This is a genomic window from Roseateles sp. (assembly GCF_052436255.1).
Lineage (GTDB): Bacteria > Pseudomonadota > Gammaproteobacteria > Burkholderiales > Burkholderiaceae_C > Pelomonas.
Window position 1 is genome coordinate 1 of sequence record NZ_JBQVNP010000033.1, and the last position, 43,072, is coordinate 43,072.

Annotated in this window: 49 protein-coding genes and 1 pseudogene; 23 read left to right on the forward strand and 27 right to left on the reverse strand. The window is 68.6% G+C overall.

All coding sequences use genetic code 11. The features are described from left to right. From ACT6S0_RS10085 to ACT6S0_RS10110, 6 genes are all read right to left on the reverse strand, one after another. Window positions 1–205, reverse strand: a 205-nt coding sequence (locus ACT6S0_RS10085; RefSeq protein ID WP_444763770.1) for an SDR family NAD(P)-dependent oxidoreductase, incomplete at its 3' end; no start/stop codon positions are given. Continuing rightward, window positions 202–942 carry a bifunctional 2-polyprenyl-6-hydroxyphenol methylase/3-demethylubiquinol 3-O-methyltransferase UbiG gene (gene ubiG, locus ACT6S0_RS10090; protein ID WP_444763771.1) on the reverse strand — a complete coding sequence of 247 codons (741 nt, stop codon included), beginning with the start codon at window positions 940–942 and terminating at the stop codon, window positions 202–204. The genes ACT6S0_RS10085 and ubiG, both read right to left, overlap by 4 nt. Beyond that, window positions 935–1,546 carry a demethoxyubiquinone hydroxylase family protein gene (locus ACT6S0_RS10095; protein ID WP_444763772.1) on the reverse strand — a complete coding sequence of 204 codons (612 nt, stop codon included), beginning with the start codon at window positions 1,544–1,546 and terminating at the stop codon, window positions 935–937. The genes ubiG and ACT6S0_RS10095 overlap by 8 nt, the downstream gene beginning before the upstream one ends. Next, the gene (locus tag ACT6S0_RS10100; RefSeq protein WP_444763773.1) at window positions 1,543–1,920 is read right to left on the reverse strand and encodes a DCC1-like thiol-disulfide oxidoreductase family protein; all 378 of its coding nucleotides are present in this window, start codon (window positions 1,918–1,920) and stop codon (window positions 1,543–1,545) included. The genes ACT6S0_RS10095 and ACT6S0_RS10100 overlap by 4 nt, the downstream gene beginning before the upstream one ends. 51 nt (window positions 1,921–1,971) lie before the next feature. Beyond that, complete coding sequence (locus ACT6S0_RS10105) at window positions 1,972–3,213, reverse strand: patatin-like phospholipase family protein (protein WP_444763774.1); 1,242 nt, start codon at window positions 3,211–3,213, stop codon at window positions 1,972–1,974. 21 nt (window positions 3,214–3,234) lie between these two features. Further along, the gene (locus ACT6S0_RS10110) at window positions 3,235–3,957 is read right to left on the reverse strand and encodes a phasin family protein (protein ID WP_444763775.1); all 723 of its coding nucleotides are present in this window, start codon (window positions 3,955–3,957) and stop codon (window positions 3,235–3,237) included. A 179-nt stretch (window positions 3,958–4,136) separates the two neighbouring features. Between ACT6S0_RS10110 and ACT6S0_RS10115 the strand changes: the two genes are divergently transcribed. The 5 genes from ACT6S0_RS10115 to ACT6S0_RS10135 all read left to right on the forward strand — a co-directional run bounded on the left by ACT6S0_RS10115 (window position 4,137) and on the right by ACT6S0_RS10135 (window position 9,060). Then, window positions 4,137–6,131 (forward strand): SDR family oxidoreductase, encoded by a 1,995-nt coding sequence (locus ACT6S0_RS10115; RefSeq protein WP_444763776.1) that lies wholly within the window; start codon window positions 4,137–4,139, stop codon window positions 6,129–6,131. A gap of 61 nt (window positions 6,132–6,192) precedes the next feature. Then, complete coding sequence (locus ACT6S0_RS10120) at window positions 6,193–6,738, forward strand: GNAT family N-acetyltransferase (protein WP_444763778.1); 546 nt, start codon at window positions 6,193–6,195, stop codon at window positions 6,736–6,738. Continuing rightward, window positions 6,735–7,961, forward strand: coding sequence for a saccharopine dehydrogenase family protein (locus ACT6S0_RS10125; protein ID WP_444763780.1), 1,227 nt, complete (start codon window positions 6,735–6,737; stop codon window positions 7,959–7,961). The genes ACT6S0_RS10120 and ACT6S0_RS10125 overlap by 4 nt, the downstream gene beginning before the upstream one ends. After that, on the forward strand, window positions 7,961–8,173 hold the full coding sequence (locus ACT6S0_RS10130; protein WP_444763781.1) for a hypothetical protein: 213 nt from the start codon (window positions 7,961–7,963) through the stop codon (window positions 8,171–8,173). Before ACT6S0_RS10125 ends, ACT6S0_RS10130 begins: the two co-directional genes overlap by 1 nt. After that, window positions 8,170–9,060, forward strand: a complete 891-nt coding sequence (locus ACT6S0_RS10135) for a LysR family transcriptional regulator (protein WP_444763782.1) — start codon at window positions 8,170–8,172, stop codon at window positions 9,058–9,060. The genes ACT6S0_RS10130 and ACT6S0_RS10135 overlap by 4 nt, the downstream gene beginning before the upstream one ends. Before the next feature lie 8 nt (window positions 9,061–9,068). On the opposite strand, the gene ACT6S0_RS10140 is transcribed toward ACT6S0_RS10135, so the two are convergent. From ACT6S0_RS10140 to ACT6S0_RS10160, 5 genes are all read right to left on the reverse strand, one after another. Continuing rightward, window positions 9,069–9,728 (reverse strand): glutathione S-transferase family protein, encoded by a 660-nt coding sequence (locus tag ACT6S0_RS10140; RefSeq protein WP_444763784.1) that lies wholly within the window; start codon window positions 9,726–9,728, stop codon window positions 9,069–9,071. Between the two features lie 251 nt (window positions 9,729–9,979). Beyond that, entirely contained in the window at window positions 9,980–10,468 is a 489-nt protein-coding gene (locus tag ACT6S0_RS10145; RefSeq protein ID WP_444763785.1) for a hypothetical protein, read from the reverse strand. Next, complete coding sequence (locus tag ACT6S0_RS10150) at window positions 10,465–10,740, reverse strand: hypothetical protein (protein WP_444763786.1); 276 nt, start codon at window positions 10,738–10,740, stop codon at window positions 10,465–10,467. The genes ACT6S0_RS10145 and ACT6S0_RS10150 overlap by 4 nt, the downstream gene beginning before the upstream one ends. 90 nt (window positions 10,741–10,830) lie before the next feature. Next, a complete protein-coding gene (locus ACT6S0_RS10155; RefSeq protein WP_444763787.1) occupies window positions 10,831–11,313 on the reverse strand; it encodes a glycine zipper 2TM domain-containing protein in 483 nt (160 codons plus the stop codon). A gap of 114 nt (window positions 11,314–11,427) precedes the next feature. Further along, window positions 11,428–11,985, reverse strand: coding sequence for an HNH endonuclease (locus tag ACT6S0_RS10160; RefSeq protein ID WP_444763788.1), 558 nt, complete (start codon window positions 11,983–11,985; stop codon window positions 11,428–11,430). 220 nt (window positions 11,986–12,205) lie between these two features. Here ACT6S0_RS10160 and ACT6S0_RS10165 point away from each other — a divergent pair, with 220 nt between their 5' ends. The 9 genes from ACT6S0_RS10165 (at window position 12,206) to ACT6S0_RS10205 (ending at window position 21,582) form a co-directional block, all read left to right on the forward strand. Beyond that, window positions 12,206–12,919 carry a TetR/AcrR family transcriptional regulator gene (locus tag ACT6S0_RS10165; RefSeq protein ID WP_444763819.1) on the forward strand — a complete coding sequence of 238 codons (714 nt, stop codon included), beginning with the start codon at window positions 12,206–12,208 and terminating at the stop codon, window positions 12,917–12,919. Between the two features lie 38 nt (window positions 12,920–12,957). Next, the gene (locus ACT6S0_RS10170) at window positions 12,958–14,748 is read left to right on the forward strand and encodes an acyl-CoA dehydrogenase C-terminal domain-containing protein (protein ID WP_444763789.1); all 1,791 of its coding nucleotides are present in this window, start codon (window positions 12,958–12,960) and stop codon (window positions 14,746–14,748) included. Between the two features lie 25 nt (window positions 14,749–14,773). Further along, window positions 14,774–15,205 (forward strand): DUF2147 domain-containing protein, encoded by a 432-nt coding sequence (locus ACT6S0_RS10175; RefSeq protein WP_444763790.1) that lies wholly within the window; start codon window positions 14,774–14,776, stop codon window positions 15,203–15,205. A 34-nt stretch (window positions 15,206–15,239) separates the two neighbouring features. Then, window positions 15,240–17,636 (forward strand): 3-hydroxyacyl-CoA dehydrogenase/enoyl-CoA hydratase family protein, encoded by a 2,397-nt coding sequence (locus ACT6S0_RS10180; RefSeq protein WP_444763791.1) that lies wholly within the window; start codon window positions 15,240–15,242, stop codon window positions 17,634–17,636. 10 nt (window positions 17,637–17,646) lie between these two features. Further along, window positions 17,647–18,138: a DUF4442 domain-containing protein gene (locus ACT6S0_RS10185; RefSeq protein ID WP_444763792.1), complete on the forward strand. Its 492-nt coding sequence runs from the start codon at window positions 17,647–17,649 to the stop codon at window positions 18,136–18,138. Between the two features lie 10 nt (window positions 18,139–18,148). Then, window positions 18,149–19,363, forward strand: coding sequence for an acetyl-CoA C-acyltransferase (locus tag ACT6S0_RS10190; protein ID WP_444763793.1), 1,215 nt, complete (start codon window positions 18,149–18,151; stop codon window positions 19,361–19,363). A gap of 132 nt (window positions 19,364–19,495) precedes the next feature. Further along, entirely contained in the window at window positions 19,496–20,041 is a 546-nt protein-coding gene (locus ACT6S0_RS10195; protein WP_444763794.1) for a DUF1569 domain-containing protein, read from the forward strand. 75 nt (window positions 20,042–20,116) lie between these two features. Further along, complete coding sequence (locus ACT6S0_RS10200; RefSeq protein WP_444763795.1) at window positions 20,117–20,881, forward strand: enoyl-CoA hydratase; 765 nt, start codon at window positions 20,117–20,119, stop codon at window positions 20,879–20,881. 95 nt (window positions 20,882–20,976) lie between these two features. Beyond that, a complete protein-coding gene (locus ACT6S0_RS10205) occupies window positions 20,977–21,582 on the forward strand; it encodes an SGNH/GDSL hydrolase family protein (protein WP_444763796.1) in 606 nt (201 codons plus the stop codon). Window positions 21,583–21,631: 49 nt separating this feature from the next. Here ACT6S0_RS10205 and ACT6S0_RS10210 read toward each other — a convergent pair whose 3' ends face one another. Further along, window positions 21,632–22,036: an acyl-CoA thioesterase gene (locus ACT6S0_RS10210; protein ID WP_444763797.1), complete on the reverse strand. Its 405-nt coding sequence runs from the start codon at window positions 22,034–22,036 to the stop codon at window positions 21,632–21,634. Between the two features lie 73 nt (window positions 22,037–22,109). Between ACT6S0_RS10210 and ACT6S0_RS10215 the strand changes: the two genes are divergently transcribed. Beyond that, window positions 22,110–23,894: an ABCB family ABC transporter ATP-binding protein/permease gene (locus ACT6S0_RS10215; protein WP_444763798.1), complete on the forward strand. Its 1,785-nt coding sequence runs from the start codon at window positions 22,110–22,112 to the stop codon at window positions 23,892–23,894. Between the two features lie 163 nt (window positions 23,895–24,057). On the opposite strand, the gene ACT6S0_RS10220 is transcribed toward ACT6S0_RS10215, so the two are convergent. The 3 genes from ACT6S0_RS10220 to ACT6S0_RS10230 are packed head-to-tail and all read right to left on the reverse strand — an operon-like array spanning window position 24,058 to window position 25,304. Next, window positions 24,058–24,375: a hypothetical protein gene (locus ACT6S0_RS10220; RefSeq protein WP_444763799.1), complete on the reverse strand. Its 318-nt coding sequence runs from the start codon at window positions 24,373–24,375 to the stop codon at window positions 24,058–24,060. 52 nt (window positions 24,376–24,427) lie between these two features. Further along, window positions 24,428–25,051, reverse strand: coding sequence for a UPF0149 family protein (locus ACT6S0_RS10225; RefSeq protein ID WP_444763800.1), 624 nt, complete (start codon window positions 25,049–25,051; stop codon window positions 24,428–24,430). Window positions 25,052–25,064: 13 nt separating this feature from the next. Further along, window positions 25,065–25,304, reverse strand: coding sequence for a hypothetical protein (locus ACT6S0_RS10230; protein WP_444763801.1), 240 nt, complete (start codon window positions 25,302–25,304; stop codon window positions 25,065–25,067). A 44-nt stretch (window positions 25,305–25,348) separates the two neighbouring features. Between ACT6S0_RS10230 and ACT6S0_RS10235 the strand changes: the two genes are divergently transcribed. The 3 genes from ACT6S0_RS10235 (at window position 25,349) to ACT6S0_RS10245 (ending at window position 28,930) form a co-directional block, all read left to right on the forward strand. Then, a complete protein-coding gene (locus tag ACT6S0_RS10235) occupies window positions 25,349–26,194 on the forward strand; it encodes a transposase (RefSeq protein WP_444763802.1) in 846 nt (281 codons plus the stop codon). Continuing rightward, window positions 26,191–26,319: a hypothetical protein gene (locus ACT6S0_RS10240; RefSeq protein ID WP_444763803.1), complete on the forward strand. Its 129-nt coding sequence runs from the start codon at window positions 26,191–26,193 to the stop codon at window positions 26,317–26,319. Before ACT6S0_RS10235 ends, ACT6S0_RS10240 begins: the two co-directional genes overlap by 4 nt. 355 nt (window positions 26,320–26,674) lie before the next feature. Beyond that, entirely contained in the window at window positions 26,675–28,930 is a 2,256-nt protein-coding gene (locus ACT6S0_RS10245) for a penicillin-binding protein 1A (protein ID WP_444763804.1), read from the forward strand. A 97-nt stretch (window positions 28,931–29,027) separates the two neighbouring features. Here ACT6S0_RS10245 and ACT6S0_RS10250 read toward each other — a convergent pair whose 3' ends face one another. Continuing rightward, entirely contained in the window at window positions 29,028–29,762 is a 735-nt protein-coding gene (locus tag ACT6S0_RS10250) for a DUF4386 domain-containing protein (protein ID WP_444763805.1), read from the reverse strand. Continuing rightward, window positions 29,759–30,277, reverse strand: coding sequence for a hypothetical protein (locus ACT6S0_RS10255; RefSeq protein WP_444763806.1), 519 nt, complete (start codon window positions 30,275–30,277; stop codon window positions 29,759–29,761). The genes ACT6S0_RS10250 and ACT6S0_RS10255 overlap by 4 nt, the downstream gene beginning before the upstream one ends. Before the next feature lie 209 nt (window positions 30,278–30,486). On the opposite strand from ACT6S0_RS10255, the gene ACT6S0_RS10260 reads away from it, so the two are divergent. Together ACT6S0_RS10260 and ACT6S0_RS10265 are read left to right on the forward strand one after the other, a co-directional pair. Continuing rightward, entirely contained in the window at window positions 30,487–31,200 is a 714-nt protein-coding gene (locus ACT6S0_RS10260; RefSeq protein ID WP_444763807.1) for a hypothetical protein, read from the forward strand. A gap of 102 nt (window positions 31,201–31,302) precedes the next feature. Next, entirely contained in the window at window positions 31,303–31,971 is a 669-nt protein-coding gene (locus ACT6S0_RS10265) for a hypothetical protein (protein WP_444763808.1), read from the forward strand. A 3-nt stretch (window positions 31,972–31,974) separates the two neighbouring features. Here the strand turns inward: ACT6S0_RS10265 and ACT6S0_RS10270 are convergent, their stop codons facing one another. Further along, window positions 31,975–32,505, reverse strand: a complete 531-nt coding sequence (locus ACT6S0_RS10270; RefSeq protein ID WP_444763809.1) for an SRPBCC family protein — start codon at window positions 32,503–32,505, stop codon at window positions 31,975–31,977. Between the two features lie 83 nt (window positions 32,506–32,588). On the opposite strand from ACT6S0_RS10270, the gene ACT6S0_RS10275 reads away from it, so the two are divergent. Both ACT6S0_RS10275 and ACT6S0_RS10280 read left to right on the forward strand, forming a co-directional pair. Next, window positions 32,589–33,443 (forward strand): phytanoyl-CoA dioxygenase family protein, encoded by an 855-nt coding sequence (locus ACT6S0_RS10275; RefSeq protein ID WP_444763810.1) that lies wholly within the window; start codon window positions 32,589–32,591, stop codon window positions 33,441–33,443. A gap of 300 nt (window positions 33,444–33,743) precedes the next feature. Further along, entirely contained in the window at window positions 33,744–34,772 is a 1,029-nt protein-coding gene (locus ACT6S0_RS10280) for a BON domain-containing protein (protein WP_444763811.1), read from the forward strand. 66 nt (window positions 34,773–34,838) lie between these two features. Here ACT6S0_RS10280 and ACT6S0_RS10285 read toward each other — a convergent pair whose 3' ends face one another. From ACT6S0_RS10285 to msrP, 8 genes and pseudogenes are all read right to left on the reverse strand, one after another. Beyond that, complete coding sequence (locus ACT6S0_RS10285; RefSeq protein WP_444763812.1) at window positions 34,839–35,267, reverse strand: hypothetical protein; 429 nt, start codon at window positions 35,265–35,267, stop codon at window positions 34,839–34,841. A 105-nt stretch (window positions 35,268–35,372) separates the two neighbouring features. Continuing rightward, the gene (gene glmU, locus ACT6S0_RS10290; protein ID WP_444763813.1) at window positions 35,373–36,752 is read right to left on the reverse strand and encodes a bifunctional UDP-N-acetylglucosamine diphosphorylase/glucosamine-1-phosphate N-acetyltransferase GlmU; all 1,380 of its coding nucleotides are present in this window, start codon (window positions 36,750–36,752) and stop codon (window positions 35,373–35,375) included. Between the two features lie 73 nt (window positions 36,753–36,825). Then, the gene (locus tag ACT6S0_RS10295; protein ID WP_444763814.1) at window positions 36,826–37,446 is read right to left on the reverse strand and encodes a DUF4136 domain-containing protein; all 621 of its coding nucleotides are present in this window, start codon (window positions 37,444–37,446) and stop codon (window positions 36,826–36,828) included. A gap of 61 nt (window positions 37,447–37,507) precedes the next feature. Beyond that, window positions 37,508–38,419: a tRNA 2-thiocytidine(32) synthetase TtcA gene (gene ttcA / locus ACT6S0_RS10300; RefSeq protein ID WP_444763815.1), complete on the reverse strand. Its 912-nt coding sequence runs from the start codon at window positions 38,417–38,419 to the stop codon at window positions 37,508–37,510. A 5-nt stretch (window positions 38,420–38,424) separates the two neighbouring features. Then, entirely contained in the window at window positions 38,425–38,820 is a 396-nt protein-coding gene (locus ACT6S0_RS10305) for a dihydroneopterin aldolase (RefSeq protein WP_444763820.1), read from the reverse strand. 318 nt (window positions 38,821–39,138) lie between these two features. Next, a pseudogene (locus ACT6S0_RS10310) lies at window positions 39,139–39,672 on the reverse strand (FAD-dependent oxidoreductase); the annotation flags it as partial. A gap of 27 nt (window positions 39,673–39,699) precedes the next feature. Then, window positions 39,700–40,326 (reverse strand): sulfite oxidase heme-binding subunit YedZ, encoded by a 627-nt coding sequence (locus tag ACT6S0_RS10315; RefSeq protein WP_444763816.1) that lies wholly within the window; start codon window positions 40,324–40,326, stop codon window positions 39,700–39,702. Between the two features lie 2 nt (window positions 40,327–40,328). Next, window positions 40,329–41,297 (reverse strand): protein-methionine-sulfoxide reductase catalytic subunit MsrP, encoded by a 969-nt coding sequence (msrP, locus tag ACT6S0_RS10320; protein WP_444763817.1) that lies wholly within the window; start codon window positions 41,295–41,297, stop codon window positions 40,329–40,331. A gap of 232 nt (window positions 41,298–41,529) precedes the next feature. Between msrP and ACT6S0_RS10325 the strand changes: the two genes are divergently transcribed. Next, window positions 41,530–42,729: a M48 family metalloprotease gene (locus ACT6S0_RS10325; RefSeq protein WP_444763818.1), complete on the forward strand. Its 1,200-nt coding sequence runs from the start codon at window positions 41,530–41,532 to the stop codon at window positions 42,727–42,729. A 202-nt stretch (window positions 42,730–42,931) separates the two neighbouring features. On the opposite strand, the gene ACT6S0_RS10330 is transcribed toward ACT6S0_RS10325, so the two are convergent. Next, window positions 42,932–43,072: integrase core domain-containing protein (locus tag ACT6S0_RS10330; protein WP_444763142.1), on the reverse strand; the 141-nt coding region annotated here is incomplete at its 5' end.

A 43,072-nucleotide genomic window follows, 5' to 3' on the forward strand; every position in this document is an offset into this window, starting at 1 on the left:
GCACCTCGCGGCACTGGGCGATGGCGGCGGCAGCGCCTTCCGGCGTGGTGGTGTCGGCCTGGATGCGCAGCGCGGCCGGCACGTCGGCCAGGCCGGCGGCCTCGCGGCCCACGGCGGCGACCTGCCAGCCCTGGGCCCGCAACTGAGCGCACAGGGCGCGGCCGATGCCGCCGCGGGCGCCGGTGACGAGGACGATGGGATTCATGCAGCAGTCTCCAAAGCGGGGCGGGCAAAGCTCGCCAGGTAATTGACCGAGGTGTCGCGCGTCCAGCTGGCGCGGTGCAGCAGCGGCAGGTAGCGCATGCCCAGCCGCTGCAGCGGCCGCAGGCCGGCGCGCGTGGCGGCGGCTTCCAGCTCGGCCGGCGTGACGAACTGCTGCCAGCGGTGCGTGCCCACCGGCAGCACGCGCAAGATGTATTCCGCCCCGGCAATCGCGAACAGCCAGCTGCGCGCGGTGCGGTTGATGGTGGAGGCGATCAGCAGCCCGCCCGGCGCCACGTGGCCGGCCACCTGCGCGAGGAAGGCCGGCACGTCGTCCAGATGCTCCACCACCTCCAGCGCCAGCACGATGTCGAAGCGCTCGTCGGGGCGCAGCGCGACGGTGGGCTCGCCGACGCGGTAATCCAACGCTGGCAGCTCGCCGGCATGGCGCCGCGCCGCGCCGATGTTGCCGGCCGAGGCGTCGATGCCCACCACGCGCAGCCCGTCGCGCGCCAGCGGCTCGGCCATCAGCCCGCCGCCGCAGCCCACGTCCAGCAGGCTCAGGTCGGTGCGCCCGGCGTGGTGGCGGCGGATGGCGTCGCGCACCCAGTCCAGGCGCAGCGCATTGGTGACGTGCAGCGGCCGCATCGGGCCCTGTGGGTTCCACCAAGTGGCGCTCCAGGCGTCGAAGCGGGCCACCTCGGCGGGGATGACGGTGCTGCTGCGCGCGCCTTCAGACATGGCGACACACCGAGACGGCGGCTGCCGAGCCCTTGCCGACCACGGCACACCACAGCCGCAGCACGAGGCCCGCCGGTCCGGCATGAGCCTGCGCTTCGTCACGGTGATGGGCCTCGTCCCGGCGGCAGGCCTCCAGCTCGGCGCGCAGGCCGGCCCAGGTGGCGTCGCCGGTCAGGCGGTCGATCTGCTCCTGGTAGTGGCCGTCGACAAAGGTCTCGACGGCAGCAATCGTGGCGTAGACCGCAGGCGGGCCGAACAGCGCCGGCAGCGCGCCGGTCAGCCAGCCGCTGATGCGCCACAGCGGCAGCAGGGCGCTGCGCTGGCGCGGCCGCAGCCAGGCTTCGACGACGGCGAGATGCTGCTGCTCGGTGGCCAGGTGGCGCCGGGCAAAGTCGCGCAGCGCGGGGTTGCGGCTGACTGCCAGCACGCCGCGATAGATGAAGACGGCGCCGGTCTCGCCGGCATGATCGGTGCGCAGGTCGGCGGCCAGCGCAGAGGGCAGCGCTGGCCGGTCGAGCACCGCCATCACCGGTGCACCCTGGGCGCTACGCGCCGTCCCGCCAGGCGGGAGCTGAGCCCCTTCGGACGGCCGGGCGGGGCTCATGGCGCCCGCCGCCAGGCGCGGCGCAGCAGCAGGAAGGCGCCGTAGGCCGCATCCAGCAGCGCCACCACGGGCCGGTGGTTCAGCCAGCGCGCCAGCATCGCCGTGCGCGGCAACGCGGCCCACATGGCGATGAAGGCGGCGGCACCCCCCACCAGCGTGCCATCGGCGCGGCGCACATGCAGCCGCGCCAGGGCGGCATCCCGGCTCAGGCCGGGCCCGAAGGCGCCGGCATCGCAGGCGGCCGCGTTGACCCAGCACACCGCATCGGCGCCCGGCTGGCGCCGGTACATCGCAATCTCGCGGCTGCAGACCAGGCAATCACCGTCGAAATAGACCGTGGGTGAAGCGTCCTGGGGCGTCTTGCTGGCTTGCATGCCGGGCATGTTGCCCACATGCCCGTGACCTTGCCGACGCTCGGGTATGCCTCAGCCCTGCCGCGCCTCCAGCACGGTCAAGCTGCCGCGCAGTTCGCGCAGGGCCTGCTCGATGCGGGTCTCCTGCGGCGCGGGCAGCAGGCGCGCCTCGCGGTTGGCCAGAACATCCAGGCGCAGGGCCAGGCCGGCGCGCTCGAACTGCGGGCCCAAGGTCGTGGCGCGTTCGCGCAGCAGTTCGCGCGTGGCTTGGTAGGCATGCTCGGCGAGGTGGCGGCGCTGGCTGTAGCTGAAGGTGTTGGCCATGAAGAGCTCGGCATCGCGCGGGTCGGGCTCGAACAGCAGGATGTCGGTCTGCGGGTGGCTGAGCTCATAGCCACGCATGCCGAGCTCCAGGCGCGAATGAATCAGCGAGCGGAAGGTCTGCGACAGCACCAGCGGCAGGCCGCCGTCCACCAGGCGGTGGATGCGCGGCTGCAGCGCGCGCAAGGCCGGACGGCCGAGTTTGCTGGCCAGCTTCCTGGCCCGCCGCGAGCGCGCATCGCGCGGCGACAGGCGGTTGCTCTCATAAGGCACCAGCGGGTTCAGGCAGATCAGCAGATCCAGCCCCCGGTCCAGCAGCACGGAGGCGTGCAGCGTCTTCTTGAGCGCGCCGTCCACGTAATGCCGGCCGTCGATCTTGACCGGCGGGAACAGCCCCGGCAGCGCAGCGCTGGCCTGCACGGCCTGCGAGATGGGCACATGGTCCCAGCCCTCGGTGCCGAAAGGGATGGCGTCGCCACTGTCCAGGTCGGTCGCGACGAGCACGAGGCGGTGGCGCAGCTCGCGGAAGTCGTTGGTGCGGCCGGGCTTGGCGAAGACCTGCGTCAGCGCCGCGCCGAAGCGGTCACTGCTCAGCAGGCCGGTGGGCAGCACGCGGCCCAGGCGTTCGACGGCACCGAGCACGGAGCGGCCTTCCAGCAGGATTTCGCGCGCCGCGTCGGCCAGCAGTTGCGGGACAAGGCGCAGGCGCTCGCCGAACTCGGCCCAGGCCGGCTGCAACAGCTCGGCCGGGTCGAAGCGGTCGGGCGCCTCGGCGGTGTTCTCGATGAAGGCGGCGCAGAGCTGGCGCGGCGTCATGCCGTTGGCCAGGCCGGCGGCGATGAAGCCGCCCGCGCTGACGCCGATGTAGCCGTCGCAGGCGGTGAAGTCGAGGCCTTGAACAGCCTCCTCCAAAGCACAAAGGGCGCCAACTTCATAGATGGCGCCCAGTGGGCCTCCGCCCGCCAAGGCCAAACCGATCCTCGGTTGGCTCATGGTCGCAGAGAGTTGGAGTGCTTAGGCTTGAGCGGCTTGCTCGGCGGCCGGTGCTGAGGCGGCCTTCTTGGTGGCCGGGGCGCGCTTGGCCGGGGCGGCCTTCTTGGCGGGCGTGGCAGCCGCCTTCTTTGCCGGAGCGGCAGCCTTCTTGGCCACGGCCTTGACGGTCACCTTCACGGGTGCGGCCTTGGTGACGGCCTTGACGGCGGTCTTCTTGGCGGGCGCGGCCTTGGCGACAACCGCCTTCTTCGCGGCGGCAGCCTTCTTGACGACGGCCTTCTTGGCCTTGACAGCGGGCGCGGCCTTCTTGAGGCCAGCCGAGACGGCCAGGTCGTCGATGCGCTTGATCAGGCTCTGCACGTCGCTGGCCGAGGGCACGTTCAAGGTCTTGAGCGCCTTGGCGACGCGCTGCTCGAAGATGGATTCCAGCTTGTCCCAGTGCTGGCCGGCCTTGGCGCCGACATCACCGGCCACGCCGCTCATCTTGCTGGCCACGGCGCTGAGCTTTTCCTCAGCGGCGGATTGGGTCTTCTTCTGCAATTTGAGTCCTTCCGAAACGAGGGCCTCGAAAACCTTGCCACCCTCGCCCTGGGCCTTGGAGAAGGATGCCAGACCGGCAGCCCAGATCTGCTGGGCGCTGTCCTTGACGTTTTGCGCCATTGCGCTGTCGAGCAGGCCAGCGGGGAAGCCGGTGGCGGCCGCAGCCTTCTTCTTGTCAGCCATCTTCTGGAGCTTCTTGACCATGGGGTGTCCTTGCGAGTTAGCGAATTGCCGACGCACTGTAGCGGCGGCATCCCGCGCCAGCACGGCCATTCCTAGTGAGTGCGCTCTATGTCGCCCCTCGGGAAAGTGCCCAGCGAGACGCCGGGAGCGCTGGTGAAGAATCAGCGCGGATCACCCCATCCAACAAGCAGGAGACCCGCATGCAGTATTTCGTCACTGGCGCCACCGGCTTCATCGGCAAGCGACTCGTCAAGAAGTTGCTGGCGCGGCGCGGCAGCACGGTCCATTTCCTGATGCGTGAGGAGAGCGCGGGCAAGCTGCCCGACCTGCTCGCCTACTGGGGTGTCTCCAAGACCCGCGCGATCCCTGTCTACGGCGACCTTACCGGCAAGAAGCTCGGCGTGGCCAGCGACGTGATCAAGAGCCTCAAGGGCAAGATCGACCACCTCTATCACCTGGCTGCGGTCTATGACCTGGGTGCCGACGAGGAGTCGCAGGTCGCGGTGAACATCGAGGGCACGCGCAGCATGGTGGAGTTCGCCCAGGCCATCGACGCGGGTCATGTGCACCATGTGTCATCGATTGCGGCCGCAGGCCTGTACGAAGGGGTGTTTCGCGAGGACATGTTCGAGGAGGCCGAGAACCTCGACCACCCCTACTTCATGACCAAGCACGAGAGCGAGAAGATCGTGCGCAAGGAGTGCCGGCGGCCGTGGACGGTCTACCGCCCCGCGCTGGTGGTGGGCGACTCCACCTCCGGCGAGATGGACAAGATCGACGGCCCTTACTACTTCTTCAAGCTGATCCAGCGCATGCGCCAGATCCTGCCGCCGTGGATGCCCAGCGTCGGCCTGGAAGGCGGCCGCATCAACATCGTGCCGGTGGACTTCGTCGTCGATGCGCTCGACCACATCTCGCACAAGGTCAGCAAAGGCCAGGGCTGCTACCACCTGGTGGACCCGCAGGGCTACCGCGTCGGCGATGTGCTGGACATCTTCAGCAAGGCCGCGCATGCGCCCAAGATGAACCTCTTCATCAACGCGGCGCTGATGGGCTTCATCCCCAAGAGCGTCAAGAAGGGCCTGATGGCGCTGGCGCCCGTGCGCCGCATCAAGAACGCGGTGATGAAGGACCTCGGCATTCCCGAGGACATGATGACCTTCATCAACTACCCCACGCGCTTCGACTGCCGCGACACCGAGGCGGCGCTGAAGGGCTCGGGCATCGCCTGCCCCGACCTGAACGACTACGCCTGGCGGCTGTGGGACTACTGGGAGCGTCATCTCGACCCGGCCCTCTTCATCGACCGGTCCTTGCGTGGCGCGACCGGCGGCAAGGTGGTGCTGGTGACCGGCGGCTCCTCCGGCATCGGCCTGGCCGCGGCCATCAAGTTCGCCGAGGCCGGCGCCATCACGCTGATCTGCGCGCGTGACGAAGCCAAGCTGGCCGAGGCGGTCAGGGAGATCAAGGACAAGGCCGGCAAGGACGCTCAGATTCACAGTTATGCCTGCGACATCGCCGACGAGGCCGGCTGCGCCGGGCTCATCCAGTGGTGCAACGACGAGTTCGGCGGCGTCGACTTCCTCATCAACAACGCCGGCCGCTCCATCCGCCGCGCCATCGAGAGCAGCTACGACCGCTTCCACGACTTCCAGCGCACGATGGACCTGAACTACTTCGGCTGCCTGCGCGTGACCATGGGCCTGCTGCCCGGCATGGTGGCCAAGAAGAAGGGCCATGTCGTCAACATCAGCTCCATCGGCGTGCTGACCAATGCACCGCGCTTCAGCGCCTATGTGGCCAGCAAGGCCGCGCTGGACGCCTGGACGCGCTGCGCCTCCAGCGAGTTCGCCGACACCGGCGTGACCTTCACCACCATCAACATGCCGCTGGTGCGCACGCCGATGATCGCCCCCACGGCCATCTACAAGAACGTGCCGACGCTGGCGCCCGAGGAGGCCGGCGACATGATTGCGCAGGCCTGCATCAACAAGCCGGTGCGCATCGCCACGCGCCTGGGCATCTCGGGCGAGATGCTGCATGCCGCCGCACCCCGCATCGCCCAGATCGTCATGAACACCACCTTCCGCATGTTCCCCGACAGCTCGGCCGCCAAGGGCGACAAGTCCGGCAAGTCCGGCCTGTCGCCCGAGGCGATTGCCATGCAGCAGATGATGCGAGGCATCCACTTCTGAGCAGCGACACTCGACACGGGCCCGGCTTCGGCCGGGTCTTTTCATTCAGGGGACAAATCAGATGCTGAGAGGACAACGCGTCGGCCTGCGCTACGTCACCGAGGACGACCTGCCCTGGCTGAAGCGCACGACCGGCGACCCGCAGGTGCGCGGGCCCTTCCTGGGATCGCGCATGATGACGCCGCATGCGGTGGAGCAGCGCTGGAAGGACAGCGGCTTCGCCAATGAAGACGCCGAGCGGCTGCTGATCTGCCACCTGCTCGACGGCAGCGTCATCGGCGATGTGGTGCACTTTGCCGCCGCTCGCTACACGACGGCGCGCGAGATCGGCTGGACGCTGGCCGATGTCTCGATGCGCGGGCAGGGCCTGGCCAGCGAGGCGGCATCGCTGCTGGTCGACTACCTGTTCGAGAACTGGCCGGTGAACCGCCTGTCCTGCGGCATGTCGGTGCACAACCATGCCTCGCGGCGCGTGGCCGAGAAGTGCGGCTTCAAGCATGAGGGCATCCAGCGTGGCGTCGTCTTCGTGGCCGGCCAGTACGTGGACTGCCATGCGTTGGCGCTGCTGCGCAGCGACTGGCTGGCGATGAAGGGCAGGCCTGCGTGAAAGCCAAGGAGTTCGACCTCATCGTCTTCGGCGCCACCGGCTTCACCGGCCGGCTGGTGGCCGAATACCTGCACCTCAGCGGCGCGGACGGCGCACGCTGGGCGATTGCCGGGCGCAGCCTCGACAAGCTCGCCAAGGTGCGCGACGAGCTGCACCTGCCGCCTTCGGTCGCGCTGCTGAAGGCCGATGCGAACGACGCTGCTGCTTTGAAGGCCTTGGTCGCACGCACCCGCGTCGTCATCACGACGGTCGGCCCCTACCAGCTGCACGGCGAGCCGTTGGCCACGGCCTGTGCGGAAGGGGGGACCGACTATGTCGACCTCTGCGGCGAACCGTTGTGGATGGCCCGCATGATCGACAAGCTCACGCCGCTCGCGCAGAGGAGCGGCGCGCGCATCGTCTTCTCCTGCGGCTTCGACTCCATCCCCTTCGACCTTGGCGTTGTCTACCTGCAGGCCGAAGCGCAGGCCCGCTTCGGCGCGCCGCTGCCCGAGGTGCGCGGCCGGGTCGCGCGGCTCAAGGGCACGTTCTCCGGCGGCACCTTGGCCAGCATGATGGAGACCATCGAGGCCGTGCGCCGCGAGCCCGGCCTGATCAAGCTCATGACCAACCCCTTCGCCCTGGCCGGCGGCTTCAAGGGCCCGCGCCAGCCGAACGACCAGGGCGCCGACTTCGACGACTGGGCCGACGCCTGGGCCGGCCCTTTCGTGATGGCCACCATCAACACCAAGAACATCCACCGCAGCAACGCCCTGCGCGGCCACCCCTGGGGGCGGGGCTTCGTCTACAGCGAGAAGCTGCTGACCGGCAAGCCCGGTCAGGGTGACAAGGGCCGCAGGAAGGCCAAGGCGCTGGCGCGCTTCACCCAGCTGCAAAACCTGGCCCTGGGCTTCGGACCGACGCGGGCGCTGCTGCGCCGCTTCGTGCTGACCCAGCCGGGCGACGGCCCGGGCAAGGCCGCGCGCGAGGCCGGCCGCTACGAGGTCTGGTTTGCCGGGCGGGCGGCCGGCGGCCAGACGCTGCGCGCCATCGTCAAGGGCGACCGCGACCCCGGCTACGGCTCGACCTGCAAGCTCATCAGCGAGGCGGCTTTGTGCCTGGTGCGCGACGTGAGCCATGACGCGACGCCGGGCGGCGTGTGGACACCTGGCAGCGCCATGGGCCTGGCCCTGGTGCGCCGCGTGCAGGCCCGCGCCGGGCTGAGCTTCGAGATCGCGGCCTGATGACAACCCGCTGGGCCATTGCGCAGCCGCGCATGCATGGGTCGCTGGAAGGCAACCTGGCCGAGACGCTGGCGACGCTGAAAGCGGCAAAGTCGGCCGGAGCGAATGGCTGCGTCTGCACGGAGCTGACGGTGACGGGCTTTCACCGGCGCCTGGCCGGGCTGCCCGGAACGTCTCGATCGCTGCACGCTGCACATGGAGGCTGCGTGTGAAGACACCCGCGCTTCAATGGGACGATCTGCGCATGGTGCTGGCCATTGCGGAGCACGGCACGCTGTCGGCGGCCGCGCTGCAACTCAACATCAGCCACCCGACGCTGTCGCGGCGCTTGCAGGGCATCGAGCGACGCCTGGGTACGCGTTTGTTTGATCGGCTGCCCACCGCGCTGCGCCCCACGGAGGCCGGCGACGCGGTGCGGCAGCTGGCGCTCAGGTGGCGCGACGATGCGGCCGCGCTGGAGCGCCGCATCGGCGGCCTGGATGCCGCCGCTGACGGCCCCGTGAAGCTCACCGCGCCGGATGCCGTGGCGGAGTACCTGCTGCCCGACATGCTCGCGTCGATCTGCCGCACCCATGCCGGTTTGCAGGTCGAATTGCTGGTGGCCAACCAGGTACTGTCGCTGTCGCAACGCAAGGCGGATATCGCGCTGCGCGTCACCAGCAAACCGGACGATTCGCTGACCGGCCGGCAGGTCGGATCGGTCGCGATGGCGGTGTACGTGGCGAGTGACCTGGCTGACCGCGCCGCCGAGGGCGGCGGCATGCCGTGGGTGGGCTTCGACGCGGCGCTGGCATGCAGCGGCCCTGCCGTCTGGCTGGCCCAGCACGCGCCGCAGGGCGGCGTCCGCTTGCGCGCCAACACCTTGCTGGGTGCGGCCCGAGCCGTGCGCGCCGGCATCGGCTGCGGCGTGCTGCCCTGTTTCGTCGGCGGTGCGTTGCCGGGCGTCGTGCGACTGGGCGGACCCCTGCCCGAGTTGGTTCAGCCGCTGTGGATGCTGATGCACCGCGATGCCGCAAGGCTGCCGCGCGTGGCGCGGGCGAGCCAGGCGCTGGCCGATCAGCTCCGGCTGGCGGCGCCGCGGTTGAACGGCGACGCTTGACCGGGTGGCTACATCAGCCGGGACAGGTGCGAGCCCCGCGTGGCCAGGTACTGCTCGAAGCGCCGGCCGTAGTCACTCGCCACGGCGCGCTGGACGCTGACGCGTTCGGCCAGCCGGCGGCGATAGGCGGACAGGCGGGGCAGGCCCGTGAAGGCGCCAAAGTCGGCAATCCGGTCGAAGCTGTCGAAAAGGCGGAACACGGGCGCGAGCGCGCTGTCGACCAGACTAAACCGGTCACCGTCGAAGTAGTTGCCGCCGCCGAGCTGTCGTTCGAGGGCGGCGAAGCGTCCTGTCAGCTCGGCGCGCTTGCGTTCGAAGGACGCCTCGTCCGGTGCCGAATAGAAGGCGAATATGTCGCCGACGAGGGCCGAAGCGAACTCGACCCAGGCACGGTCCCGGGCGCGCGCCGCAGGCTCGGCCGGCAGCAAGGGCACCGCGGGCGAGACCTCCTCGATGTATTCGCAGATCACGGCAGACTCGAACACAACGGTATCGCCGTGACGCAGCACCGGCACCTTGCCCAGTGGCGAAAGGTTGAGGAACCAGGCCGGCTTGTCGGCAAGATCGATGTAGGTGCGTTCGAAGGCGATGCCCTTTTCACCGAGTTGGATGGCAGCGCGCTGGGTGTAGGGGCAGAGGTGGTTGCTGATCAGTTCGAAGGCGTGCATGGCGGAGCCGGTCGTGAAGGGAGGCTCCACGGTAGGCGGCGGTGCCGAATGGCGCCATTGAGAAGATGTTCAGCCCGTTGTGCAGAATTGTTCTGCCATCCCGTCAGGGACCGAAGCAAGGCATGGGTGGGGCGCACAGCGACCCCGGCAACGCGGCAGCGTCACGCCGATCCCCGGCCCGGCTGGTTGGGGCAGGCAAGGGCGCATGCGACGCGCGGACCAGCATGGCAACCGGATCCGCAGTGCTGCTGTCAGTCCCGCCCGGCGGGCCGCTCGAAGCCGTTGTCCACCCAGGCCTCGGCATTGGCCTGGCTGAGCTTGAAGCCGGCGGCCACCTTGACCTGGGCTAGGCGCTGGTCGGCCGCGTCGAAGGCGCTCAGCCAGGCATAGGGGTCGTCCTCGGCGGGCACGATCTCCAGCGTGATCTTCAGCCAGTTGCCGTCGCGCGCCACATAGAGCGCCTTGTTCAGCTGCGCATGCAATTGCTGCTCGTGGCGGCGAATGACTTCGGAGGCCGTCTTGACCAGGGTGTTGAAGGCGTTGACGTCCAGCGGCTTGGGGTTCTTCTTGTCGCGGCCCATGGTCCAGGGGCCGACCAGGGCGGGTTCGCTCTGCCCGGCCTTGAACATCGCGACGGCCCAGCCTTCGTCGTCCTCGTTCTTGATGACCTGGGCGGTCCAGCCGTTGTCGCGCCAGAGGCGCGCTTCGAAAAGGGGCTCGTCCTGATCGACGCTGCTCATGCCTTCAAGCCCTTGGCCAGCAGTTCGGCCACGAGAGCGTTGATGCCGCCTTCATGGCCGGCGGCGCGTTCGCGCAGCTGTTCGGTCAGTTCGGCAGGCAGCTTGCAGGCAAAGGGCACCAGGCCGGCGGCGGCATCCAGTTTGCGTTGGGCCTTGCGGTCGGGCAGCGCCGCAGCGGCTTGGCCGAAACGGCCGGGTGTCGCCTTGCCGCGCATCGCGCTGTCCAGCTTCATGCCGGCGACGCGTTCCAGATCGGTTTTCTTCATGCTCATGGGTCGGATTGTCCTTGTTCAGGGCGGCCTGGTCCGGAGCATCAACAAAGGGCCGCGTCCAGCGCGGGCGCGGCACGAGCCTGGCTGTCGTCAGCCGTTGCTGTGCGGGACCACGGCCGGCGCGCGCGTGACGCGGGTCTTGCCGCCGGTGGTCACCAGGATGACGGGGTCACCGCTGTTGAAGCTCTCGGCGCCCTTGGCCTGGATGACCGAGCGGCGCTCGCCGTTGCGCAGCTGGACGATGATTTCCAACGCATCCTCACGCGTGGCCGAGCGCTCGATGGCGTTGCCGATGACGGCACCGGCCACCGCGCCGAGGACGCCGACAATCTGGCCTTCACGTCGGCCGCCGACCGAGCTGCCGGCAATGGCGCCGGTGACACCACCCGCCACACCGCCGATGCCGCTCTGCGAGCCGTCGACGGTCACCGGGCGCGAAGACAGCACGGTCGCGTCCTGCACCTGCGACAGACGCTGCGCATCACCGCGCTGGACGACATCGGGACTGGTCGTCGAGCAGGCCGAAAGCACCAGGGCGGCGGCCAGGGTGACGGAAGTCATGAGCTTGGACATTCGATTCTCCTTGGGCAAAACGGCAGCCCAACGTTCGCAATTGTCCTGCCGTTGACGGCTCGACGCTCTCGGCTACAACTATTTACCGTCCGCCGTCAACGGAGCGCGCGCGAGTCATCCATGCAAGCGTGAACTGCGCGGCACACTCGCCAGCAGAAACTCCATCTGGTCAGCCAGGATGCGGCGGCCACGCAGGATCATGTCCTCGTGCAGGCTGGGCACATAGGGCAGGTAGAGCAGGCTCATGTTGGCCTCTTCCGGCAGGCGGCTGCCCTTGCGGCCATTGCAGGGCCGGCAGGCGGTGATGCAGTTCATCCAGGTGTCGTAGCCGCCGCGCGAGGTCGGATGAATGTGCTCGCGCGTCAGGTCTTCGGGCAGGCAGCGGTGCCCGCAGTAGGCGCAGATGAAGCGGTCGCGCACGAAGAGCTTGCTGTTGGTCAGTGCGGGAGCCTGGCGCCAGGCCCGGCTGGGCACCGCGCCGCGGACGGCAATGATGGGGTGGACCTCGATGCGCGACTGCCGCCCGCTGATGCGCTGCCAACCGCCACGCAGCACCTGGCAGGGGTCGCCCAGCGTCCAGGCAATGCCGTCGCAGGCATAGATCACGGCCGCTTCACGGGTGGTGATCCAGGCCTGAGGCCGGCCAGAGACATCGAGTTGGAGCACATCCACAGAAGTCAACCTCCAGGCCGGAGACTACTTCAGAAGCCGCTTGCCCCTCAAGCGTGCGCCCATGACACATGGGCGTCCGCGGGTGTTCCCTAGGTTGTTGGCAGTATTAGGCACATCACCCTAGGAAATCACGGGGTGATGCTGGCGCTGTCGCGGGAGCGACCTGCAAAATAGAACGATCGTTCGTTTTATTCCTGACCTCCCTCCGCCCGTGTCCACGCTGCCAGTCACCGCCAAGAAGACCGCCCCGCTGCGCGTTGCGAAGCCGGCGCGTGTTGCGCGTTCGCTTCAGAAGGGCCAGCAGACCCGCGCCGCCATCCTTGAGGCCGCCCTGGGCCTGGCCTCGCACATGGGCCTGGAGGGCCTGTCCATCGGCGCACTGGCCGACGTGACGGGCATGAGCAAGTCGGGCGTCTTCGCTCACTTCGGCTCGCGGGAGGAGTTGCAGATCGCCGTCGTCACGGAGTACCACGCCAAGTTCGAGGAAGAAGTCTTCTTCACCGCCATCCGCGAGCCGCGCGGCCTGCCGCGGCTGCGTGCGATGTTCGAGCGCTGGGTGCGGCGCGTGTCGGTCGAGGTCGACTCCGGCTGCATCTACATCAGCGGGGCGGTTGAGTTCGACGATCGGCCCGGCCCGGTGCGCGACGCGCTGGTCGCGATGGTCAAGGCCTGGCATGCGGCGCTGCAGAAGGCCATCCAGCTGTCCATCGGCGAAGGCCATCTGAAGACCGACGCCGACGTCGAGCAGATCTGCTTCGAGTTGCACGGCCTGATCCTCTCCCTGCACCACGACGCACGCTTCATGCGCATCCCCGGCGCGCTCGCGCGGGCCGGGACCGGTTTCGACCGGACCATCCAGTTTTATGCCACGCCGGCCGGGCTCGACCTCGAGCTGCGCTGCAAGGCTCCCAAGAATGGCGCCGCCAGGCGCTGAACCGATTCACCACCCCACCATCGTTCCAGGAGTACCCGATGCCCCAGTACACCCCGCCCATGCGTGACATGCAGTTCGTCATGCACGAGCTGCTGAACGTCGTCGACGAGCTGAAGATGCTGCCCGGCCACGCAGACATCGACGCCGACACGATCAACGCGGTGCTCGAGGAAGGTGGCAAGTTCGCTGCCGAAGTCATCGCCCCCATCAACCTCAGCGGCGACGCCGAGGGCTGCACGCTGGACAAGACGACCCATGAGGTGACGCCGCCCAAGGGCTTCAAGGATGCCTACAAGCAGTACGTCGAAGGCGGCTGGCCGTCACTTTCCTGCGACCCGGAATTCGGTGGGCAGGGCCTGCCGCACCTGGTGAACCAGTTTTTCTACGAGATGCTGAACTCGGCCAACCAGGCCTGGACGATGTACCCCGGCCTCAGCCACGGCGCCTATGAGGCCCTGCACGCCCACGGTACGCCAGAGCAGCAGGCCACCTACCTGCCCAAGCTGACCAGCGGCGAGTGGACCGGCACCATGTGCCTGACCGAGCCGCACTGCGGCACCGATCTCGGCATGCTGCGCACCAAGGCCGAGCCGCAACCCGACGGCACCTACAAGCTCACTGGCGCCAAGATCTTCATCTCGGCTGGCGAGCACGACATGGCCGACAACATCATCCACCTGGTGCTGGCCCGCCTGCCCGACGCGCCGGCTGGGTCCAAGGGCATCTCGCTCTTCGTCGTGCCCAAGTTCAACGTCAACGCCGACGGCTCACTGGGCTCGCGCAACGGCATCTTCTGCGCCGGCCTGGAGCACAAGATGGGCATCCACGGCAACGCCACCGCGCAGATCGTGCTGGAGAACGCCAACGGCACGCTGGTGGGCCAGCCGAACAAGGGTCTGGCCGCGATGTTCGTGATGATGAACGCCGCCCGCCTGGGCGTGGGCAACCAGTCCCTCGGCCTGACCGAAGTGGCCTACCAGAACGCCGTCGCCTACGCGAAGGACCGCCTGCAGATGCGCGCGCTGAGTGGCCCGAAGGCGCCGGACAAGCCGGCCGACCCCATCATCGTGCACCCCGATGTGCGCAAGATGCTGCTGACCGCTCGCGCCTTTGCCGAGGGCGGCCGCATGCTGCAGGCCTACACGGTGCTGCAGCTGGACAAGGCGCTCAAGAGCGACGACGAGGACGAGCGCAAGGAATGCGACGCCGAAGTCGCGCTGCTGACGCCCATCATCAAGGCCTTCATCACCGACAACGGCTGGCTGGCCACGTCGCACTGCCTGCAGGTGTTTGGCGGCCACGGCTTCATCCACGAGTGGGGCATGGAGCAGTACGTGCGCGACGCGCGCATCAACATGATCTACGAGGGCACCAACACCATCCAGTCGCTGGACCTGCTGGGCCGCAAGGTGCTGGGCAACAACGGCGCCACGCTGAAGAAGTTCGGCAAGAAGATCGCCGCCTTCATCGAGGAAGAGGGCACCAACGAAGCCATGCAGGAATTCGTCAACCCGCTGGCCGACCTGGGCGACAAGGTCAACAAGCTCACGCAGGAACTCGGCATGAAGGCCTTTGGCAACCCCGACGAAGTGGGTGCCGCCGCAGTGGACTACCTGCGCGTCGTGGGCCACATGACCTTTGCCTACTTCTTCGCCCAGGCCGCCAAGATCGCGCTGGCCAAGAAGGACAGCGGCGACCCCTTCTACACCGCCAAGCTGGCCACGGCGCGCTTCTACTTCGCCAAGCTCCTGCCCGAGACGGCCAGCCTGATCCGCACCGCGCGCGCCGGCCTGGCACCGCTGATGGAAATGGAAGAGGCCCTGTTCTAAACCGCTTCAACAACGAGAACGCCCGATGAAATCCCTGTTCGCTGCTGCCCTGCTGTTGCCCTCGCTTGCGTTCGCGCAGGCCACACCCGTGGGCCTGTGGAAGACCATCGACGACGACGGCAAAACCGCGAAGTCGCTGGTCCGCATCAGTGAACAGGGGGGCACCCTGGTCGGCAGCATCGACAAGCTGCTCGACCCCAAGGATCCCGGCGACTCCAAGTGCGACAAATGCAGCGACGACCGCAAGGACAAGCCGGTCGTGGGCCTGCAGATCATCCGCGGCGTGAAGGCCGATGGTGAGGGCCTGTGGGGTGGCGGCGAAATCCTGGACCCGAATAACGGCAAGACCTACCGCACCCGCTTGAAGCCGGTGGACAGTGGCAAGAAACTGGAGGTGCGCGGCTATGTCGGCGCCCCTCTGTTCGGACGCACCCAGACGTGGATTCGCGTCGAGTGACGGATCTTTCAAGAATTACCAGGAGTACATCCCCATGAGTCGATTCCAAGTCCGCAAGGTCGCCGTGCTCGGCGCCGGCGTGATGGGCGCGCAGATCGCCGCCCACCTCGTCAACTGCAAGGTGCCGGTCGTGCTGTTCGACCTGCCCGCCAAGGAAGGCCCGAAGAACGGCATCGTGACCAAGGCCGTCGACGGCCTGAAGAAGCTCAAGCCCGCGCCGCTGGGCGACGCAAGCGAGGCGGCGCTGATCCAGCAGGCCAACTACGAAGAGCACCTGGAAGTCCTGCGCGGCTGCGACCTCGTCATCGAGGCCATCGCCGAGCGCATGGACTGGAAGCTCGACCTGTACACCAAGATCGCGCCCTTCGTGGCCCCGCACGCCATCGTCGCGTCCAACACCTCGGGCCTGAGCATCACCAAGCTCTCCGAAGTGCTGCCCGAAGCAATCAAGCCGCGCTTCTGCGGCATCCACTTCTTCAACCCACCGCGCTACATGGCGCTGGTCGAGCTGATCAACACGCCGACCACTCAAGCCGACATCCTCGACCAGCTCGAAGCCTTCGTCACCACGTCGCTGGGCAAGAGCGTCGTGCGCGCCCATGACACGCCCAACTTCGTCGCCAACCGCGTCGGTATCGCCGGCATGATGGCCACGATGATCGAGGCCGAGAAGTTCGGCCTGAGCGTGGATGTGGTCGACGACCTGACCGGCAAGAAGCTGGGCCGCGCCTCGTCGGGCACCTTCCGCACGGCGGACGTCGTCGGCCTGGACACCATGGCCCACGTCGTCAAGACCATGCAGGACAACCTCAAGGACGACCCGTTCTACAGCACCTATGCCACACCCAAGGTGCTGGCCGGCCTGATCGAAAAGGGCGCCCTGGGCCAGAAGACCGGCGCCGGTTTCTACAAGAAGGTCGGCAAGGACATCCAGCGCCTGGACTTCGCCACCGGTGAGTACGTCGCCGGCGGCAAGAAGGCCGACGAGATCGTCGCCCGCATGCTCAAGAAAGCCCCGGCCGACCGCCTGAAGCTGCTGCGTGAATCGACCAACCCGCAGGCCCAGTTCCTGTGGGCCATCCTGCGCGACAGCTTCCACTACGCCGCCGTGCACCTGAACACCGTGGCCGACACCGCTCGAGAAATTGACTTCGCGATGCGCTGGGGCTTCGGCACGACGCAAGGCCCGTTCGAGCTGTGGCAGGCAGCCGGCTGGAAGCAGGTCGCCGAGTGGATCTCCGCCGACATCGCCGACGGCAAGACGCTGTCCAGTGCGCCGCTGCCGGCCTGGGTGATGGAAGGCCCGGTCGCCGAGGCCGGTGGCGTGCACACGCCGGCAGGCTCGTGGAGCGCCGCCGAGGGCCGGTTCAAGCCGCGCAGCGAGCTGCCGGTCTACGAGCGCCAGGCCTTCCGTGAATCGCTGCTTGGCACCGGCGCCGCTGACCCGCTGAAGTCGGGCACCGAGCTGTTCAAGAACGAGGAGGTGCGCGTCTGGACGCAGGACGGCAACGTCGTCATCGCCTCCATCACCGCCAAGCTGCATCTGATCAGCCCGGCCGTCACCGAAGGGCTGCTGAAGGCGGTCGAGATTGCCGAGGCCGACTACAAGGGCCTGGTGATCTGGTCGCCGGACGACGTGTTCTCGGCCGGCGCCAACCTCGAAAGCCTGATGCCGGTCTTCATGAAGATGGGCAGTAAGGGCATCGCGCCGGAAGAGAAGAAGCTGCAGGACATGATGCTGCGCTTGCGCTATGCGTCCGTGCCGGTCGTTGCGGCGATGCGCGGCCTTGCACTCGGCGGCGGCGCCGAGCTGGCGGTGCATTGCGCGCGGCGTGTCGCTCATGTGGAAAGTTATGTCGGCCTGGTCGAAGTCGGCGTCGGGCTCATCCCCGGCGGTGGTGGCCTGACCTACATCGCCCGCCGCGCTGCCGAGATGGCAGCCGCTGGCAATGCCGGCGCCGACATCCTGAGCTTCCTGAAAGACGGCTTCCTGACTGCTGCAACCGCCAAGGTTGCGACCTCGGCGCACGAAGCCAGGAAGAACGGCTTCCTGCTGGAGTCCGACATCATCGTGCCGCACAAGGACGAGCTGCTGCACGTGGCCACGGCCACCGCGCTGGGCTTGGCCGAGGCCGGCTATCGCCCGCCGCACAAGGCGCTGTTCCCTGTGGCCGGCCGCAGCGGCATCGCCACCATCAAGGGCCAGGTGGCCAATATGCGCGACGGCGGCTTCGTCAGCGAGCACGACTTCCACCTGGCTGCGGCGATTGCCGACGTGGTCTGCGGTGGCGAGGTCGAGGCGGGTTCCCTCGTCACCGAGGAGTACCTGATGGCGCTCGAGCGCAAGCACTTCTGCTCGTTGCTCGACCACCCCAAGACCCAGGAGCGGATCATGGGCATGCTCCAAACCGGCAAGCCCGTGCGCAACTGAGATTGATGTCGTGAACCGGCTTCAACGCACCCTCGCCAAGCTGGACGGCCTGCCGTCCGCGCTGCGTGGGCCTGCGCGCAACTTCGCGCTGCGCCGCGCCGTGCCCTTCACCGGCACGGCGGGGCTGGACTTCGTTGCGCTCACCGCTGAGTGCAGCGAGATCCGCGTGGCCAATCGCCGCCCGGTGCAGAACCACATCCAGGGCGTGCATGCGGCCGCGATGTCGCTGCTGGCCGAGACCGCCACCGGCATGGTGGTGGGCATGAATGTGCGTGATGACTGCCTGCCGCTGTGCAAGTCGCTGCAGGTGAATTTCCGCAAGCGTGCGACGGGCGGCCTGGTCGCCAAGGCGCATCTGACGGACGCCCAGCGCGCCAGCATGGCCAGCGACACCAAGGGTGAAGTGCGGGTTGCCGTGACCGTGACCGACGAAGCCGGCATCGAGCCGATCGAGTGTGAATTTGTCTGGGCCTGGGTGCCCAAAGAGAAGCCCCAGGCTTAAAGGAAAAATCATGAGCAAGCAAGTCCAAGACGCCTACATCGTTGCCGCCACCCGCCTGCCCATCGGCAAGAGCGGCCGCGGCTACTTCAAGAACACCCGCCCCGACGAGATGCTCGTCAAGGTCATGCAGGCCGTGCTGGCGCAAGCCCCCGGCCTGGACCCGGCGGCCATTGAAGACGCCATCGTCGGCTGCTCCTTCCCTGAGGGCGAGCAGGGCATGAACATCGCCCGCGTGGCCTCGGTGCTGGCGGGGCTGGGCCCCACCATCGGGGGCGTGACGATCAACCGCTACTGCGCCTCGGGCATCACCGCCGTGCAGATGGCCGCTGACCGCATCCGCGTCGGCGAGGCCGACGTGATGTTTGCCGGCGGCGTCGAGTCGATGTCGATGATCCCGATGGGTGGCAACAAGCCCTCGCTGAGCCCGCTGATCTTCGAGAAGGACGAGAACATCGGCATCGCCTACGGCATGGGGCTGACGGCGGAGAAGGTCGCTGCGCAGTGGAAGATCAGCCGCGAAGCGCAGGACGCGTTCTCGGTGGAATCGCACCGCCGTGCCGTGGCCGCCATGGCCGCCGGCCACTTCGATGCCGAGATGACGCCTTTCGATGTCGTCGAGCGCACGCCCAATCTGGCCGACGGTTCTGTCAACGTGAAGACCCGCACCGTCAAGCTCGACGAAGGCGCGCGGCCCGACACCAGCCTGGAAGGCCTGGCCAAGCTCAAGCCCGTGTTCGCCGCCAAGGGCAGCGTCACGGCCGGCAACAGCTCGCAGACCAGCGATGGCTCGGGCGGCCTGCTGATCGTCAGCGAGGCGGCGCTCAAGCGCTACAACCTGACGCCGCTGGCCCGCTTCGTGTCCTTCGCCGTGCGCGGCGTGCCGCCCGAGATCATGGGCATCGGCCCCATCGCCGCCATCCCGGTCGCGCTGAAGGCCGCCGGCATCACGGCCGCCGACCTGGACTGGATCGAGCTGAACGAAGCCTTCGCCGCGCAGTCGCTGGCCGTGCTGAACGACCTCGACAGCAAAGGCATCGAGCTGGACCGCGCCAAGGTCAACCCCAACGGCGGCGCGATCGCGCTGGGCCACCCGCTGGGCGCCACCGGCGCCATCCGCGCGGCCTCGGTCATCCACGGCCTGCGCCGCACCGGCGGCAAGTACGGCATGGTGACGATGTGCGTCGGTGCCGGCCAGGGTGCCGCCGGCATTTTCGAGAGGATGTGACCCACCCCCTACCGGCTTCGCCGGCCCCCTCAAGGGGGCGCCCTCGACGCCCGGCAAGGCCGGTTCCGTGAGGGCCACTGGGGAAGGCACCACCCGACAACAAGGGCCTGCTCACGACAGGCAGTGCCAAGCATGAATAGACGCAAGTTGCTCAGATCGACGACGATGTTGCTCGCAGCGCCGGTCGCTTCGACCCTGCTGACCGGCTGCACCGGCAGGCTGAAAACGTTCACGACCTGGAAGCAGGGCCAGCAGGCCGTGCTGGATCTGCTGTTTGTTCCGAAGGTCGTGCAGGGCAATGCCTGGAACCTGAGCCAGGTGCTGCAGCATCTGGCCCAGAGCATCGAGTACTCGATGCAGGGCTATCCGGTGCTCAACGGGGCCTGGTTCCGTTCCACCATCGGCTCAGCGGCCTTTGCGGTCTTCAATGCGCGCGGCACGATGAGCCACGACCTGGCCGAACCCATTCCCGGCGCGCCGCCGCTGGACGCCTCGCAGACCTTGAAGACCTCGGTGCAGCGCCTGCTCGACGCGATGGACGCCTTCGCCCAGTTCAACGGCACACTGCGCCCTCATTTCGCCTACGGTGAGCTGACCAAGCCGCAGTACGAGCGAGCCCATCTGATGCACCTGGCCAATCACTGGACGCAGTTCCACGCCAAGACGGCTGTGGCCTGACGTCGCCCGCTTGACGCTGCGCCTGGTGCCGATGCCGTCCAATAGCGCCAGCACCATCTGCCGCAAGGAATTCACATGACCATCAAGAGCTATACCGTCAACGGCATCGCGACCCTCGAGATCGCTCGCCCCGAGAAGAAGAACGCCATCACCCAGGCCATGTACCAGGCCATGGCCGAGGCGCTGCGCGCTGCCGATGCGGACCCCGCCGTGCGCGCCGTGCTGATCACCGGTCAGCCCGGCATCTTCACATCCGGCAACGACCTTGAAGACTTCATGAGCGCGCCGCCGCGCGGCGAGGACGCACCGGTCTTCCAGTTCATGCACGCCCTGGTGGACAGCGGCAAGCCCGTCGTCGCGGCGGTCACGGGTGCCGCCATCGGCATCGGCACGACGATGCTGCTGCACTGCGACCTCGTCTTCGTCGCGGATGACGCGCGCCTGGCCATGCCCTTTGTCGGCCTGGGCCTGGTGCCGGAATTTGCCTCCAGCCATATCGTGCCGCAGTTGATGGGCAACCGCCGTGCGGCCGAGAAGCTGCTGCTCGGCGACCCCTTCACCGGTGAGCAGGCGGTGGAATGTGGCATCGCCAACCGCGTGCTGCCGGGCAGCGAGGTGGTCAACCACGCCCGCCGCATCGCCGAGCGCTTCAACACGCTGGCGCCCGGCGCCGTGCGCGAGAGCAAGAAGCTGATCCGCGACCCGCTGCGCGCGGCCGTCAAGGAAGCCATCGCGCGGGAAGCCGAGATCTTCGGCGCGCGCCTGCGCAGCCCCGAGGCGATGGAGGCCTTCCAGGCCTTCTTCCAGAAGCGCGCACCGGACTTCTCCAAATTTTCCTGACCGTCTCCAAGATCGCGCTTGGGCCCCTGCTTGTCCTGCAGGGCCGGCGCGTTCGGGCGACTGCGCTGCGCCTGCCTGAAGCGGCCGGGCCACGGGTGGTGGACGGCACGGCGCTGCGCCTGCTCATCGTCGGCGATTCGTCCGCTGCCGGCGTGGGCGCATCGCATCAGGACGAAGCCCTGGCCGGCCAGCTCGCGCGCTTGCTGGCCACACGCCTGGGCCAGCCGGTGGGTTGGCAACTGCTTGCCCGCAGCGGCTACCGCAGCGAACAGGCGCTGGCCGCGTTGCAGGCCGCCGACCTCGTACCCGCCGACGTGCTGATCACGGCACTGGGCGTCAACGATGTCGTCGACCAGGTCGCGCCGCAGCGGGCGATCGCCGCACTTGACTGCATCCACGCCTTGGCCACGTCGCGCGCCGGTGTGCGCCTGGCCGTGCATTGCGGCGCACCGCCCATGCAGACCTTTCCGCTGCTGCCGCAGCCGCTGCGCTGGTTCTTCGGCCGGCAGGCGGCCCGCTTCAATGCAGCGCTGGCGAAGGCGATGACCGGCCGTGCGCACCGGCGCGTCGTGCTGCTGCCCGAGGCCATGCAGCGCAACGCCGCCGCGCTGATGGCCGAGGACGGCTTTCACCCCGGCCCGCGCGGCTATGCGCTTTGGGCTGAGACGCTGGCCGACCAGATAGAAGCAGGGCTGCGCTGATCCGCTGTCTTGGACCGGCGGTGGGCCAATCGGTGCGCCATCGCCCGGGTCAGGGCTTCACGGTGCGCGGCTTGCCTTCGCGGTCGATGGCCACGAAGGTGAGATTCGCCTCGGTCACCTTGACGACGTGCGGGTTCTCGGGGTCGCGCTCCGCCATCACCTCGACATGCACCGTGATCGACGTGCGGCCAACCCGCGTGACCGTCGCATAGAAGCTCAGCAGGTCGCCGATGGAGACCGGCTGCTTGAAGATGAACTCGTTGACGGCCACGGTGGCGACGCGGCCACGCGACAGGCGCGCCGGCATGATGGAGCCGGCAATGTCCACCTGCGCCATGATCCAGCCGCCGAAGACGTCGCCGTTGGCGTTGGCGTCGGCCGGCATCGGCATGACGCGCAACACCAGTTCGCGCGTGCCGGCCTGATATTGAACGGGGATTGAATCCAGGGTCATTGCGGTCACTTGTGACAATCGTCGTCCTTCATTCTCGGTCCTGCGCTTGCGATCCCTCACTTCAGCATCATCCGTGCCACCCGCCGCCGCCGCCGCCCCCACGCCTCGCGGCGACTGGGGCACGGTCAGGCGGCTGCTGCCCTACCTCTGGCTCTACCGCTGGCGGGTCGGGCTCGCGCTGGCCTTCATGGTCGGTGCCAAGTTCAGCAACGTCGGCGTGCCGCTGCTGCTGAAGAACCTGGTCGACAAGCTCGATCTCAAGCCGGGCCAGCCCGAGACCCTGCTGGTCGTGCCGCTGGGCCTGTTGCTGGCCTATGGCGCGCTGCGGCTGACGACCTCGCTGTTCACCGAACTGCGCGAGCTGATCTTCGCCAAGGCCACCGAGGGCACGGCGCGAAGCATCTCGCTGCAGGTGTTCCGGCATCTGCACGAGCTGAGCCTGCGCTTCCACCTTGAACGCCAGACCGGCGGCATGACGCGCGACATCGAGCGCGGCACGCGGGCCGTGCATTCGCTGATCAGCTATTCGCTCTACAGCATCGTGCCGACGCTGATCGAGGTGGTGCTGGTGCTGACGCTGCTGGGCGTCAAGTTCGACGTCTGGTTCGCTGGCATCACCATCGCCGCGTTGGTGGTCTACATCGGCTTCACCGTCGTCGTCACCGAGTGGCGCACCAAGTTCCGCAAGGTGCTCAACGAGCTGGATTCGGTGGCCCACAGCAAGGCCATCGATTCGCTGCTGAACTACGAGACCGTCAAGTACTTCAACAACGAGGGCTTTGAGGCGGTGCGCTACGACGAGAGCCTGGAGAAGCTGCGCCGCGCGCAGCTCAAGAGCCAGACGACCTTGTCCATGCTCAACGTCGGCCAGCAACTCATCATCGCCACGGCCCTGGTGCTGATGCTGTGGCGAGCCACGCAAGGCGTCGTGGACGGGCGCATGAGCCTGGGCGACCTGGTCATGGTCAACGCCTTCATGATCCAGCTCTACATCCCGCTGAACTTCCTCGGTGTGATCTACCGCGAGATCAAGCAGGCGACCACCGACATCGAAAAGCTGTTCGGTCTGCTCGACCGCGACCGCGAGGTCGCCGATGCGGCCGCTGCGACCGAGCTGGCCGCGCGCGGCGGCAGCGTCGTCTTCGACGATGTGCGCTTCGCCTACGACCCCGTGCGGCCCATCCTGCACGGCGTCAGCTTCGAGATTCCGGCCGGCAAGAAGGTCGCCGTGGTCGGCCCCAGCGGCTCGGGCAAGAGCACGCTGGCGCGGCTGCTCTACCGCTTCTACGACATCGATGGCGGCCAGATCCGCATCGACGGCCAGGACATCCGCACCGTGACGCAGTCCAGCCTGCGCCGTGCCATCGGCATCGTGCCGCAGGACACCGTGCTCTTCAACGACACGGTGGCCTACAACATCGCCTACGGCCGCCCCGGCGCGAGCCTTGACGAGGTGGAAGGGGCCGCGCGCGCGGCGCACATTCACGGATTCATCAGCGCCACCCCGCTGGGCTACGACACCATGGTGGGCGAGCGTGGGCTGAAGCTGTCCGGTGGCGAGAAGCAGCGCGTGGCCATCGCGCGCACGCTGCTGAAGAACCCGCCCATCCTCATCTTTGATGAGGCGACGTCGGCGCTGGACTCGACCAACGAACGCGCCATCCAGGCGGAGCTGGAGGCGGTCGGCCAGAACAAGACCGTGCTTGTCATCGCCCACCGCTTGTCGACGGTCGTCGACGCGCACGAGATCCTGGTGCTGGAGCAGGGCCGCATCATCGAGCGCGGTCGGCATGAGGCCCTGCTGGCGCGCGGCGGGCGCTATGCCGAAATGTGGAAGCTGCAGCAGTCGGTGGATTGAGATCCCTCGCCCAGTCTTGCCGCGCTGAACGCGGGCAAGCCTGATCGGTCCCCCGAGGGGACGGCGATGCACGCGGCATTGAGCCGCTCGCACATCGCCCGAGCGGGCCGGCTGGGGTGCGGCCCGGCGCTTGGCCCGCAGGAATCGCGGCGCCCCACGCTGATCAATGTGGCTTCTTGGGCTTGTCGAAGCTCTTGGGCCGGTAGACGTTGCCGTCCCACTCGCCGTCGGCTCGCCCCTCGCCCTGCTGGGCCGATTGCCGCGCCTTGCGGATGACGCGCTCGGCCTCAAGGGCCGCCGCACGCGTCTGGCGCTGGCGGCGACGCCAGCCGGTGGCGCGGTCGATCTGGGCCCGGAACCAGCCACCCAGCCGCGCCACGGCGGCATCCACCCGGGCCCGTGCGCGGTAGGGCAGGGCCATGTGCAACGCCAGTGCGAGGCAGGTGGCAAGGCCGAGGGCGGCGAGCACGGTGCTGAACATGGCTTGAGTTTGACCTAAACCGCTGTCCGGGGCCACCTGTGTTGAAGGGGTGTCAGGCTTTCTGGCCGACGTTCTGGCGAATGGCCCACAACGCCAGCATGGCGTCAGGAATCTTCCGGCTCGCTGCGTCCCGCTCGGCGGCGCTGGCCTCCGCCAGGCCGCCGTCCTCGGCGGCAAGTGCGGCGATCGGCGCCAGCAGCTCGGCCGTGTCGTCGGCGTCGAACAGCGGCCCCCAGGCCTCGGGCGCCAGGTCCACGGCCAGGAGGAAGCCGGCCGCCCAATCCTCGGCGTCGGCGTACTCGGTGTCCTCATCCGCGCCGTCGGCAAAGCTGAAGATGGGCTCCCAGCCCTGCGGATGCTGGGTCCAGGCCGTGGCGATGGACTGCAGCTGCCGCAACACCAGCATGACGACCTTCTTGCGCTGCTTGCCACTGGCGAACGGCGCCGGCTCGGGCTCGCCATCACCGCCCCAGATCAAGGGCAGCCAGGCCTCGCCGGGCAAGTCGGCGAGATCCAGCCCCGGGGTCAGCAGCAGTCCGGCCAGGTAGCCGTCCAGCGCTTCGATGTTCATCGCGGCCTCGGTCGGCAGGGCGCCGAGCAATTCATCGAGGTCGTTGAGCTCCTCATCGGACAGCGGGCGGTTGTCGGAGGCAGGGTTGTAGTGGGGGTAGTTCATGCGCGTGGTCCGTTCAGCCGTGCCGGCCGTGGCGGCTCTTGGGTTTCTTGCTGTCGAGCTCGGTGAGCTGTGCCTTCAACAAAGCCATCAGCACGCGGGCGTTGGCCTCGGTCATGAGAACGAGGGTGCTGGGTTCGATGCCCTCGATGGGCGTCTTGGGGGCCACCGTGGCGTCCACCTTGAACATGAGCTGGCCATGCTGGTTGGCGGACGCGGCCTTGAATTTTTGAATCTCGATCTGATGCGTCTTCATCCCCTCATCTTGCCATTCCCCGCCGGCCGGCATAAGGTCGCCCCATGGCGCGGCCTGCTCGACTCGAGATTGCCGGCGCGGTCTACCTGATCGGCGCCCATTGCCCGTTCGAGAGCGGGCAGCAGGCGTTTGCCGACGATGCGGACCGCGCCGAGATGCTCGCACTGCTGGCCCAGGCCCTGCACCGCTTCGATGCCCAGGCCCTGGCGTATGCGCTGATGCCCGAGCATTACGACTTGCTGCTGTTCACGCGGCGCGCCAACCTGTCGCAGCTGATGCGCCATGTGAACGGCGTCTACACCCAGCACCAGCAGCGCCGTCATGGCTTCACCGGGCCGCTGTTCCAGGGACGCTTCCACGCCGTGCTGGTCGACCGCGAGCGCCATCTGCTGGATGCCTGCCGCTACGTCGACCTCAACCCGGTGCGCCTGCGTCTGGCGCGCGGTGCGGCCGACTGGCCGGGCTCCAGCTTCCGGGCCCTGGCAGGCATGGAGGCCGCGCCCGATTGGCTGGACGTCGATGGCCTGCACGGCCATCTGCTCGGCCGCCCGGCGACCACGCCCGCCCAGCACCGACTCGCCGGCGAGCGCTATGCGCGCCTGGTCGCGTCCGAACCTGGGCTGCAGCTTTGGCCCGGGCGCCTGCGTGAGCAGATCTTCCTGGGCGACGCCGAGTTCGCCGCACGCATGCGGGCCGCTGCTGGCACGCCCCGCCGCGCGGCGCGGCCCGCATTCGGCGAATGGTTGAGGCGCGCCGGCGGCATCCGCGAGCAGGCGCTGTGGCTGGCCCACACCCAGGGCGGCCTCGCCATGACCGACCTGGCCGGCCAGCTCGGCCTGTCGGTGTCGCGCGTCAGCCGCCTGATCGCATCGGCTGAAAGAGCGGTTTGACGCTGGGCCGCCGCACGCTGGTGCGGGCGGGCCTGCCATTGGCTGCCGGTGCCCAGCCGAGCTATGCGGGGCCCTCTTCGCGTGTGCAGGGGCTGTTCGCGACCGAGGCTGGCTGGCTCAATTGACGCGCGAGGTCGCCCAACGCATCGCCTGGGGCAACGCGGCCGAACTGTTCAGGCTCAAATGGCCTGAGTACCGGCCGTGATAAAGGCTGGTCAAGGTTAGCGATCGTTACGACGACGGCGCAGACGTCACCGGACGATGCCCAGGGTTCACGCGAGGAACAGGCGCTTGCCCGAAGGCGCCACAGCACCCTGACTTGCGACAGGCGGGCGGCGCGGCCTGCCGGAGCGCTTAAGCTGCTGGCCCCAGTCGAATGGAGACGACATGACCCTGCCTGCCCTGCCGCGGAACTGCCCCGCCTTGGCCGCTGCCATGAGCCCGCCGCCGCCGGCCACGAAGCCCTAGGCACCGCCGCCCGTGCTGCGTCAATACGCCCTCGTCCAGCACCTGCTGGCCCGTCCCTGGTTGCTGGCCCTCGTCGGCCTGCCGCTGGGCCTTTTTCTCATCGGCGTCATCGTCGCGGTCTTTCTGTGGCAGCAGCTGCCGGCGCTGGACGTACTGACCGACTATCAGCCCCACCAGCCGCTGCGCGTCATGAGCGCCGACGGCCAGCTCATCGGCGAGTTCGGCGCCGAGCGGCGCCGCTTCGTCGCGCTCAAGGACATTCCCAAGCCCATGCAGGACGCGCTGCTGGCCGTGGAGGACAGCGACTTCTACGAACACTCGGGCATCGACTACAGCGGCATCGCCCGCGCGATGTGGCGCAACCTGACCCACCGTGGCCCGCTGCATGGCGCCTCCACCATCACCCAGCAACTGGCGCGCGACACCTTCCTGACCAAGCAGCAGCGCTGGTCGCGCAAGGTCGTCGAGGCTCTGCTGGCGATCAAGATCGAAGGCGCGCTGAGCAAGGCGCAGATCCTTGAGATCTACATGAACCAGATCTACCTCGGCAACCGCGCCTATGGCTTTGCGGCGGCGGCCGAGCGCTATTTCGGCAAGGAACTGGGCCAGCTCAACACGGCGCAGATGGCTCTGCTGATCGGCCTGCCCAAGGACCCCAACCGCCTCAACCCGGCCGTCTACCCCGAGCGCGCCCGGCGCCGCCAAGCCGTCGTGCTGGAGCGGCTGGCCGCCGTCGGCCAGGTCACACCCGCGCAGGCCAAGGCCGCGCGCGAACAGCCGCTCAACATCCAACGCCCCAAGCGCGCGGCCGGCGTGGCTGACCACGCCGCAGAGATGGTGCGCCAGGAGATGCTGACCCGTTTCGGCGAGGCCGCCTACACGCGCGGCCTCACGGTGACGACGACGCTGCTCTATGCCGAGCAGGCCGCGGCGCAGGAGGCGCTGCGCAATGCGCTGTTCGAACTGGAGCGCCGCCAGCCCTTCCGCGGGCCGGAGGCGACCATCGCCCTGCCCAAGGACGCAGGCGAGCTTGACGACGCGCTGGACACCGCCTTTGACGCCCACCCCGACCTCGGCGAGCTGCGTACCGCCGTGCTGCTGTCGCAGGACAAGAGCGCGGCCGCGCTGGTGCTGGCCGATGGCGAGCGCATCGCCATCAAGGGCGCCTCCCTGCGCCCACTGCAGAACCTCAAGCCCGGCGCCGTGCTGCGTGTGCTCGAAGGCAAGGGCGGCCAGTGGCAGCTCAGCCAGACGCCGCAGGCCGAGGGTGCCGTCGTCACGCTGGACCCGGCGACCGGCGCCATCCGCGCCCTGGTCGGCGGTTTCGACTTCACGCGCAACCAGTTCAACTCCGCCACCCAGGCCTGGCGCCAGCCGGGCTCGGCCTTCAAGCCCTTCATCTACTCGGCAATGATCGAGCAGGGCGCCTGGGCCGGCACGCTGGTCAGCGACCAGCAGGTCTTCATCAACGACTGGGCGCCGCGCAACTACGACGGCCAGTACGAGGAGGCGCTGACGCTGCGCCAGGGCCTGGCGCGCTCCAAGAACATGGTGACGATCCGCGTCGCGCAGGCGCTGGGCCCGCAGCGTGCCCGTGCCTGGGCCGCGCACTTCGGCTTCGACGAGGACAAGCAGCCGCTGAACCTGACGATGGCGCTGGGCACCGGGGCCGTCACGCCGCTGCAGATGGCCCAGGCCTATGCCGCGTTTGCCAACGAGGGCCAGCTGCCCAGCGGCTGGCTGATCCAGCGCGTGCAGGACGCCCAGGGTGACGTCATCTTCAAGGCCGAGCAGCCGCCGCTGCGCAAGGCCGTCAGCCCGCGCAATGCCTTCATGACCGCGCAGTTGCTGGCCGCCGTCACGCGCGAGGGCACCGGTGCGCGGGCGAGTTCCCTGCTTGGCCGCTGGGACCTGCACGGCAAGACCGGCACCACCAACGACGCCATCGACGCCTGGTTCTGCGGCTTCCAGGCGACGCGCGCCGGCGCGGTGTGGATCGGCTATCCGCAGCCCAAGTCGCTCGGCGAGCGCGAAAGCGGCGGCGGCCTGGCCCTGCCGGTCTGGGCCGCGACGATGGCCGTGGCGCTCAAGGGCCAGCCCATCACTCAGCTCGAGCCGCCCCGCGAGGGCCTGGTGCAGCAGGACGGCGACTGGTTCTACAGCGAGTTCGCCGGCGACATGGCGATTGCGCGCATCGGCCTGCCGGCGCTGCAACCCGAGGACGCGGCCGTGGAAGTCGCGCCGTCCGAACCGCCGATCAACCAGTAGCGCTCAGGGCGGCCGCATCAACCCGGCTACGGTCTATTGAGGTGGTTGTCCGGATGCGGGTGCGGCGTGGCCGAGAGGGTGGAGACCGCGGTGTCGCTCATGGTCGTGATGGGAGTCGGGACGAGCCGGACATGGGGCCGGCTGCAGCGCCCGCAAGCCGGTGTTTGCCCGTGGTCATCCACAGCGCAAACGCCAGCTCGCCGACAAGGACCGGCAGCATGACGGCGGGGAACAGCAGCCTGGCAAGACCCGGTGCCAGCAGCAGCGCCAAACTGTTGAGCAAGTAGGCCAGGCCGGCGACCAGCAATAGCCAGCCGAGGGCGCGCGGCAGCACGCCGCTGCGGGCGACGAGCCAGCCCCGGATGACGCAGGCGAAGCCGAAGAAGACCAGGCCGATGCCGAAACCTTGTCCGTGCAGTTGGACGGCCAGCATGGCGAGCGCCTCGCGCTGGCCGGGCAGGAAGGCGGCGGCGATGGCCGGGCTGGTCAGCAGGTCGAGCGTTGTCAGCAGCTGAACGCGGTTGGCGACGAGGACGGACGTCTGCACCACGTTGAGGATGGTGGCGGTCAGCGCCAGCGTCTCGTTGACCGGGCGCAGCAGCCGCCACATCACGACGATGACGGGTACATCCAGCACCTGCATGGCCAAGTCGGCAACGAGGCCGAGACGCCACAGCTGCGGGTTGGCGGCGATGCGTTCAGCCGTCGCCGCGGCGTCGCCGGCCACGACGAGGCTGCCGCGCACATGGACCTCCGCCCACAGGCCCAGGGCAATGATGGCCAGGTAGCACAGGCCGGCCAGGCGCAGCTCGCGCGAACTGACCACGCTCATGCCGGCCTCACCGCTCGCCAGGCCCAGCGCGCGGCACCGCGCAGGGCCCAGGACAGGGCGGCGATGACGGCGCCAATGAGAGTGGGCAGCACGGCGCCGAAGGTCCAGCTCATGCCGAGCACGAAGCCGAGCAGGCTCTCGGGCCGGTGGGCCGGTAGCAGCAGCGCGACAAGCAGCAGCGCGAAGAAGATGGTTTCGGTGAGCGCCTGCAGCTTGAGACCGAAGGCCAGTGACAGCGCCGCCCCGAGCAGCAGCGGCAGCGCAAAGCCGAGGGCGATGGGCCGCCAGCTGCGCGCCGTATCGCCTGGCCGAGGCAAGCGGCCAGCCGCCCAGGCGGCCAGCGCCGGCAAGACGAGCAGGCCCCAGGCATTCGAGATCGCGGGCATCGCGGCGCTTTGCAGCAGATGATGGCTGTCGATGCCGCCGTGCCAGGCCTCCCAGCCCAGGTGGAGGCCTTCAGCCAGCAGGGCGAGGGCGGCGAGTATCAGGCGGCGTGATGTCGAGACGTGGGGCATGGGCAGAGTGTGTCCTGGACAGTGTTGCAGCGTGACAGCCGCGACACGGGGCCGCGATGCCGTCGCGACCGGCAGCGTGAATGGAGCGACCAACTGCCGTGCCGGCCGACAGTCGGTGCGGGTGGTTAACGCCACGCAACGCTGGGTAACAGCTGAATCGCGGGCGCGGCCCTAGAGTTCGCCTATCGTCACGACACCGGACCCCGCCCATGCGCCAACGCTTTTCCACCGTCTCTGTCCCGGCCCTGCTGATCGTGCTGCTGGCCGGCTGTGCGTCGGTTCGAGACGGCCGGCAGGTGGGCGAGCGGCCGGATCAGCGCATGGTGCAAGCGCCGTCGGTGGCGGGCGTGGCCGAGGAAACCTTTGGCAAGCCGGCCTGGGGTACCAGGGGCGATTTCACGCTCAGCGGTCAGCGCGTGCGCTACGAGCGTGGGGCCGACAGGCTGGCGCTGTTCGAGCCCCTGGCCGCCAGCGTGAAGACGCCGTTGCGCTTCAGCTGGGCCGGGCCGGCGGGCGACAGTGCCAGCGTCTGCGAGGGCTGGACGCCCGAACAAAGTGCCAATGGCCGTCTGGCCGACAGCAGGCCCTGGGTGCTGAGCTGCAAGTGGGGCAGCGCGCCGGCGGCCATGCTGCAGATCGGCGAGGGCCAGATGCGCCGCGGCAAGCTCAGCCGCGAGGGCGCCTACCGCCGCGGCGAGCTGACCCTGGGCCTGCGCTCGGCGCATTTGTACGAAGGCAATGCCCAGCCGCGGACTGCGGCGGTCGGCTACGAGATGCTGCACCAGGGCACGGTGGTCGGCAGCCTGGACCTGAGCGGCAGTGTGCCGCGCCTGCGCCGCCCTGACCCGGCCACGCCGCTCGGCCGCGCCGTGACGGAGGCGGCGCTGGCTCTGGCCCTGGTCTGGGAGCCCGCGTCCCGTTGATCTGGCCACCCGGGGGCCATGCCGCCAGTCACGGGTGAGGACTGGCATGCGCGGGCAGGCCTCCTAGACTGCCGTTTTGCCACTCGATCAGTGAGGCGGTGTATGCGATATCCATGGACGCTGGCGGCCGTGCTTTCGGCGGTGCTGAGCGGCTGCGGCGTGGTGCGGGAGGCCCGCATGGCGCAGCCGGCGTCGCTGGCTGCTGTGGCCGAAGAGTCATTTGGCAAGCCGGGCTGGGGGCGGCGCGGCGAGTTCGAGCTGGCCGGGCAGCGCGTGCGCTATGACCGCGGCGCCGATCGGCTCTCGTTGTTCGACACCCTGGCCACGGGGCGCGCGCCACTGCGCTTCACCTGGTCGACCGCGGCCGGCGACAGCGAGGCCGACTGCACGGCACGCCAGACTGAGGTGACGGCCGGTGTGCTCGCCGTTGCCACCAAACCCTGGACGCTGAACTGCCGCTGGCGCGGCGCCTCCGATGCGGTGCTGGAGATCGGCGAGGGCCGCGTGCAATGGGGCCAGCAGACGCGCGAAGGCAGCTACCGGCGTGGCGGCTTGAGCGTGGGCCTGCGCTCGGTGCACCGCCTCGAAGGCAGCGCATTCGCGACGGCGGGCCCGGTCGGCTACGAGATGCTGCAAGGCGGCCAGGTGGTTGGCAGCGTCGACCTCAGCCGCGGCGTGCCGCGCCTGCGCCGGCCCGACCCGGCCACACCGCTGGGCCAAGCCATCAGCGAGGCCGCGCTTGCGCTGGCGCTGGTCTGGGAGCCGAGCTGAGGCTCAGCGCTTTTCAGCCAGGTTCTTCAAGTTCGCCAGGCCGGCATCGAAATCCGGCCCCACCATCCTGTCCATGAACAGGCCCATCCAGCGGTAGACCGGGTTGCCGCCCATATCGCCGTTCATCGTCCAGGTGACCTGGGTGGCGCCGCCGTTGGATTCGAGGCGGAAATCGCCCGTCGAGGTCGTGCCGAAGTCGGGGAAGAAGAGTTCATAGCCCAGGCGCTTGGGCGGCTCGGCCTTGATGAAGGTCATGCGGCCATCGCCCTGGCTCTTGCTCTTCCAGGCCCAGACGGCGCCGCTGCCCGAGGCCGGGCCGCTGTACTCGATGGCCATGGCCGGGTCGCGCTGATTCCAGGCGCTCCATTGCTGCCAGGCGCGCGGGTCGGCGATCAGGGCATAGATCTTCTCGGGCGCGGCGTTGACCGTCAGCGTGCGTGAGACGGTGAACTGCGGCGAGATCAGCAGGCCGCCGACGCCCACCAGCAGGCCCAGCGCAACGAGGGCGATCAACACGACCTTGAGGACTTTCATCTGGACGCTCCGGCTATGAGGTGGTGGGACTGTGGGCGCGGCCACCTGGCCACACAATCCGCACAAGTCCTTCCTACCAGTTCATGAAGATGGCCGCCGACCTCGCCTCCACCTACGCCGACCAGGGCTTTCTCGTCATCCCCGGCTTCAAGTCGGCCGCCGACATTGCCGCGCTGCGGCAGCGTGCTCTCGAGATCGTCGACGCTTTCGACCCCGGCGAGCAGCGCCCGGTGTTCACGACCGAGGAGCAGCAGCGCCACGTCGACGACTACTTCATCGACAGCGGCGACCAGGTGCGCTGCTTCTTCGAGGAGGAAGCCTTCGATGCCGAGGGCCGCCTGCGCGTCGACAAGGCGCTGGCCATCAACAAGATCGGCCACGCGATGCACGACCTCGACCCGGTTTTCAGCGCCTTTTCCAAGGGCGATGCGCTGCGTGGGGTGGCGGCGCAACTCGGGCTGACGCGGCCGCAGGTCTGGCAGAGCATGTTCATCTTCAAGCAGCCCGGCATCGGCGGCGAGGTGCGCTGGCACCAGGATGCGAGCTTTTTCGAGAGCGACCCCATCACCGTGACGACCTTCTGGTTCGCGCTGGAGGATGCGACGCTGCAGAACGGCTGCCTCTGGACCGAACCCGGTGGCCACAAGGGCCGGCGCGGCGTGCTGCGCGAGCGCTTTGTGCGCGAAGGCCGCAAGGCGTGGATGGAACAGATCGACCCGACACCCTGGCCGGCGGCCGACTCGGTCGAAGCCGTCCCGCTCGAGGTCGAGGCCGGTTCGCTCGTCGTCTTCCACGGGCTGCTGCCGCATTATTCGGCCGCCAACCGCTCCAGCAAATCGCGCCATGCCTACACGCTGCACGTGACCGACGCGGCCAGCCGCTACTCGGCGCGCAACTGGCTGCAGCGTGACAAGACGTTGCCGGCAGGCGGGTTTTAGCCGGCGCGCTCACAGCACTCACATCTGCGCACAACCCGCGTCGCTTGTCCTACAGGCGGAGGGTGCTTGCACCGGCACGGCGGGCGCATTACGCGGACCACAGTCGCTCCTACCGTAAACGTCAACAACGACGCACAGGAGGCCGACATGAAGTTCCCAAAATCTCTGCACGCCGAAGGCTGGGGCGACCACATCGATTCCACCAAATCGAACAAGTCCGTGGCCAGCGCTCCTTTGCATGCCGCCAAGGCAGCGCCCACGGGAATGGGCATGAGCACCCCGCCTCGGGTCGCGCCCTCCATGTCAACCACGCCCCCCATTGCGACGCCCCGCGTCGACCCCCTGGCGGGAGCCGCCCGACCGCATGTGGCGGCATTGCCCCCGCAGCGTGAGAACCGCTTGAGCTGGATGATCGGCGCTGGTGCCGGCGCCGCCATCCTTGCAGCCTTGGCGGTCTGGGCGATGAACAGGCCGGCCGACGTCACGGCCGTGCCGCCCGCCGTTTTGACCGGCAGCACCGTGCCGCAGACGGAGGTGGCGGCAGCGACGCCGCTGGTCGAACCGGCTCCCGCTGCGTCGCAGGAGGATGCCGCCGCCGTAGCGACCGCCACGGCGATGGCCGCCGCGCCGGTACGGGCCGAGCCCGCCACGCCCGTCGTCGGCCTGCCGGTGACGACATCGCGCCCGGCGCCGGAAACCCGCACCGTCGCCCAGGCGCCCGTGCCCGCCCCGCGACCCGACATGGTGGTTCGCGCCGCACCGGGCAGCACTGCGTCGCTACCGCCCGCCACGCCTTACCTGCAACCGCGCACGCCCATCGCGGCCGCGCCGGCGACGGATGCGCAGCCGCTCAGCGTGTCCCCCGGTACCGAGCCCATCGTGCTGCCGCCGACCGCGGCCGGTCCGATCGCACTCACCACGCCCCAGACCGTGCAGGCCCAGCCCGCGACCACGCCAGAGACGGTGACGCAGCCGGTGGCGGCTGCCGCGCCCGACACGGCCACCGGCTCGACCGCTCCTGGGACGCCGCCCCTGGCCCAGGCGGCGCCGCAGCAGCCCCAGCCGCAGGTCCAGCCGGCGCCCGAAGACACCGGCATCACGGTCCAGGTGCGCATGGCCCTGGCGGCCGACTCGACCTTGTCGGCCGTGCCCATCGCCGTCAGCACCGACCGTGGCGTCGTCAAGCTCGAAGGCCAGGCGCCGGACGCGTCGACCCGTGAGCGGGCCACCGTCGTGGCGGCCTCTGCCACGGGCGTGAAGGCGGTCGACAACCGGCTGATCGTCGCACCCACGACCCAGGTGAGCCAGGCGCCGGTCAACCTGCAATAGGCGCTGAGGCAGCCAAGCAAAAGGCGCCCCTCGGGGCGCCTTTTATGTGGTGCAACGCAGCCGCGGTCAGTGGCAAAACTGGGTGCGGGCCGGCGCCAATTGGGCGTCGATCAAGGCCTCTTGCGTGACTTCACGGGCGGATTCGAGCTGCAGGCAGAGTTCGGTGATGCCGTCCTCACGGCCGCCGATGACTTCGGGCAGAGGCGCCGCAGCGATGTCGGTGGGCAGGTCGGCGAGGGCGCCGATGAGCTGGAACAGCAGTTCCAGGCTGGCTTCGCCGTCCTGCGGCAGGTCACGTGCCGCACCCAGGCTGCGAGCCAGATACCAGCAGGCATCAGCGGCGTTGTCGCATGCCTGGGCTTTCAGCTCCAGCGCGCGATTGCGGGCTTCACGGGCATCGGCCTCGCCCTGAGCCTGGGCAACCTCGTAAGCGCCCAGGTCCGCCGGGACGGCATCGTCAAGCGAGAGCGCGGCAAAGTGGAGGTCTTGGGCCATGGGTCATGCCTGGTTTTGAGTCAGGGCATCCTAACGGCGGGTCGGCAGGACAGGTGCCCCCCGACACCGGGCGCCGTGAAGCAATCGCCGGAACTAAGTCACTATTCAACGCTTCTTCGTTGGACGGCTCCAGCTACCGAGCGCCACTTGTTTGCCACGCGCCACGGCAAGTTCACCGGCCCCGACGTCCTTGGTGATGGTGGAGCCGCCGCCCACGGTTGCACCGGGGCCGAGCGTGACCGGTGCCACCAGCACGCAGTTGGATCCCACGTGCACGTCGTCGCCGATGGTCGTGCGGTGCTTGTTGGCGCCGTCGTAGTTGGCGGTGATGCTGCCCGCTCCGTAGTTGACGCGCTCGCCGACGGTGGCGTCGCCCAGGTAGGCCAGGTGGTTGGCCTTGGCGCCCTTGGCGAGCGTCGAGTTCTTGACCTCGACGAAGTTGCCGATGTGGACCTCGGCACCGAGCTGGGCACCCGGGCGCAGGCGCGCGAAGGGGCCGATCAGCGCGCCCTCTCCGACGCTGGCGCCGGCTGCTTCGCCGTCGATGTGCGTGAACTCATGGATGCGCGCACCTGCGGCGATTTTCGCGTTGCGGATCACGCAGTTGGCGCCGACACGCACGCCGTCGCCCAGCGCCACGTGACCCTCGAAGACGCAGTTGACGTCGATCTCCACCTCCTGCCCGAGCACCAGCGAGCCGCGCAGGTCGAAGCGGGACGGGTCGGCCAGGCGCACGCCGGCGCGCATCAGGCCTTCAGCCTGCTGGGCCTGGAAGGCACGCTCCAGCTGGGCCAGTTGCACCGGGTCGTTGACGCCCAGCACCTCGGTCTCGCTGCCGGCCTTGATGCCCAGCACGGGCAGGCCTTCGGCCACGGCCATCGCGACGATGTCGGTCAGGTAGTACTCGCCCTGGGCGTTGTTGTTGCTCAGCTGCCCGACCCAGCGCTTGAGCGCGCCGGTTGGCGCGGCCATCATGCCGCTGTAGCCCTCGTGGATGAGGCGCTGCGCGGGCGTGGCGTCCTTGTGCTCGACGATGGCCAGCACGCCGCCATCGTCGGGGTCGCGGATGATGCGGCCATAGCCGGTGGGGTCGGCCAGGTCGACCGTCAGCAATACCAGGGCATGGCCGGCGCAGGCGTCGATGAGGGCCTTGGCCGTGGCCGTCTGGATGAGGGGCACGTCGCCGTTGAGGATCAGCGTCGTGCCCTCGCCCTGCAGCGCCGGCACCACCTGCTGGATGGCGTGGCCGGTGCCCAGCTGGGGCATCTGGCGCACGAAAGAAATGCCGTCGGCCTGGACGGCCGCTTCGACCTGGTCAGCGCCATGGCCGGTGATGACGATGCGGGCGGCGGCGGCCAGCGGCTCGCCGCTCTTGAGCACATGGGCCAGCAGCGAGCGGCCGGCCAGCTTGTGCAGCACCTTGGGCGTTGCGGACTTCATGCGAGTGCCTTTGCCCGCCGCCATGATCACGATATTGAGCGCCATGCCTGCCTTGCGACTACGTTTGAACGAAGCCGCGATTATGGTCAGGCAGGGCGCTGCCCTGACCGGGCTTGCGCTAACGGATGGCCTGCACGGACACGCGGTGCGATTTCGGGTTGACCTGGGGGAACTCCGCCAGCGACGCGTCGAACAGCGGTGTCAGCAGGGCCTCGCTGCCCATGGTCATGCCTTCGTTGCTGGCATGGGTCTCGTACAGCGCTTCGCCGGTGGCGCGGTCGCGCAGCAGCAAGGCCACGGCGCGGTCGTAGCGGCGGTCGAAGAAGGGGTCATGGCGCCAGCCCCAGGGGCCACGGCCCACATAGCCATAGCGCGGCGACAGCAGCCGGCCACGCCAGCGCCACCACAGCGGGTCGTCCCAGGGCACGGGGTCATAGGCAGTGACGCGGGCGCCCAGCGTCACCAGCACGTCGGCGCTCTTGGCGTCGGCGGCGGGCTTGAAGCCGGCCCGCTCCAGCGCGCCCTTGGCGGCTTCCTCGAGCGCGGACTGGCGCTTGGCGGCCTCGTCATTCTGCTGCTGCGAGGGCAGGCGGTCGAAGGCGTAGCTGCCCGGCTTGCGGTCAGCCGGCCAGGCGCCATAACTGGAAACGTCCGCGGAGACCGTGTACGGACCGGCGCAACCGGTGAGCGCTGCCACGGATGCGGCGGCAAGGGCGGTGAGGATCAGGCGGCGGTTCATGGCGGCACCTTCATCGTTGTGACACTGCGATTCTGACCCGCCCAGTTTGCCCTTGTGTAAATCAGCGTTGCAGCGTGATCACGGAGGCCGGCGCCGGCGTCGCGCAGCTCTCGTCATCGTCGAAAGCGATGTCGCCGTCCGGCTCGGCCTTGCCCGTCGCGCGCATGGTCTCGAACGGGAACAGCTTCTTGTCCATCATGTGCGAGGGCACGACATTGCCCATGGCCGTGAAGATGTTGTCGATGCGGCCGGGGTAGCGCTTCTCCCACTCGTTGATCATGGCCTTGACCTGCACGCGCTGCAGGTTGTCCTGGCTGCCGCAGAGGTTGCACGGAATGATGGGGAACTCGCGGTGCTCGGCCCAACGCACCAGGTCGGGCTCCTTCACATAGGCCAGCGGGCGGATGACGACGTTCTTGCCGTCGTCGCTGACCAGCTTGGCCGGCATGCCCTTCATGCGGCTGCCGAAGAACATGTTGAGGAACAGCGTGGTGACCATGTCGTCGCGGTGGTGGCCCAGCGCGATCTTGGTCGCACCCAGCTCGCCCGCCACGCGGTAGAGGATGCCGCGGCGCAGGCGCGAGCACAGGCTGCAGGTCGTCTTGCCCTCGGGGATGAGACGCTTGACGATGGAATAGGTGTCCTGGGTCTCGATGTGGAAGTCCACGCCGCGCGATCGCAGGTAGTTGGGCAGCACGTCTTCCGGGAAGCCGGGCTGCTTCTGGTCGAGATTGACGGCGACGACGCTGAACTTGATCGGCGCGCGTACCTGCAGGTTCAACAGGATGTCCAGCATCGCGTAGCTGTCCTTGCCGCCGGACAGGCAGACCATGACCTTGTCGCCGTCCTCGATCATGTTGAAGTCGGTGATGGCCTGGCCGACCTGGCGGTGCAGGCGCTTGGACAGCTTGTTGATCTCGTGCGCGGTCTTCTTGTCGGCAGCGGCTTGATCGATATCGATGACTTCGGACATGTTGTTCACCATGCACCCAGTTCGGTGCTGATTGCGACTTCGCAGTCGGGAAAGATTTCGAGCTTGGTCAGCTTCAAACGCACGCCGACGACGCCGGGCAGGCTCATCAGGCGGTTGCAGAGCTTGCCCAGCAGGGCCTCGACAAGGTCGGTGTGCTCGGCCGTGCACTCGTCGATGATGGCCGCACGCACGCGGCGGTAGTCCAGCACATGGCCGATGTCGGCGTCGCGCGCGACGACGGGCAGCGCGCCCAGGTTGACATCGGCGTCGACCTGGATCGGCTGCGGGCCGGTGCGCTCGAAATCCAGCACACCGAGGTTGGCGCGAAAGCGCAGGCCCTGCAGGTGGATGACCTGGCGGTTGTTGTGGCGCTGGGGCGCGGCGGCAACCTGCGGGCGCAGCGCCTGCTCGATCTGCTTGGCCGCCTGCACGCCGTCGGCCAGTGCCGTCTGCACGCAGGGATGCCAGCGGCCGCTGGCGTCACCGGCGACGAAGGCGTGCTGGCGGGCGTGGGCGTCCAGCAGCGCGAAGGCCGAGGGTTCGGGCTCGAAGCCGAGCAGCGCCGCAGCGTGATCGAAGCGCTCGGTGCCCACGGCTACGCCATCCGCATCGGGCAGCAGTGCGTCCGGCAGGGGCGTGGACAGGCGCAGCGCGATGCGCGGATGCGCCTCGATGCGCTCGACCAGGTGCGTCTGGGCGCGCCAGCCGCCGCGGGCCCAGACGGTCACGTCAAAGCCACGCTCGGCCAGGAAGAGGGCGTTCTCCGCCGCGTTGTCGCCGGCGCCCAGCAGCAGCATGCGGCCGGGCGTGAGCGTCGCCCGCTGCGCGGTCAGCGACACGGCATCCAGCACACGCGGATGGGGCGATGCGAAATAGCGCGCCGGGCGCAGCAGGCGCAGCCCGGTGGCGATCAGCAGCGCACGCGCCTGCACGCGCTCGCCGCCGGCGAGCTGCAGCATCCAGCCCTCCAGCGAATGACGCGCGGATTCGACCTGTGCGCCCAGCCGCAGCGCCAGGCCCGGCGTGGCGCTGGCCTGGGCGGCGTACCGTTCGGCCAAGTCGGCCAGGCGCGCGCCGGGGTCGCCAAGCACCCAGTCCTGCGCAAAGTGCAGCGTCGCCAGGCCAGCGCACAGCCGCGGCGCACGCTCGACGAGCAGGGTCGTCAGGCCGAGCTGGCCCAGCCACGACGCAGCGCTGCAGCCAGCGGGACCGCCGCCGAGGATGGCTACGTCGATGGAAAGTGGGCTGGGCATGGGGTGCGGCTGGAACAAAGCCGCGAATTATCCCAGCCGTCCCCGTTTTGCGCGCCACCGCTTCCAGACGCGCCACCCCAACAGCCCGGCGAGCAGGACGCCATAGATGGCCGGCTCGGCGAAGTCGCTCTTGCCGGCGCGCATCCAGATGAAATGCAGCAGCGCGATGACCGCCACCCCATAGACCGCCTTGTGCAGCGCCTGCCAGCGCCTGGCCCCCAGCGCCTTGATGGCCCGGTTGAAGCTGGTTGCCGCCAGCGGCAGCATCAGCACCCAGGCCGTGAAACCCATCAGGATGAAGGGCCGCTTGGGGATGTCGGCGGCGATCTCGGCCAGGTCCAGCCCCATGTCCAGCCAGCCATACGCCAGCAGGTGCAGGCTGGCATAGACGAAGGTGAACACGCCCAGCATGCGCCGAAAGCGCGCCAGCGCGGCCAGGCCGGTCAACTCGCGCAGCGGCGTGATGGTGAGCGTCAGCCACAGCCCGCGCAGCGCCCAGTCGCCCAGGCCGCGGATCAACGCCTCGGCCGGGTTGGCGCCCAGCTGGTTGGTGACGGCCGCGTAGACCAGCCAGCCCAGCGGCGCCAGGCACAGCAGGAACGCCACCGGCTTGGCGGCATGGTGGAGCAGCGCCGCCGACAGGGCTCGCCGCATCGTCAGAAGTTGCGCTTCAGATCCATGCCCGCGTACAGCTGCCCGACCTGTGCCTCATAGCCGTTGAACATCAGCGTCGGCCGCTTCTTGGCGAACAGACCGTCCTCGCCAATGCGGCGCTCGGTGGCCTGGCTCCAGCGCGGGTGGGCCACGCCCGGGTTCACGTTGGAATAGAACCCGTACTCCTGCGGCGCGCTCTGCTCCCAACTGCTGCGCGGCTGCTTCTCGACGAAGCGGATCTTGACGATGCTCTTGGCCGACTTGAAGCCGTACTTCCACGGCAGCACCATGCGCACGGGTGCGCCGTTCTGGTTGGGCAGCACCTCGCCGTACATGCCGAAGCTCAGCAGCGCCAACGGGTGCATGGCCTCGTCCATGCGCAGGGCCTCCACATAGGGCCAGTCCAGCACGCCCGAGCGCAGCCCAGGCATTTGCGCGCGGTCGGCCAGTGTCGTGAACTCGACGAACTTGGCCTTGCCGTTGGGCTCCGCGCGCTTGATCAGTTCGGACAGCGAATAGCCCACCCAGGGGATCACCATGCTCCAGCCCTCGACGCAGCGCAGCCGGTAGATGCGCTCCTCCATGGCGCTGAGCTTCATCAGCGCGTCCAGGTCGTAGTTGCCGGGCTTGGCACATTCGCCTTCGACGGCGACCGTCCAGGGGCGGGGCTTGAGCGTGTGGGCGCGTTGGGCGGGGTCGGCCTTGTCGGTGCCGAACTCGTAGAAGTTGTTGTACGTGGTCGCGTCGGTATAGCTGGTGGCCTTGTCCAGCACCATGCCGCCGGCCACGGCCGAGCGGGCGCCAGGCAACTTGGCGAGCCTGCCGCCGCCCGGGGCCGATTGCGCTAGGGCCAATGGCGAGGCGGCGGCCAGGCCAAGGCCGGCGAGTGCGGCGCGGCGGTTGAGGTAGACGCGGCGAGGCGTGATCTCGCTGGGCTGGGGATCGTGGGGGGAGGGGGTTCGGATCAGCATGGGGGCTCTCGCGGTTGTCTGGGCTTGGGGCTGAGCTCTCGGTCGGCCCAGGACGGGCGCAACTTACACCGGCCGCGTTCTACGTGCTTGAGGTCACCGCAGATCCCGAGCGCAGCGATGGGGCCGGCAAGTGCGCGCCACGCATGGGTTTTCACGCTGTTGGTGGGGCGGCCACATCGGCAGACTGCGCGGTCCGCTTCATAGAGCTTTACAACGGCAGGGAGAAACAAAGATGAATGAATGGGTACACCCGCGCGAGCGCACGCTCGGCGCCGTGACGCTGGGTCTGGGCACGCTGGTCTGGCTGGGGCTGATCGTCGGCACCTTGGGTGTCGTGCTGGCCGTGTTGCTGCTGGGCTTTGTGCTCTATGTGTTCGCGCAGTCGGCCCTGGTGGCCCATGTGCGCGGCAATGGCGTGGAGCTGAGCGCCGAGCAGTTCCCGGACCTGCACGGGCAGTTCACCAACTGCTGCGAGAAGCTGGGCATGACCCAGGCGCCCGAGGCCTATGTGCTGCAGGGCGGCGGTGTGCTGAACGCCTTTGCTGCGCAGTTCCTGGGGCGCCGCTTCGTCGTGCTGCTGTCCGGCGTGGTGGACGCGATGCAGGCCCACCCCGACGGCGTGCGCTTCTACGTCGGCCATGAGTTGGGTCATCTGAAGCGCGGCCATGCGCTGCTGGACCTGCTGCGCATGCCGGTGCTGTGGCTGCCGCTGATCGGCGGCGCCTATGCGCGCGCCAAGGAAACGACCTGCGACCTGCACGGCCTGGCCTGCAGCAGCTCCGGCGAGTCGGCGGCGCGTGCACTGGCGGCCCTGTCTGCCGGCCCACAACGCTGGCAGCATATGGACATGGCCGCCTATGCGCGCCAGGCCCGCCACGGCAAGGGCTTCTGGATGTCCTTCCACGAGCTGACCTCCGGCTACCCCTGGCTGACCAAGCGCGTCGCGCGGGTGCTGGGCAATGCGAGCCTGCCGGGGCGCAATCCGCTGGCCTATGTGCTCGCCTTTTTCATCCCCTATGCGGGCCGGCTGGGCGGCGCCTTCGGCGCGCTGATCCTGGTCTATGTCATCGGCGTGCTGGCGGCGGTGGCCATCCCGCAATACAAGGCCTATACGACCAAGGCCAAGCTCATGCAAGCGGTGCAGGCCTCCGAACCCACCCGGGCCGCAGTGGCGCGCAAATACCTGGATGACGGCGCGATCCCCGAGTCGCTGGCCAGCATCGGCCTGGCAGAGGTGGCGGCGGACGGCAGCCGGCTGCAGCTCGACCCCGAAGGCATGGTGGTGAGCGTCGAGACGGCGAGCGGCACGCTGGTGTTCACCCCCCGCCGCGACGAGAAGCTTGGCATCGCCTGGGACTGCACCGGTGAGTCGCCGTTGACGGCGCAGCAGTTGCCTGCGGGTTGCGTGGTGGGTGAGGTGTTCAAGCGCTGAAGACTTGGCGGAGCCCGCTGTTTGCGCGGGCGCCGGAGGGCCGTTCCGGCCAGAGCGCATTTCCCAGCGATCTAGACTTGGCGTCCCGGGTGGTGCGGCAGCGTCGAAGTTCCGGCCAGAGCGCATTTCCCAGCGATCTAGACTCTGCGCTGACTGCGGCATGGTCGGCGCTAGTTCCGGCCAGAGCGCATTTCCCAGCGATCTAGATGTAGTTTCTCAGGACGTTGTTCACCTCAAACCCCAGCCGTGAGGCGGGAGGTTTGTGGCCGGTGGCGGAGTGAGGGCGATGGAAGTTGTAGTGCTGCATCCAGGGCGCAAGCTCAGCGGCGCGGACGTCGGAGCT

What these genes read in the sequence shown, in the direction of transcription:
- ACT6S0_RS10140 (WP_444763784.1), bottom strand. Translation starts at nt 9,728, where the DNA reads ATGCACGCCTTCGAACTGATCAGCAACCACCTCTGCCCCTACACCCAG.
- ACT6S0_RS10260 (WP_444763807.1), top strand. Translation starts at nt 30,487, where the DNA reads ATGCGCCAACGCTTTTCCACCGTCTCTGTCCCGGCCCTGCTGATCGTG.
- ACT6S0_RS10285 (WP_444763812.1), bottom strand. Translation starts at nt 35,267, where the DNA reads ATGGCCCAAGACCTCCACTTTGCCGCGCTCTCGCTTGACGATGCCGTC.
- ACT6S0_RS10270 (WP_444763809.1), bottom strand. Translation starts at nt 32,505, where the DNA reads ATGAAAGTCCTCAAGGTCGTGTTGATCGCCCTCGTTGCGCTGGGCCTG.
- ACT6S0_RS10220 (WP_444763799.1), bottom strand. Translation starts at nt 24,375, where the DNA reads ATGTTCAGCACCGTGCTCGCCGCCCTCGGCCTTGCCACCTGCCTCGCA.
- ACT6S0_RS10255 (WP_444763806.1), bottom strand. Translation starts at nt 30,277, where the DNA reads ATGCCCCACGTCTCGACATCACGCCGCCTGATACTCGCCGCCCTCGCC.
- ACT6S0_RS10120 (WP_444763778.1), top strand. Translation starts at nt 6,193, where the DNA reads ATGCTGAGAGGACAACGCGTCGGCCTGCGCTACGTCACCGAGGACGAC.
- msrP (WP_444763817.1), bottom strand. Translation starts at nt 41,297, where the DNA reads ATGCTGATCCGAACCCCCTCCCCCCACGATCCCCAGCCCAGCGAGATC.
- ACT6S0_RS10315 (WP_444763816.1), bottom strand. Translation starts at nt 40,326, where the DNA reads ATGCGGCGAGCCCTGTCGGCGGCGCTGCTCCACCATGCCGCCAAGCCG.
- ubiG (WP_444763771.1), bottom strand. Translation starts at nt 942, where the DNA reads ATGTCTGAAGGCGCGCGCAGCAGCACCGTCATCCCCGCCGAGGTGGCC.
- ACT6S0_RS10105 (WP_444763774.1), bottom strand. Translation starts at nt 3,213, where the DNA reads ATGAGCCAACCGAGGATCGGTTTGGCCTTGGCGGGCGGAGGCCCACTG.
- ACT6S0_RS10295 (WP_444763814.1), bottom strand. Translation starts at nt 37,446, where the DNA reads ATGAACCGCCGCCTGATCCTCACCGCCCTTGCCGCCGCATCCGTGGCA.
- ACT6S0_RS10225 (WP_444763800.1), bottom strand. Translation starts at nt 25,051, where the DNA reads ATGAACTACCCCCACTACAACCCTGCCTCCGACAACCGCCCGCTGTCC.
- ACT6S0_RS10170 (WP_444763789.1), top strand. Translation starts at nt 12,958, where the DNA reads ATGCCCCAGTACACCCCGCCCATGCGTGACATGCAGTTCGTCATGCAC.
- ACT6S0_RS10180 (WP_444763791.1), top strand. Translation starts at nt 15,240, where the DNA reads ATGAGTCGATTCCAAGTCCGCAAGGTCGCCGTGCTCGGCGCCGGCGTG.
- ACT6S0_RS10150 (WP_444763786.1), bottom strand. Translation starts at nt 10,740, where the DNA reads ATGAGCATGAAGAAAACCGATCTGGAACGCGTCGCCGGCATGAAGCTG.
- ACT6S0_RS10130 (WP_444763781.1), top strand. Translation starts at nt 7,961, where the DNA reads ATGACAACCCGCTGGGCCATTGCGCAGCCGCGCATGCATGGGTCGCTG.
- ACT6S0_RS10250 (WP_444763805.1), bottom strand. Translation starts at nt 29,762, where the DNA reads ATGAGCGTGGTCAGTTCGCGCGAGCTGCGCCTGGCCGGCCTGTGCTAC.
- ACT6S0_RS10100 (WP_444763773.1), bottom strand. Translation starts at nt 1,920, where the DNA reads ATGCAAGCCAGCAAGACGCCCCAGGACGCTTCACCCACGGTCTATTTC.
- ACT6S0_RS10235 (WP_444763802.1), top strand. Translation starts at nt 25,349, where the DNA reads ATGGCGCGGCCTGCTCGACTCGAGATTGCCGGCGCGGTCTACCTGATC.
- ACT6S0_RS10095 (WP_444763772.1), bottom strand. Translation starts at nt 1,546, where the DNA reads ATGAGCCCCGCCCGGCCGTCCGAAGGGGCTCAGCTCCCGCCTGGCGGG.
- ACT6S0_RS10155 (WP_444763787.1), bottom strand. Translation starts at nt 11,313, where the DNA reads ATGTCCAAGCTCATGACTTCCGTCACCCTGGCCGCCGCCCTGGTGCTT.
- ACT6S0_RS10190 (WP_444763793.1), top strand. Translation starts at nt 18,149, where the DNA reads ATGAGCAAGCAAGTCCAAGACGCCTACATCGTTGCCGCCACCCGCCTG.
- ACT6S0_RS10145 (WP_444763785.1), bottom strand. Translation starts at nt 10,468, where the DNA reads ATGAGCAGCGTCGATCAGGACGAGCCCCTTTTCGAAGCGCGCCTCTGG.
- ACT6S0_RS10265 (WP_444763808.1), top strand. Translation starts at nt 31,303, where the DNA reads ATGCGATATCCATGGACGCTGGCGGCCGTGCTTTCGGCGGTGCTGAGC.
- ACT6S0_RS10200 (WP_444763795.1), top strand. Translation starts at nt 20,117, where the DNA reads ATGACCATCAAGAGCTATACCGTCAACGGCATCGCGACCCTCGAGATC.
- ACT6S0_RS10230 (WP_444763801.1), bottom strand. Translation starts at nt 25,304, where the DNA reads ATGAAGACGCATCAGATCGAGATTCAAAAATTCAAGGCCGCGTCCGCC.
- ACT6S0_RS10195 (WP_444763794.1), top strand. Translation starts at nt 19,496, where the DNA reads ATGAATAGACGCAAGTTGCTCAGATCGACGACGATGTTGCTCGCAGCG.
- ACT6S0_RS10280 (WP_444763811.1), top strand. Translation starts at nt 33,744, where the DNA reads ATGTCAACCACGCCCCCCATTGCGACGCCCCGCGTCGACCCCCTGGCG.
- ACT6S0_RS10210 (WP_444763797.1), bottom strand. Translation starts at nt 22,036, where the DNA reads ATGACCCTGGATTCAATCCCCGTTCAATATCAGGCCGGCACGCGCGAA.
- ACT6S0_RS10175 (WP_444763790.1), top strand. Translation starts at nt 14,774, where the DNA reads ATGAAATCCCTGTTCGCTGCTGCCCTGCTGTTGCCCTCGCTTGCGTTC.
- ACT6S0_RS10325 (WP_444763818.1), top strand. Translation starts at nt 41,530, where the DNA reads ATGAATGAATGGGTACACCCGCGCGAGCGCACGCTCGGCGCCGTGACG.
- glmU (WP_444763813.1), bottom strand. Translation starts at nt 36,752, where the DNA reads ATGGCGCTCAATATCGTGATCATGGCGGCGGGCAAAGGCACTCGCATG.
- ttcA (WP_444763815.1), bottom strand. Translation starts at nt 38,419, where the DNA reads ATGTCCGAAGTCATCGATATCGATCAAGCCGCTGCCGACAAGAAGACC.
- ACT6S0_RS10110 (WP_444763775.1), bottom strand. Translation starts at nt 3,957, where the DNA reads ATGGTCAAGAAGCTCCAGAAGATGGCTGACAAGAAGAAGGCTGCGGCC.
- ACT6S0_RS10115 (WP_444763776.1), top strand. Translation starts at nt 4,137, where the DNA reads ATGCAGTATTTCGTCACTGGCGCCACCGGCTTCATCGGCAAGCGACTC.
- ACT6S0_RS10275 (WP_444763810.1), top strand. Translation starts at nt 32,589, where the DNA reads ATGAAGATGGCCGCCGACCTCGCCTCCACCTACGCCGACCAGGGCTTT.